Annotated in this window: 51 protein-coding genes (2 of these 51 cut by a window edge); 29 read left to right on the plus strand and 22 right to left on the minus strand. The window is 56.2% G+C overall.

Annotated features, from left to right (window positions below):
• Window positions 1-870 carry the 3' portion of a LysR family transcriptional regulator gene (locus GM154_RS07480; RefSeq protein WP_074826996.1) on the plus strand. Its footprint begins 33 nt before the window's first position, so the window shows 870 of its 903 coding nt (coding positions 34-903); its start codon lies off the left edge, out of view; it ends in the stop codon at window positions 868-870.
• A gap of 216 nt (window positions 871-1086) precedes the next feature.
• Entirely contained in the window at window positions 1087-2427 is a 1341-nt protein-coding gene (locus GM154_RS07485) for a leucine-rich repeat-containing protein kinase family protein (protein ID WP_219651664.1), read from the plus strand.
• Window positions 2428-2483: 56 nt separating this feature from the next.
• Here the strand turns inward: GM154_RS07485 and GM154_RS07490 are convergent, their stop codons facing one another.
• The 5 genes from GM154_RS07490 to GM154_RS07510 form a co-directional block, all read right to left on the minus strand.
• Window positions 2484-4112 (minus strand): methyl-accepting chemotaxis protein, encoded by a 1629-nt coding sequence (locus GM154_RS07490; protein WP_074827002.1) that lies wholly within the window; start codon window positions 4110-4112, stop codon window positions 2484-2486.
• A gap of 91 nt (window positions 4113-4203) precedes the next feature.
• Entirely contained in the window at window positions 4204-5034 is an 831-nt protein-coding gene (locus GM154_RS07495) for an amidohydrolase (RefSeq protein ID WP_074827006.1), read from the minus strand.
• Window positions 5035-5182: 148 nt separating this feature from the next.
• On the minus strand, window positions 5183-5776 hold the full coding sequence (locus tag GM154_RS07500; RefSeq protein ID WP_219651666.1) for an OmpA family protein: 594 nt from the start codon (window positions 5774-5776) through the stop codon (window positions 5183-5185).
• Entirely contained in the window at window positions 5769-6218 is a 450-nt protein-coding gene (locus tag GM154_RS07505; RefSeq protein ID WP_219651668.1) for a FecR domain-containing protein, read from the minus strand. Before GM154_RS07505 ends, GM154_RS07500 begins: the two co-directional genes overlap by 8 nt.
• 201 nt (window positions 6219-6419) lie before the next feature.
• Window positions 6420-8174: an OPT family oligopeptide transporter gene (locus GM154_RS07510; protein WP_374940305.1), complete on the minus strand. Its 1755-nt coding sequence runs from the start codon at window positions 8172-8174 to the stop codon at window positions 6420-6422.
• Window positions 8175-8479: 305 nt separating this feature from the next.
• Between GM154_RS07510 and GM154_RS07515 the strand changes: the two genes are divergently transcribed.
• The 4 genes from GM154_RS07515 (at window position 8480) to GM154_RS07530 (ending at window position 13288) form a co-directional block, all read left to right on the plus strand.
• Complete coding sequence (locus GM154_RS07515; protein WP_074827013.1) at window positions 8480-8998, plus strand: sigma-70 family RNA polymerase sigma factor; 519 nt, start codon at window positions 8480-8482, stop codon at window positions 8996-8998.
• A complete protein-coding gene (locus tag GM154_RS07520; protein ID WP_308460601.1) occupies window positions 8995-9948 on the plus strand; it encodes a FecR family protein in 954 nt (317 codons plus the stop codon). The genes GM154_RS07515 and GM154_RS07520 overlap by 4 nt, the downstream gene beginning before the upstream one ends.
• A 140-nt stretch (window positions 9949-10088) precedes the next feature.
• A complete protein-coding gene (locus GM154_RS07525; RefSeq protein ID WP_374940306.1) occupies window positions 10089-12494 on the plus strand; it encodes a TonB-dependent siderophore receptor in 2406 nt (801 codons plus the stop codon).
• A gap of 170 nt (window positions 12495-12664) precedes the next feature.
• Window positions 12665-13288: a glutathione S-transferase family protein gene (locus GM154_RS07530; protein ID WP_219651853.1), complete on the plus strand. Its 624-nt coding sequence runs from the start codon at window positions 12665-12667 to the stop codon at window positions 13286-13288.
• A 39-nt stretch (window positions 13289-13327) separates the two neighbouring features.
• Here the strand turns inward: GM154_RS07530 and GM154_RS07535 are convergent, their stop codons facing one another.
• Entirely contained in the window at window positions 13328-13840 is a 513-nt protein-coding gene (locus GM154_RS07535) for an ATP-dependent zinc protease (RefSeq protein WP_010796066.1), read from the minus strand.
• Between the two features lie 49 nt (window positions 13841-13889).
• On the minus strand, window positions 13890-15062 hold the full coding sequence (locus tag GM154_RS07540) for an HD-GYP domain-containing protein (RefSeq protein ID WP_019365481.1): 1173 nt from the start codon (window positions 15060-15062) through the stop codon (window positions 13890-13892).
• A 126-nt stretch (window positions 15063-15188) separates the two neighbouring features.
• Here GM154_RS07540 and GM154_RS07545 point away from each other — a divergent pair, with 126 nt between their 5' ends.
• A complete protein-coding gene (locus GM154_RS07545; protein ID WP_219651674.1) occupies window positions 15189-16085 on the plus strand; it encodes an acyltransferase in 897 nt (298 codons plus the stop codon).
• A 60-nt stretch (window positions 16086-16145) separates the two neighbouring features.
• Here GM154_RS07545 and GM154_RS07550 read toward each other — a convergent pair whose 3' ends face one another.
• Entirely contained in the window at window positions 16146-18821 is a 2676-nt protein-coding gene (locus GM154_RS07550) for a glycoside hydrolase family 3 protein (protein WP_219651676.1), read from the minus strand.
• A gap of 472 nt (window positions 18822-19293) precedes the next feature.
• Between GM154_RS07550 and GM154_RS07555 the strand changes: the two genes are divergently transcribed.
• From GM154_RS07555 to mdtD, 13 genes are all read left to right on the plus strand, one after another.
• A complete protein-coding gene (locus tag GM154_RS07555) occupies window positions 19294-19521 on the plus strand; it encodes a hypothetical protein (RefSeq protein ID WP_019367344.1) in 228 nt (75 codons plus the stop codon).
• Window positions 19522-20018: 497 nt separating this feature from the next.
• Window positions 20019-21743, plus strand: a complete 1725-nt coding sequence (gene gspE, locus GM154_RS07560) for a type II secretion system ATPase GspE (protein WP_150348706.1) — start codon at window positions 20019-20021, stop codon at window positions 21741-21743.
• A gap of 2 nt (window positions 21744-21745) precedes the next feature.
• Window positions 21746-22957, plus strand: coding sequence for a type II secretion system inner membrane protein GspF (gspF, locus tag GM154_RS07565; RefSeq protein ID WP_074827027.1), 1212 nt, complete (start codon window positions 21746-21748; stop codon window positions 22955-22957).
• Between the two features lie 18 nt (window positions 22958-22975).
• A complete protein-coding gene (gspG, locus tag GM154_RS07570; protein ID WP_010796073.1) occupies window positions 22976-23401 on the plus strand; it encodes a type II secretion system major pseudopilin GspG in 426 nt (141 codons plus the stop codon).
• 8 nt (window positions 23402-23409) lie between these two features.
• On the plus strand, window positions 23410-23919 hold the full coding sequence (locus GM154_RS07575) for a GspH/FimT family pseudopilin (RefSeq protein WP_219651677.1): 510 nt from the start codon (window positions 23410-23412) through the stop codon (window positions 23917-23919).
• The gene (locus GM154_RS07580; protein ID WP_197871332.1) at window positions 23916-24299 is read left to right on the plus strand and encodes a prepilin-type N-terminal cleavage/methylation domain-containing protein; all 384 of its coding nucleotides are present in this window, start codon (window positions 23916-23918) and stop codon (window positions 24297-24299) included. Before GM154_RS07575 ends, GM154_RS07580 begins: the two co-directional genes overlap by 4 nt.
• A complete protein-coding gene (locus tag GM154_RS07585; RefSeq protein WP_219651679.1) occupies window positions 24296-24928 on the plus strand; it encodes a prepilin-type N-terminal cleavage/methylation domain-containing protein in 633 nt (210 codons plus the stop codon). Before GM154_RS07580 ends, GM154_RS07585 begins: the two co-directional genes overlap by 4 nt.
• Window positions 24925-25653 (plus strand): type II secretion system protein GspK, encoded by a 729-nt coding sequence (locus tag GM154_RS07590; RefSeq protein ID WP_010796077.1) that lies wholly within the window; start codon window positions 24925-24927, stop codon window positions 25651-25653. The genes GM154_RS07585 and GM154_RS07590 overlap by 4 nt, the downstream gene beginning before the upstream one ends.
• The gene (locus GM154_RS07595; RefSeq protein ID WP_219651681.1) at window positions 25650-26753 is read left to right on the plus strand and encodes a PilN domain-containing protein; all 1104 of its coding nucleotides are present in this window, start codon (window positions 25650-25652) and stop codon (window positions 26751-26753) included. Before GM154_RS07590 ends, GM154_RS07595 begins: the two co-directional genes overlap by 4 nt.
• Window positions 26728-27360, plus strand: coding sequence for a type II secretion system protein GspM (gene gspM, locus GM154_RS07600; protein WP_010796079.1), 633 nt, complete (start codon window positions 26728-26730; stop codon window positions 27358-27360). The genes GM154_RS07595 and gspM overlap by 26 nt, the downstream gene beginning before the upstream one ends.
• Window positions 27357-27929, plus strand: coding sequence for a hypothetical protein (locus tag GM154_RS07605; RefSeq protein WP_074827040.1), 573 nt, complete (start codon window positions 27357-27359; stop codon window positions 27927-27929). The genes gspM and GM154_RS07605 overlap by 4 nt, the downstream gene beginning before the upstream one ends.
• 87 nt (window positions 27930-28016) lie before the next feature.
• The gene (gene gspD, locus GM154_RS07610) at window positions 28017-30320 is read left to right on the plus strand and encodes a type II secretion system secretin GspD (protein ID WP_219651855.1); all 2304 of its coding nucleotides are present in this window, start codon (window positions 28017-28019) and stop codon (window positions 30318-30320) included.
• Window positions 30321-30451: 131 nt separating this feature from the next.
• Window positions 30452-31891: a multidrug transporter subunit MdtD gene (gene mdtD / locus GM154_RS07615; RefSeq protein WP_074827043.1), complete on the plus strand. Its 1440-nt coding sequence runs from the start codon at window positions 30452-30454 to the stop codon at window positions 31889-31891.
• Window positions 31892-31953: 62 nt separating this feature from the next.
• On the opposite strand, the gene GM154_RS07620 is transcribed toward mdtD, so the two are convergent.
• Window positions 31954-32163, minus strand: coding sequence for a cold-shock protein (locus tag GM154_RS07620; RefSeq protein WP_010796083.1), 210 nt, complete (start codon window positions 32161-32163; stop codon window positions 31954-31956).
• Between GM154_RS07620 and GM154_RS07625 the strand changes: the two genes are divergently transcribed.
• Together GM154_RS07625 and GM154_RS07630 are read left to right on the plus strand one after the other, a co-directional pair.
• A complete protein-coding gene (locus tag GM154_RS07625) occupies window positions 32162-32491 on the plus strand; it encodes a hypothetical protein (protein WP_074827046.1) in 330 nt (109 codons plus the stop codon). The two genes, GM154_RS07620 and GM154_RS07625, sit on opposite strands and share 2 nt — an antisense overlap.
• Window positions 32492-32559: 68 nt before the next feature.
• Window positions 32560-33795 carry a diguanylate cyclase domain-containing protein gene (locus GM154_RS07630; RefSeq protein ID WP_219651683.1) on the plus strand — a complete coding sequence of 412 codons (1236 nt, stop codon included), beginning with the start codon at window positions 32560-32562 and terminating at the stop codon, window positions 33793-33795.
• Here GM154_RS07630 and GM154_RS07635 read toward each other — a convergent pair.
• Both GM154_RS07635 and GM154_RS07640 read right to left on the minus strand, forming a co-directional pair.
• Window positions 33680-34552: an ABC transporter substrate-binding protein gene (locus tag GM154_RS07635; protein WP_219651685.1), complete on the minus strand. Its 873-nt coding sequence runs from the start codon at window positions 34550-34552 to the stop codon at window positions 33680-33682. The genes GM154_RS07630 and GM154_RS07635 overlap by 116 nt on opposite strands.
• 69 nt (window positions 34553-34621) lie before the next feature.
• Entirely contained in the window at window positions 34622-35854 is a 1233-nt protein-coding gene (locus GM154_RS07640) for a GAF domain-containing sensor histidine kinase (RefSeq protein WP_219651686.1), read from the minus strand.
• 374 nt (window positions 35855-36228) lie between these two features.
• Between GM154_RS07640 and GM154_RS07645 the strand changes: the two genes are divergently transcribed.
• The 3 genes from GM154_RS07645 to GM154_RS07655 all read left to right on the plus strand — a co-directional run bounded on the left by GM154_RS07645 (window position 36229) and on the right by GM154_RS07655 (window position 40021).
• A complete protein-coding gene (locus GM154_RS07645; RefSeq protein ID WP_219651688.1) occupies window positions 36229-36924 on the plus strand; it encodes an HAD family hydrolase in 696 nt (231 codons plus the stop codon).
• A gap of 86 nt (window positions 36925-37010) precedes the next feature.
• Window positions 37011-38390, plus strand: coding sequence for an ATP-dependent RNA helicase DbpA (dbpA, locus tag GM154_RS07650; RefSeq protein WP_219651690.1), 1380 nt, complete (start codon window positions 37011-37013; stop codon window positions 38388-38390).
• Window positions 38391-38860: 470 nt separating this feature from the next.
• Window positions 38861-40021 (plus strand): acyltransferase, encoded by a 1161-nt coding sequence (locus GM154_RS07655; RefSeq protein ID WP_219651691.1) that lies wholly within the window; start codon window positions 38861-38863, stop codon window positions 40019-40021.
• Window positions 40022-40278: 257 nt separating this feature from the next.
• On the opposite strand, the gene GM154_RS07660 is transcribed toward GM154_RS07655, so the two are convergent.
• The 4 genes from GM154_RS07660 to GM154_RS07675 form a co-directional block, all read right to left on the minus strand.
• Window positions 40279-41490: an NAD(P)-dependent oxidoreductase gene (locus tag GM154_RS07660; RefSeq protein WP_230382176.1), complete on the minus strand. Its 1212-nt coding sequence runs from the start codon at window positions 41488-41490 to the stop codon at window positions 40279-40281.
• A 495-nt stretch (window positions 41491-41985) separates the two neighbouring features.
• Entirely contained in the window at window positions 41986-43461 is a 1476-nt protein-coding gene (locus GM154_RS07665; protein WP_219651693.1) for a lipid II flippase MurJ, read from the minus strand.
• Window positions 43462-43755: 294 nt separating this feature from the next.
• A complete protein-coding gene (locus GM154_RS07670; RefSeq protein WP_219651695.1) occupies window positions 43756-44775 on the minus strand; it encodes an SDR family oxidoreductase in 1020 nt (339 codons plus the stop codon).
• Between the two features lie 78 nt (window positions 44776-44853).
• Entirely contained in the window at window positions 44854-45531 is a 678-nt protein-coding gene (locus GM154_RS07675) for a phosphoribosyltransferase (protein WP_219651696.1), read from the minus strand.
• A gap of 185 nt (window positions 45532-45716) precedes the next feature.
• Between GM154_RS07675 and GM154_RS07680 the strand changes: the two genes are divergently transcribed.
• Both GM154_RS07680 and GM154_RS07685 read left to right on the plus strand, forming a co-directional pair.
• Window positions 45717-46199 carry a GreA/GreB family elongation factor gene (locus GM154_RS07680; RefSeq protein ID WP_219651698.1) on the plus strand — a complete coding sequence of 161 codons (483 nt, stop codon included), beginning with the start codon at window positions 45717-45719 and terminating at the stop codon, window positions 46197-46199.
• Window positions 46200-46302: 103 nt separating this feature from the next.
• On the plus strand, window positions 46303-46563 hold the full coding sequence (locus GM154_RS07685) for a YebG family protein (RefSeq protein WP_010796096.1): 261 nt from the start codon (window positions 46303-46305) through the stop codon (window positions 46561-46563).
• On the opposite strand, the gene GM154_RS07690 is transcribed toward GM154_RS07685, so the two are convergent.
• Window positions 46564-47076 (minus strand): YgjP-like metallopeptidase domain-containing protein, encoded by a 513-nt coding sequence (locus tag GM154_RS07690; RefSeq protein WP_219651700.1) that lies wholly within the window; start codon window positions 47074-47076, stop codon window positions 46564-46566.
• Window positions 47077-47334: 258 nt separating this feature from the next.
• Here GM154_RS07690 and GM154_RS07695 point away from each other — a divergent pair, with 258 nt between their 5' ends.
• The gene (locus tag GM154_RS07695; RefSeq protein WP_219651702.1) at window positions 47335-49548 is read left to right on the plus strand and encodes a M48 family metallopeptidase; all 2214 of its coding nucleotides are present in this window, start codon (window positions 47335-47337) and stop codon (window positions 49546-49548) included.
• A 52-nt stretch (window positions 49549-49600) separates the two neighbouring features.
• Here the strand turns inward: GM154_RS07695 and fba are convergent, their stop codons facing one another.
• From fba to GM154_RS07725, 6 genes are all read right to left on the minus strand, one after another.
• Entirely contained in the window at window positions 49601-50665 is a 1065-nt protein-coding gene (fba, locus tag GM154_RS07700) for a class II fructose-bisphosphate aldolase (protein WP_010796099.1), read from the minus strand.
• Window positions 50666-50814: 149 nt separating this feature from the next.
• Window positions 50815-51012: a hypothetical protein gene (locus GM154_RS07705; RefSeq protein WP_010796100.1), complete on the minus strand. Its 198-nt coding sequence runs from the start codon at window positions 51010-51012 to the stop codon at window positions 50815-50817.
• A gap of 5 nt (window positions 51013-51017) precedes the next feature.
• A complete protein-coding gene (locus GM154_RS07710) occupies window positions 51018-52181 on the minus strand; it encodes a phosphoglycerate kinase (protein ID WP_010796101.1) in 1164 nt (387 codons plus the stop codon).
• 26 nt (window positions 52182-52207) lie between these two features.
• Window positions 52208-53251, minus strand: coding sequence for an erythrose-4-phosphate dehydrogenase (gene epd, locus GM154_RS07715; protein ID WP_219651704.1), 1044 nt, complete (start codon window positions 53249-53251; stop codon window positions 52208-52210).
• 420 nt (window positions 53252-53671) lie between these two features.
• Window positions 53672-55669, minus strand: a complete 1998-nt coding sequence (tkt, locus tag GM154_RS07720) for a transketolase (RefSeq protein ID WP_219651706.1) — start codon at window positions 55667-55669, stop codon at window positions 53672-53674.
• A gap of 118 nt (window positions 55670-55787) precedes the next feature.
• Window positions 55788-56690, minus strand: coding sequence for a LysR family transcriptional regulator (locus GM154_RS07725; protein WP_010796104.1), 903 nt, complete (start codon window positions 56688-56690; stop codon window positions 55788-55790).
• 106 nt (window positions 56691-56796) lie between these two features.
• Between GM154_RS07725 and mdlC the strand changes: the two genes are divergently transcribed.
• On the plus strand, window positions 56797-57671 hold the 5' portion of the coding sequence (gene mdlC / locus GM154_RS07730) for a benzoylformate decarboxylase (protein WP_219651708.1). It continues 712 nt past the right edge of the window; 875 of the gene's 1587 nt are visible here — the first part of the coding sequence; its start codon is at window positions 56797-56799; its stop codon lies beyond the right edge, outside the window.

Here is a 57671-nt window from a genome sequence, read left to right on the forward strand (position 1 = left end):
GTGGCAGAGCTGAAAGGCTTCACCTCGGCAGCTTCGCGGCTGTCCATCACACAGTCGGCGGTGTCCCATGCGATCAAGGCGCTGGAGGCCGAGCTGGGTGTCGAGCTGATCAACCGGCACCAGTCGGCCCTGGAGCTGACTGCAGTAGGTGAGCGCCTCGTACTACGTGCCCGTGGCATTCTCGGGCTGGCCGAAACGATGCGGCAGGAGGCCGGCGATGCGCGCGGCATGAAGCGAGGCACGCTGCGCATCGGCTCCTTCGGCCCGACCTCTTCGGTCAAACTGCTGCCTGTCATTCTGGATGCCTATCGCCAGGCCTATCCGGGCATCGAGGTGCATATCGACGAAGGTCGGGACCGGGAGGTGGTCCAGTGGCTGCAGGATCGTCGTATCGACATCGGCTTTGTCGTCCTGCCCGATGAGCGCTTCGATACCTTCCCCATCGCCGAAGATCAGATGGTCGCCCTGGTGCCTACTCACCACGCGCTGGCCAGCAAAGCTGACGTCACGCTCAAGGAGCTTTGTCCCGATCCGTTCATCATGACCGAGGCCGGATCGGCACACCTGGTAGCGCACATGTTCAATGCCGCCAAGCTGGTGCCCAATACCCGCTACCACAGCACCCAGCTGCTCAGCACCTTGTCCATGGTCGAAAGGGGCGATGGTGTGACCATTCTGGCGGAGCTGGCGCTGCCGGCGGAACGCGGCCACGAGGGCTACGTGAAAAAGCCCCTGCGACCACGGGTCAAGCGCAGTGTCGGATTGGCCCTGCTCGATGAGCGTCAGGCGTCGCCCGCCACTCAGGCCTTTATCAAGATTGCCCAGAAACTCAAGCGCCAGGGCCTGCTTCGGTTTAATGCAGACGCCTGAACTGCCCTACAGGCATGCTCAACTGTCTGTAGGCGCCTGATACAACCGCGCAGCGAATCACCATCACATTTTCGCGGCCCACCCTGAACCAAATGACATTTGGCGCCTCTGTTTGAGCCACTTACTTAACCGGCCCAGCCCAAAGGCGCTGGGATGCACAGTGACGCTCCGTGCACTGTGTCAAAATAGCTCATACCTCAGGATTGGAAGACCGTCATGGATACACTTTCGGATTTGCGAGCTGGCAAGCTGGCTGGCGCGACACGACTGGACCTGTCGTGCGGACTCACGGAATTTCCCCGCGAGATCTTCGAACTGGCCGACTCCCTGGAGATTCTCAACCTCTCCGGCAACCAGCTCAGCCACTTGCCGGATGACCTGGGACGGTTCAAGAAACTGCGTATCCTGTTCTGCTCCGACAACCCGTTCACGCATCTGCCCGAAGTGCTGAGTGAATGCCCTCAGCTGAGCATGGTGGGCTTCAAGGCCAATCAGATCCGCCATGTGCCGGCAGCAGCGCTGTCACCTTCGCTACGCTGGCTGATTCTGACGAATAACCAGATCGAAACCCTGCCCGACTCATTGGGTCAGTGCAGCGGCATGCAAAAGCTTATGCTGGCAGGCAATCGCCTGCAGGCGCTTCCAGAAACCATGACCGACTGTCATAAGCTGGAACTGCTGCGCATCTCTTCCAACCGCTTTGCCGCCCTGCCGGACTGGCTGTTGTCGCTGCCGCGGCTGACCTGGCTTGCCTACGCCGACAATCCCCTGAGCGAGGCATGCGAAGCGGCCAACGTTTCTCCCAGCGCCCCCATCAACCGGATCGACTGGAAGGACCTTGCACTCCAGCACAAGCTGGGCGAAGGCGCCTCGGGCCTCATCTACCAGGCGGATTGGAAACAGCCTTCCGGCCCCTCAAAGACCGTGGCGGTCAAGCTGTTCAAGGGCAGCATGACCAGCGACGGTACACCTCAGAGCGAAATGGCCGCCTCGATTGCCGTAGGGGCACACCCGAACGTGATCGATGTGGAAGGTCAGGTCGTACATCACCCCGAGGGCACAGATGGGCTGGTCATGCAGCTGATCGACCCACAATTTCAAAACCTGGCCGGCCCGCCCAGCTTTGCCACCTGCACCCGCGATGTATACCCGGCAGACACGCGTTTTTCGCTGCCCGTCGCGCTGCGCATGGCACTCGGAATCGCCTCGGCCACCGAGCACCTGCATGAGCGCGGTATCGTGCATGGTGACCTGTACGCCCACAATATCCTGTGGACTGAACAGGGCGAGGTGCTACTGGGTGATTTTGGCGGCGCGTCCTTCCTGCCCACCGATAATCCGACGCAACAGAAGGCTTTGGAACGCCTTGAAACCCGCGCGTTTGGTTGCCTGCTGGAGGAGCTGTTGGAACGCTGTGAGCCTGCCGCGGGCGAAGAAGCGACCCATGCGGCGCTGTCTGACCTGCTCGCGAGTTGCCTGAGCACAGAAGTAATGTCCCGTCCAAGCCTAAGCGAGGTTCACGCGCAGCTGGCAGCACTCCAACAGCACCTGAATTAAGCAGAGAAAAGCCCTTCCCCGGTCAGGCAGGAAGGGCTTTGTACACCGGTTGGCCTTTACAGCCGGAACTGCTGCGCCAATCCATTAAGCGATACCGCCAGTTGCGACAAGTCATTCGAAGCAGCTGCCGTTTGATGGGCGCCAGAGCCTGTCTGCATGGACAGATCGCGAATGCTGACCAGGCTGCGGTCCACTTCCCGCGCCACCTGTGCCTGCTCTTCAGAAGCCGTGGCGATCAGGAGGTTGCGCTCGTTGATCTCGGCAATGGAGCTGTTGATCGTGGTCAGCGCCTCGCCTGCCGCTCGGGCAATGTCCAGGGTTCCGTGAGCGCGGCTGCTGCTCTGGGCCATGGACTGCACGGCTTTGTCCGTACCCGCCTGAATCGAGCCGATCATGCTCTCGATTTCACGGGTAGACTCCTGCGTCCGATGGGCCAAACCACGCACCTCATCGGCCACCACCGCAAACCCACGCCCGGCATCACCCGCACGCGCCGCCTCGATGGCAGCATTGAGTGCCAGCAGGTTGGTCTGCTCTGCCACTCCGCGGATCACGTCCAGCACCTTGCTGATATCCTGTGTCATGACGGCCAGACCCTGAACCTCTCCAGCCGTCGCTTCCACGCTGTCGTACAGCTCGTTGATGGCCTCAAGCGTTTGGGACACTTTCAGTTGCCCGGTCGTGGCCGCCTGGCTGGAACTCAACGCCGCCTCGGACGCTGACGCCGCGTTGCGAGCGACCTCATCTACCGCGGCGCTCATCTGGTTGACCGCCGTAGCCGCCTGCTCGATTTCATCATTCTGGCGCATCACGCCACGGGTCGTTTCCTCAGTAACCGCGGACATCTCCTCGGAAGTTGATGCCAGCTGAGCGGACGAATCACTGATATGACCCAGTGTTTCACGCAGGTTCGACTGCATCACGGCCAATGCCTTGAGCAGACGGGCCGGTTCATCGTTACCATGGCTCTCAATCGCGACACTGAAATCCCGGTTGGCAATGCGCTGAGCAACCTGCAGGGACTGATGAATCGGTGCGACCAGGCTGTGCGTGAGTCGCCAGGCGAGCAGTACGGTAGCCAGCAACGCGGCCACTACGATGATGCCCGTCATCATCCGGGTGCTGCCATATACCTCATCGGCATGCAGCCCTGCATTGCTGGCCTTTACATCAGCTTCCTGTTTGAGCGTGGTGATAGCGTTCTTGACCGCCTCAGCGGCGGCAAACATCTCCCCGCTGGAAAGCGCCACAGCCTCCGTCAGCTTGCCGTTGGTCAAAAGATCCAGATAGCGCTGATGGATACTGAGGTAATCGTTCAGGCCTTTGGAGAGCGCATTGAACGTGTCATGGCCTGCCTTGGTCACGATCACCTTACCGAGTTGATCGACGTAACCCAGAAGCTCTGTACGGGCGATCTGGATATCCTTCAGGGCATCAGCCTTCTTGGATGCAGGATCGCTTTCCACACGCAGCCGAGAGTTATCCAGACGAATGCGCATCAGGGTCGTATCGATCTGGCCGAGCACCTTGAGCGTTGGCAGGACATTGAGTTCGACCATTTTTTCCGCTTCATTCATCGAAGCGGATTGCTTGAGTGAATAGACGCCTTGAAAGAGGATAAGCAAGGCAAAGAGCGCAAAACAGATCGCGGAGCGCGGCGCGATATTCAATGAACGAAAGCCCATAAAGCACCTGAAATAGATTGTTACTATTGGGCTTATCGCTGCATTGACGGGCAACTTTAATTACCCGGCTAGCCATTAGTCGGACAATCAACTACCACTTGAAACCAAACAATCTGCGAGGTGTGTCCCAGAGCACTTGCCGCCTTGCACCCGGACTTGGGATCAGATTCTCGATCAGCTTGAGGAGCAGTCCGTAGTCGATTCGCTCCGGTGAATTCAGAAAAGGCCAGTCCGACCCCCACAGGCAGGCCTCGGGGCCGAAGGTTTCGAGAAGCGCCTGGACGTAGGAATGGGTATCAACGTAGGGATAGGCCTCGGCGGAAAACTGCGAAAGCCCTGATAGCTTGACGTACACACGCCCAGTTCCTGCCAGCGACAGCAGGCTCTGGAATCCGGGTTGCGCGATGCCTGCCGTCACATCAGGTCTGCCACAATGATCAATGATGAGCCGGGTGCGGGTGCGCTCGATCAATGGCATCAGTTCGCTTAGCTGCGCCTTTTCGACGTGCAGCTGGGCCAGCATATCCAGCTCAGCCAACTGATTGAATAGCTCTTCCGCTTTCAGGCAGGCCGACACACCATTCGTGACCACATCGAGCAGGACGCCTGCTACACCGGCCTCCTTGAGCCGCTTGAGCTCTCGGGTACTCGTGCGAGGCCCGACTACGGCAATGCCCTTCCAGCGACCAAATCCCAGGGCAAGCCCATCGAGCAGGCAGCGGTTGTTCTCGCCATAAATGGCCGGTGGCGTGACTACAACGGCGTGACGTACGCCATAGGCATTGAAGACATGCTGGAGCTGCGTCGAGGTCCCTACCTCCTGAGCGACGGGGGTATACACAGCATTATCGGCAATGGGAAAACGGGCGGGTTCTAGCAGGTGGGTATGGCAGTCGATCTTATACTCGCCGTAAATGCTCACTGCGGCTCCTTTTCGGTGGCGTGGCGTGCGGTCTGATAAGTCAGGAGTGGAGGCAGGATAGTCTACCGGGAAGCATTACCCGTCAGGCCGGCCGTACTCGTATAGCTAAGACTGGCGAACCCTCAAGCGGTTCAGGATGGGAAGACGGTCATCGGATGATGACTTCTACCCGGCGATTGCGCAGCTCTGCCGTATTGGGCGGCGTTTGGATCAGCAGGTTCTCCTCGCCATGGGAGGCGACTGTCAGATCCAGCAAGTCGAGATGCCGGGCCTGCAACTGGCGGGCAATCAGCTGGGCACGCTGCAAACCCACCTTTTCATTGATCGAGGCACTGCCTAGGGTGTCGGTATGCCCGATAATGGAGACGGCCGCGGGCGTGCGTTTACGCAGCGTATCGACAATGCGCTGCAGCGTGTCCTGTGACTCATCAGTGAGCCGGTTGCTGGCACCCTCAAAATACAGCGTGTAATACACCGGAAGCGTCGGCTGGGCTGCCAGCGCGGGGGTAAAGTCCATCAGGATCTGCTTGGGCGGCAGGGTAAAGGTCCGCCCGGGCGCCTCCTTGTCGAGGCTGACAGCCTGCTGGGTTCTGTCGATCTGGGTCGTGCCTGTGGGCGTCGTGACCGTGACATCTCGCGTCTGGCCATAAGGGCTATCCACCAGCACCACATAGGACTTGGAACTACACCCTGCCAGCCACACGGCCAACAACCACACAGCTTGGCGAAACGCTTTACTCATGGTCAACCTTGGCCATGAACTGGGCGCTGCGCGAGGCAATGGTTCCGTGAGGCGTGAGAATTTTGACCGCCTCGGGCTTGAGCCTGGCAATGGTCCCCGCCACGTAATTCAATGTGCCTTGCTTGAGGCTTGCGGCCAGCTTCAGGGCCCCCTTGGCTGGAGCAAACGCAAAGGCCTCGAGCGTGAACGTCGATTGCGGCCCGAACGACATAACAGACCCATCCTCGAGCGTAATCCCGAAGGAGCCATCGTCTCCGGCCTCGAAGGTACTGCCGACATTCACCGGCGTGCCCACCTTGATCGCGACAGGCTTTCCCTTGAGTGTGGTGGTCACGCTGCCTTGTACGGTCATGACATAACCTACCGGCCTGGGCGCGCCATGGGCAGGCCATGCCGCCAAAAGGCCCGAAAGGCAGAGAACGAGCCACGCATTCTTATTCATGAGCGTTGACCTTGAAGTCCGTATCGCACCACGCCTGGCCCTGGCGTCCTTTCTCTGCTCCGTTTCCCTGAGCGTTCCGTGCAATCGCTGTATACATACCGATAACCGTTACGTTAGTTCAAAACGTGCGGGCCATCGGACTAAAAATGCGATGCAGTCCAAACTGCCAGATACTGACTCTCCTCCAGTGCCCGACAGGTATTACAGGTTGTGCAGCAGCTGCCAGAGCGAGGCGCCAATGCCCGTAATGCTTTCCCCTGCAATCAGGCCTGCTGCCGCTGCAATGGCAAACCGCTCGGTTAGCCCGCGCCAGCGCAGTCCGGCAGCCCAGGTCAGGATTGCGCCCAGGGCCATCATCAGGGAGATCGAAGCCGGCAGAATAAACGCCAACCCCAACGCCGCGGCACTGGGCAGGTAACGCGCCAGCCGATCCTTGGCGCAAGCATCCAATACGCCCAGGGCCACGCCTGCAACGGCAGCTATCAGCATGGCCCACTGGATACTGGCAGAAAGTGAGTCCAGGCCCGAGGTCAGCGTCTGCGCTACGGCTTTCCAGGTCGCCACGGCCGGAGCAGGCCATTCCTGCGTGAGCAACATGGTTTGCGGATCTGGAATAAGCGTCTGGTAGACCAGCACCCCGACCACACTGCCTATCGCAATCCCCAGGCATTGAGCGATCACCTGCTTGGTGGGAGTCGCCCCGATGGCATGGCCCACCTTGAAGTCATTCATCAGGTCCGTGCATTGTCCGGCTGCGCCACCGGCCGTGTTGGCACTCATCAGGTTGATGGGCACCTGCCCCGGCGCCACGATGCCAAAGCTCAGCTGCGACAGCTGCCCGATGGCACCGATTGGAGGAATGCCGGTTGCTCCCACGACACGTGCCGCCACAGCTGCCAGGCACAGCGCCAGTGGAATAGTCAGCAAGGCCATGAACCAATCAATGCCAAACAGGGCCGCCTGTAGCACGATGATCAATCCGATAGCTAACACCAAACCTGCCAGCGGGCCGGGTTTTGGCCGCTGCCAGACAGTGGAGGTCTCTGCCGAACGGGATTTCCCCAACGTTCTTACCTGCAGTACACGCAAGGCCAGAGACGACAAGGTCGAAGTCACCATGATCGTCACCCCAGGCCACACCAGCCATTCCACCAGCGTTGCGAACTGCGGCCCCTCGCTGCCAGGCGCAAGCTCTACCAACCCGTGCGCCAGCAGCCACGGCGCTATGCCACCCCAGGCCAAGGCCGCGCCCAGAAGGAGCGTCAACCCGACGCGCAGCCCGATGATGCCGCCAAACCCGACCAGTAGCAGCGACGGATCGAAGGTAAAGGTCAGTCGCTCCAGATGCGCCGTGGGCGACCAGCGAGGAAAGGTCCAGTAAAACGTATCGACAGCTTTGACCAACCCAGAGAACACGGCCGTTCCAAACAGCACCCACAGGCGCCGCATGGCTTCCTGTCCGTGGGTATAGATATGGGTCATGGTTTCCAGCGTGGCCATGCCTTCAGGAAACTTGAGATTGCCATCGGTAATCAGTGATGGCCTTAAATACCAGGCGATCCATATGCCCAGAAAGCTGACCGAAAAGACCCAGGCCATCATCGGAACGGCATCCAGCTGCTCGCCGGTCAGCAGTGTGTAGGCTGGAATCGGCGCTACCAGTCCACCTGAAATAATGGACGCCGCCGCCGAGGCGACGGTCTGGTTGATATTGCTCTCATGCAGTGTCCAGGCAGGCCAGTGCCGGTTACGGACCAGCAGCCCCTGCCAGAAGCCAAAGCCCACCAGCAGCGCGATGATCGACATGTTGAATGACCAGCCGATCTTGAGCCCGGCATAGACATTGGAGGGAGTTAGCACGATGCCTAACACCAGACCGGTCAAGACAGCGCGCAGGCTCAGCTCGCGCTCTACCTTCATGGGCGTTCCCCGGCAGATGCTCGCTGCACGATGCATAAAAAGGAGCTATCAATAGGAGGAAAATTCGAAGCAATCACACCAGATCCTTATTGTATTGGGTGGGGTGTGCAGCACTTTGTCCCTCGGAATCGCCAAAGCGCTCAAAACAACGACCATGAAAAAACGATCAAGGTCCCTGCCCGCTCCCAAATTGGCCGTCATGGGCACCTTGTATATGGATTGCTCACTTAAATTGTCCTGTTCAAGGCAAGATTCATGCTTTTCGCTGGTCTTTACCGCGGCTCGCCTGATCTTTAGAATACGTGAGAACGGTTCTCATTTTTCCATTTGCGGAAATGTTCATGACGACGGGCGAAATAAAGGCAGCTCCTGGGTTGAACGTGCTGTACCGTGACCACGGCGACTGGCTGACAGGCTGGCTGCGCAGGCAGACAGGGTGTAGCCAGCGCGCTGAAGACCTGCGGCAGGACACCTTCGTACGGCTGCTGACCAAGCCTGAACTGCCTGCCATGCGCGAACCGCGGGCCTTTCTGACCCAGATTGCCAAAGGCCTCCTGATTGATCATTACCGCCGCGCCAGCCTTGAACGCAGCTATCTTGAGGCCCTGGCTACACTGGCAGACGAGCACTACCCCTCCGCTGAAGCCCTGGCTTCGATTATCGAGGCCTTGGCGGAACTTGATCGCCTGCTCGGCAAACTTTCCAGCAAGGCTCGAGCGGCCTTTCTATATAATCGCCTCGACGGCTTGACCCACTCTGAAATTGCCGAGCGCCTGGGCGTATCGGTTCCACGGGTTCGCCAATATATTGCTCAAGGGCTACGGCAATGCTATGTGGCCCTCTACGGGGAACCTGTGTGAATGTAAGACCTGTGAGCCGTCAGGTTCTGGATCAGGCGATAGACTGGCAAGTACGCCTGGAAATGGGAGAAACCAGCCAGGAGCAGCTAAACGCCCTGCAGACCTGGCTTGCCGAGCATGCTGAACACCGCCGTGCCTGGGAGCAGCTGAACGGCATCAATCAGCGTCTGCGCATTGCAGAACAACCCGCGGCGCGAAATGCCCTGTTGCAGCCCTCTGCCAACGGGCGTCGGCGCTTGGGTCGCAGTACGTTAGTCATCGCCCTTGCGGGCCTTCTGAGCCTTATTGCGGTAAACCGTTATGTACCGGTGCGTTACGCCCTGGCTGATAACGTAACCGCCACGGGGGAACAGCGCACGCTGATGCTGTCTGATCACACCCGCATCGTGCTGGCGGGTCGTAGTGCCTTGAATGTTCGCTTCGATGAGCACGAGCGCCGGATAATTCTCCTGGCAGGAGAAGCCTTTATCGAAACCGGGCACGACACCGCCAGTCGTCCGTTTATCGTGGAAACCCAGGCCGGACAAATGCGGGCGCTGGGTACGCGTTTTCTCGTGGAAGAGGAATCACGCGGCTCGCGTTTGACGGTCCTGCAATCGGCTGTGGCGGCACAGCCGCGCTTTGGCCTTGGCGAGGCGGTCATTCCCCAGGGCGAGCAGGTCCTCATGATGGCGGACCGACTGGATGAGCTCAAGGATGCACCAGCCAATGCTGACGCCTGGACTCACGGCATGCTGGTGGTCGATAACCAACCCCTGAGCGATGTCGTGGCGGCATTGAGTCACGAGCGCACCGGACTCATCACCCTTGATCCGGCCATTGCCACGTTACGGGTAACGGGCACCTTTCCTCTGCACGATGCTGACCAGGCTCTGCGTGCCCTCGCCCTCAATACACCGATACGAATCGAGCAACACACGCGCTGGTGGCTGGCCGTTAAACCCCGTTAACCAACGGGGTTTCAGCACGACACGCTTGTTTTCTGCGTTTTTCTATCTTCGTTATTCAAAAATATTCCAAGACGGCTCTATCACTTTGCCATTCTCATTCGGCAATGAAACGAATTCGCATTCGCCTCTTGGAGAGAGCCATGTCGTCGCTGTTCCGTCCTTCCTTGCTTGCCGCTGCACTTGTTTTAGGCCATGTCACGTTAGTCCACGCCCAGACGACCACCGCTGAGCGCACCTACCAACTCCCCGCTGCGCCTCTGGCCAGCACGCTAAACCGTATCGCCAGCGAAGCGGGTCTGACCCTGAGCCTTGACCCTTCGGTGGCTTCCGGGCGTACGTCGAATCCGGTCAATGGCCGCTACGCAGCGACCGAGGCCCTGCGCGAGGCCCTGCAGGGAACCGGGCTTGAGCTGACCGAACGCGAACCCGGCGTCTACACCGTACGCGTATTGCCAGCAACGGGCGACACCTTGAGCATGGCATCAACCACCATTACCGCCGGTGAGCTGGAAAATGCCTGGGGCCCCGCAGAGGGTTATGTGGCAACCCGTTCTGCTTCCGGCACCAAAACCGATACGCCAATCCTGGAAACGGCTCGCTCCATGTCGGTTGCCACCCGCGAGCAGATGCGCGACCGCGCCGTGCATAACATTGATGATGCCGTTCGTTATATGCCTGGCATCGTAGCCAGCAGCTACGGCAGTGATACCCGGGCCGACTGGCTGCGGGTACGGGGCTTTGAGCCGACCCGATTCCTGGACGGGCTGCGCCTACCGGACGGCGTCTATGTCGACCCCAAGCCTGAAACCTGGAACCTTGAACGCCTGACCCTCCTGCGCGGCCCCGCATCCTCCATCTATGGGCAGACGCCGCCCGGTGGCCTGATAGACATGGTCAGTTTGCGTCCCCAGGCTGAAACCAGTCATGAAGTGCGTGCCGAAGTTGGCAGTGACAACCATCGCCAGATCAATTTCGACACCACCGGTGCGTTCGATGAAAACGCCAACGTGCTTTATCGCGTAAGCGGCGTGGTGCGTGACAGCGACACGCAGATCGATCATATCGAAAACAAGCGCTACAACATCGCTCCCAGCCTGACCTGGAATATCGATGACGACACGCACCTGACGTTCCTTTCGCAGTACACGCGCGACGATACGGGCGCGACTAGTCAGTTCCTACCTCTTCAAGGCACCAAGATTGATGGCCCGTGGGGCAAGGTTTCTCATCACAAGAATCTGGGCGATCCGGATTGGGAGTACTATGACCGCACCTATTACTCGCTAGGCTACGCGTTCGATCACCGTATCAACGATGTGTGGCAGTTCCGTCAGAATGCGCGATATACCAAGAGCGACTTAGAGTTTCAGACAATTACAGCTGGCGGCTCCGCTACTGCAGTCAGCCCTGACGGCACCGTACAACGCAGCACAACCTCAACTGATGAAGACATCAGCCAATTCGCTATCGACAATAATTTCCAGGCAGACTTCAATACGGGTGATCTGCAACACACCTTACTGCTAGGCCTGGACTATCAGCGCTCGAATACAAACTACACGTCGATTTTTGGTTCAGCGCCTGCGAGCAACATCCATAAGCCGATCTATGGCTTACCTATAGAGCGCCCCGCGCGATCAAATGCCTGGTATGACTACAATCAGAAAATCCACCAGACGGGCCTTTATGCTCAGGATCAGATCGCTCTTGATCGCTGGCGCCTGACACTAGGCGGACGCAAGGACTGGGTAACAACAGATACTGAGTTCTACAACATTTCAGCAAACGGTGCCCATCCAAAAAATAACGATACAGCGTTTACTGGTAATGCTTCCCTGAGTTACATCTTTGACTCTGGAGTAGCACCCTATATTTCTTATTCAGAGTCTTTTCAGCCCAGCACAGGTGCAGATGTTAACGACAAAGAAGCTTACAAACCAACCGAGGGTAAACAGTACGAAGTTGGTGTGAAGTACCAACCTGTTGGATCGGACACATTACTAACTGCGGCGGTGTACAACCTCACTCAAAAAAATGTTTTAACTTCTGCTGTCGGGAATCAGCTACCTACTCAAACCGGTAAGGTAAAAGTGCATGGAGTCGAGCTGGAGGCCACTTCGAACCTGACAGAGAATATCAAGCTAATCGCGGCTTACTCTTACACCAATACAAACGTGCGTGATCCTTCTTATAAAGGCAAGCGCCTGCAGCTCATCCCTGAACACCAAGCCTCGCTCTGGGCTGACTATACATGGCATACGGGCTTGCTAGACGGCTTCGGCATAGGCGCGGGCGCCCGCTACGTAGGCGATACTTACGGTGACAGAGATAATAATAAGCCAGAAGGCCATGCCAGCTCTTATACCCTTTACGATGCTGCCGCGCACTACGATCTAGGCCGCCTCGACAGCCGTCTGAAGGGCGCTTCCGTAGGCGTGAATGCCACCAACCTGTTCAACAAGGACTATATTTCTACCTGTGATGGTTATTACTGCTACTACGGTGACCAGCGTAGCGTGATCGCCAACGTTACCTACAAGTGGTAATCGCATAATGTTGTGACAAAGCCGGTGCCAGGCCGGCTTTTGTCCATCAGAAAGGGACCTGATGATTCGACACTAGTAGCATTGAGCATGCATAAGGCTTGCATAACAACCCATGCATCGCGGACGATCACAGTTCAGCTTTTGTTAAGCTTTGATGAAGAGAGTGCGTGATGTCGATGATCCTCTATCACACCCCCGCATCCCCGTTCGGCCGCAAGGTCGTCGTGATGCTGCACGAGACCGACCTGATCGAGCAGGTTGAGCTGGAGATCGTCCAGCAGACGCCCCTCAATCCCAATCGTGATGTCATCGATGCCAACCCGTCAGGCAAGATTCCGGCGCTGCGCCTGGAAGATGACACTACCCTGCATGACAGCCGCGTCATTCTGGATTACCTGGATACGCTGCATCAGCACACCCCCATGATTCCTCGGCAGGGTCCCGAGCGCTGGCGGCGAATGACACTAGCCTCCCTGGCCGATGCCATAACCGAATCGGCCGTACAGATCCGCTACGAGACGTTCATGCGGCCACCGGGCATGCAGTGGAAGCTCTGGCTGGATAACCAGCATGAGAAGATTGCCCGTTCGCTGGATTACTTTGAACAGACAGCATTGCCCGAGCTTGAAGGCCACTTCGATATGGCCTGCATTGGACTGGCCTGCCTGCTGGGCTATCTGGACCTGCGTGTATCCAACTGGCACTGGCGCGGTGAGTATCCCAAGCTGGCGGCCTGGTACACCGAGGCGGATCAGCGTCCCTCGATGCAGGCAACCCGCCCCGAGGCACGCTAATCGTTTCCAGGCGCCAGCCCTGGCTGGCGCCTCCCAGCCTTAGCAGCGAGGCGACCCGGACACGTATTTTTCCCTGGGATCAACCGCGGCATCCAGCTTGCGCAAGGCCTTGGCTCCAATCAGCAGCGGATAGCGGAAGTGACTGCGGTCCGTCAGATTGACCTCGATGGTACGGGACACATCGCCTACACAGACTTCCATCTCGATGACCGGGCGTTGTGCACTGGACGGCGTATCATCCTCACCGTCTTCATCGCCCTCATCCGAGCGGCTTTTGATCTTGCTGATTCGCGCCAGACGGTGCTCGAATACCGTGTCGTCCGCCTTCTCCGTCGCCAGACGGAAGCTGACCCACTGGTCTCCGTCACGCTCGAACGTCTTGATGTCCTTGGCCGACAGCGAGGCGGTCCAGGCACCGGTATCCATCTTGGCCGGCAAGGATACACCCAGCTCAGGTAGACGGAATGTCTCGTAGCGGCCGTAGAGCGTCGGCTCGGCCGTCGCTAGCACAGGCAGGCTCAAAAGGCCCAGCAGGGATAAAAAACGTTTCACTCAATCACTCCGGCAGGATCACGGACAGAAGTCTCCCGCGCCAGGGCCGCTATGTCCACAACGTACTGAGATTATCGAATCCCCAAGCCTCGGGCGACTCACGTCCAATGATGCGGTCGTAGCCTTTCAGGCGTGGCAAATCGATCACTTCATGCCCGATCGGCTTCTTGTGCCTTGCGTCATAAAACACCTTTACGGTCGGTGTCAGCAGTGACTTGGGGTTCTGCTCCACCACCACCGCAAGGCGCTCGCTTTCCAGCTTTACCAGCGAGCCGACCGGGTAAATGCCGACCGCTTTGACAAATGCCTGAAAGACATGCGGATCGAAGTGCCCTTTCCATTCAGCCATCCGTTTGACGGACTCGGCCGGGTCCCAGCCTCTTTTGTAAGGGCGATCCGACGTTACCGCGTCATACACATCACATACTGTGGCGATGCGGGACATCAGGCTGATCTGCTCACCGGACAGCTTATCCGGATAACCACTGCCATCGTATTTCTCATGATGATGCAGGCAGACATCGATGGCTGTCTCATCAGCTTGCCACGCTGTGAGAATGCGCTCCCCGGCCTTCGGATGACCCTGCATGATGATGAACTCTTCATCCGTCAGCTTGCCCGGCTTGTTGAGCACTTCCAGCGGCATCGTCATCTTGCCAACATCATGGAGCAAACCAGCCAGACCTGCCTGTCGCGCTGCAGCCTCACTCAGGCCAAGCGTTCGAGTAACGGCAATCATCAGCGCCGACACGGCCACCGAATGCAGATAAGTATATTCGTCCGAGGTCTTGAGTCGCGCCAGGCTGATCAAAGCATTGGGATGGCGCAGCACCGAATTAGAGATTTCCTCGACCAGACTGGCAGCATCGCCCATCTCGACGACCTGCCCCATGCGTGCATCTTCCAGCATGCCTTTGACGGCTGTCTTGGCGCTGTCGCAGAGCACTCTGGCCCGCTCTATCTCTTCAGCCATCTCAACTCGAGCGGCAACTCCAGACACAGGCGCCTCAGCGATGTTACTTACCTGGGCTGAATCGACATCAGTCCCCTTGCTAACATCGATCCACAACCCGTCGATGTCACTGTCCAGAATGCGCTGCAGCTCATTCGGTGAACGAATGACAAAGTGCCCTTTCCAGAAGGGATGATCCACCCATGGTGCGCAAAATTCGCTCACATACATGCCCAGACGGGCCTGCGAAACGGGAATACGCTTAAGCATAATGAACAATTACAGCCGTTGTCAGTGTCCTAGATAATCCATAGACGCCATTGCTGCCTAAGCGGCCCGGTAGAGGCTCAGAATGTTTATGGCGCTAACGAAAAGAATAGTACTCAGGGAGACTTCATGCGTCATCTGATCGTCGGACTGACTAGCGGCATTTTGCTCTTTATCAATACCCTCATTTTGATTGGCCCCTTGATGCTGGTTGCGCTGCTCAAGCTGCTCTGCCCCTACAAGCCGTGGCGCGACGCCTGCTCGCGCGGGGTCATGACCATCGCCGAGACCTGGGCAGAAATCGACAAGGTCATCTTCGCGCTCTGCACCCCTACAGTCTGGGACATACGCGGTGCCGAGAACCTGCGTAAGGACCGCTCTTACCTGATCATCTCCAACCACCAATCCTGGGTCGATATTCCAGCTCTCGTGCAAACCTTCAATCGTCGGTCGCCCTACTTCAAATTCTTCCTGAAGAAGGAGCTCATCTGGGTCCCCTTCCTTGGACTGGCATTCTGGGCACTCGACTACCCGTTCATGAAGCGCTATTCGAAGGCCACGCTGGAAAAGCGCCCGGAACTCAAAGGGATCGACCTGGAAATCACGCGTAGGGCCTGCGAGAAATTTCGCGATCAGCCCGTTACGGTCGTGAATTACCTGGAGGGCACGCGGTTCACGCCAGCCAAACATGCCCAGCAGCAATCACCCTACCATCATCTACTCAAACCCAAGGCAGGTGGAATTGCCTTTGTACTGGCTTCACTGGGTAAGCAGCTCGATGCCATTCTGGATGTCACGATTCTCTATCCCGAAGGAAAACCGCCCGGCTTCTGGGCTTTACTCAGTGGCCAGGTCAAGCGCGTCACTGTAGACATCCGCACTCTTCCGCTGGAGCCTTCACTGTGTGAGGGGGACTACCAGAATAATCCCGTTTTTCGTGAGCAAGTCCAGCAATGGGTCGGCGCATTATGGGCCGAGAAAGATCGGCGGATCGAGGCGCTGCAAAAAGAAATGCGCCAGGAATAATCCTGGCGCATCGGGAGGAACCGTACACAGGCACGGATCGAAATCCGCGCCCGGACAGGTTTACTGCTTGGCGGCCTTGACCGTTACCGCCTTGATGTCGGCCTTCGACAGCGGGTTGCTGGTCGAATTGGACAATTCCTGGCGATACGGGTTGGTCAGGCTGGACGTCAGGCGGATATCGTTGGATGCCGCACCCACCGAGATCTTGAACGTATCAGCATCCACAACCCAGTTGTTGGTGGCTTCATTGAAGTAGGCCAACGAACGGTCGTTGAGCTGCAACGTGACACGCTTGGTCTCACCCGGATTCAGGAACACCTTGCCAAAGCCCTTGAGCTCCTTGACCGGACGCGCCACCTGCGGCTTGTTCTGACCAATATAGAGCTGAGCGACTTCAGCACCCGCACGCTGCCCTGTGTTGGTTACATCGAAGGACACCTTGATAGGCGCGTTACCCACTACCACCTTGGGCGTTACCTTGATGTTGGAATACTTGAAGCTGGTGTAGGACAAGCCATAACCGAACGGATACAGCGGCTTGATACCGCTCATCTCGTAACCACGGTAGCCTACGTACAGACCTTCGCTGTAGGCCATACGGGTAATCTTGCCGGTGTTGTCGAACTCGGGGAAACCTGCATAGACGGGGTTATCCTGCAGCTTCTTCTCAATGCTGAACGGCATTTTTGCGGACGGGTTGACTACCCCGTACAGGATTTCCGCCAATGCCTGGCCACCGTACTGGCCCGGATAGAAGGCATGCAGTGCGCCATCGACCTGGTCTACCCAGTCAGTCATGTTCAGACCGGTGCCGCCATGCATAACAACCACAGTTTTCGGGTTGACCTTGGCAACGTTCTGGATCAACTGGCTCTGGTACTCAGGCAGATCAAAGCCGTGGTCGAAACCTTCGCCTTCATACTCATTGCTGTTACCCACAGCCATGACAACCGCATCGTACTTGGAGAGGTCCTGCGGAGCAGCCAGCGAGGCCCAGCTCATCTGCACGCCCACCATGCCGCCCATGGTTGAGATATAACCCTTGCGGCGGGAGTACTCGAGCTTGATGTCGTAGGACTTGCCCGCTTCCAGATTGACCTTGCCGTATACCGGAATGGTCGGCGGAATGCTGTTGTTGGGCAGCGGATTGCCATCGCCATTGTCGATGATCTTCTGACCATTCACATACAGACGCACAGCGCCATCCGCACGAACCTTGAAGATCTGCTCGCCGGAGATGGTCGGCGTTACCGATCCGCTCCAGCGAACGGACGTATTCTGATCGTCGCCGGTAACGGGATAGTTCGCGCCGTTGGTGGTATTGGAAACATAGTCCACTGTTGTGGTCTTGTTGCCATTGGCCCAGTCCAGGTTCACATGCTGATCGATACGGGTGTCAGAAGGAGTACCGGACCAGTTGGCATTATTGAAGAACTCAGCCTTCAAACCTTTTTCGGTATTGCCGGAGGCATCGGTGGTCGTCCATTCGGCCGCATTTGGGTCCAGGGACAGCGAGTCGATGAAGTCGACCTTGGCGTTACCAGCCACTTGCTTCAGGCCACTCAACTCACTGACGAAATTGCGTGCATCGACATTGGCACTACCGAAACCGGTAGGCGGCGCGTACTTGGCCAAGTTGCCAATGACCGCAATGGACTTGACCTTGTCGCTGGACAGCGGCAACAAGTGATCCTTGTTCTTCAGCAGAACGATACCTTCACGAGCACCTTCCAGGGCTGCCTGCTGGCTGCTGGCACTGTCCATGTCCTTGGACGCGGCAGGAATGGCCTGGTCGAAGCGGTACGCATATATCTGACGCAGGATCCGGCGAACCTTGTCATTGATGGTCTCGGTCGAGAGCTTTCCTGCCTGAATATAGGGCGTCAGGATGGTGCTATTCATCTGATAGCCCATCATGTCCAGATCGGTACCGGCATCAGCTGCCAGATAGCCATGAACGACAGCGTTGTAGTCGCTCTGCATGAGACCTTTCCAGCCCCATTCCTTCTTGAGCACGCCGGTGATCAGATGCTGGTGCTCACAGCTGTAAACGCCATTGATCAACTGGAACGCGCACATCATCATCGCAACGTTGCCGTTCTTGGCAGCCGACTCGAAGGCGGGCAGGTACATTTCGCGCAGGGTACGCTCGCCGATCCGCTCGTCCAGTGTAAAGCGGTTGGTTTCCTGATCGTTCGCTACAAAGTGCTTGGCATTGGCCCAGACGCCCTGGGACTGGATACCGTTGATGACCGCAGGCGCCATCACAGCGCCCAGATAGGGATCTTCGCCAGAAAGGTATTCGAATGCACGGCCGCTATAGGGCGAGCGGTACAGGTTGGCACCCGGACCTGTTACGAACTGATAGCCACCGGCACGTGTGTCGTAGCCCAGTGCTTCACCAAAGGACTTGGCTCGGTCGACGTTCCAGGTAGCCGCAAGGTTGGGACCCGCCGGGTAAACGATACCCTGGTTGTTGTCCTGACTAGTGTAGCGGATACCCACACCACCGTCTGCACCATGAATCTGGGGCAGACCAAATTTATCCAGCCCCTTGACATCCCAGGGGCCCGTTCCGCCAATCAGTGAAAGCTTCTCGGAAAGAGACATCTGTCCCAGCGTGCTCTCGACCTTCTTTTCAACCTGGGCAGGGTTTGCCTGGGTTACCGCATATGCTTGACCAACTGCCAGAGCCAAAGCCGTAAGCACAGCTCCCTGTAGCTTCATATTTCCCATTATTAATTAAGTCCTGCTTTTAAGTTAATAAAAACGAGTCACTTCGATATTGCCGAATATCAAGTTTTACTGACTTAACAGCGTCCCGCGTCCTGCGACAAATAACCTCAATACAATCAATTAAAGTTATTTGTACAAGTTGAGATTTTTTTGTTATGGGAGCAAACGAGAACAAAAGGTAGCAAAATGATGGCAACAGAAAATCGCGTAAACGCGCGAAAAACCCGAAAAGATTAAGGCAAAAAAGACGAAAAATTGTCAAATGAAACGGTTTAGTAAGTAGCAAACCATTTCTCTAATTTAACTTGAACTTTTATCCATAAAAGATGTCCAGCCAAACTCTCGGCTTTAATCTATCGATTAGAACTTAGTCAAGAATCGAAAATTTAGAGTTGATTTTTTCTTTCAGAAGAAATTAGCTAAATATATCTACCTAACTCAGGCAGATATTTATCCGAAGAGTGAGAGCGTAATGAAAAAGTTTATTTCCAGCCTATGCCTGGTAGCAGGTTTTGCCGTAACAGGATGCGCCCTGGCGGCTGAAGACTCAGCCACTGCCACTCAAGCATCCGGCACGTCCAATGGCCTGATGCAACAGGAGCACAACAGCAAGGCCGCCCAGAAAGCCAAACAGGAGCAGGACACTAAGGGTGGTCGTCCTGACGGCGTGTCCAACCCGAATGCCCTGAGCACCAAATAAGCACTGCTCAGCGCTCAAGCGCCTGCCGTTAAATGAGGCAGGCGCTTTCAGGCAGCTCCAGCTTCGAGACTTGCGAATACAACGACATTGGCTGACTAAGCGCTCAGATTCTATTCAGAGCGGCTTGGATGCTCGCTAATATCCCCTTCCGTTGACATGCCCTTCTGAGACAAAACCGACGAAGCGCCTCTTGCCCTTTTGTCAGCTTTTGTTCAGCTAAAAACAGGTAATAGAAGTAACTTTGCAGCTAAAAAGCGATTTGGCTCACAGCCAATTTCGGTGGGTTACAGCAGCAAACACGTATTATTAAGCGTCCATCTGTACACTAAGTGTTCATTTAACGGTGCGATTATCATCCGTTAGGCTTTGTTTTCTCGTTTAGCCAACGCCCACTGCTTTCTACGCTACCGCCTATAACCATGAACCTACTCCAACCCGCCTCGTCGACCACGGCTGAACGCAGCCCTTCCCAGAGCGCTTCGCTGCCCTCGGTGCCTATGAGCGAGCCACCGCTCACGTCTGTGGATTCCCACAAGCCGGGTGACGATGCCGTATGCGAATGGCTGGTCAGCCAGGGAAAGCTCAAGCCTGGCGATCTGGAGCGGGCCCGCCGTCTTCACGAAACCTCCTCTGGAGAAAGCTTCAGCCACCTGCTGCTGCGCCTGGGCATGGTATCCGAGCGAGACATGGCGCATGCGTGGGCATCACTCCTGGACGTTCCGCTGGTTCTGGAAAGCGATGCGCCAGAAATCCTGGAAGACCCACTTGACGTTTCCACACGCTTTCTAAAGCAGCATCAGATTGTGCCGTTGGGGCAGGACAGCACAGGCCAGATTCACCTATTGGTGGCCAATCCCGCCGAGCGTTATGCCATCGAGGCGCTTGAGTACGCCTGTGGCCGCGCGGCTCGGCTGTCCATAGGACTTCGCAGCGACATCGAAAACCTGATCGAGCGTTATTACGGTCAGGGCCGCTCGGCCATGGGCACCATCGTGGAGAACCTCGACGCCCAGGCTAACTCGGAAGACGACATCGAGCACTTGAAGGATCTGGCCTCAGAAGCGCCTGTGATTCGCCTGGTGAACCTGATTATCCAGCGCGCTGTAGAAAACCGCGCTTCGGATATCCACATTGAGCCCTTCGAGAATCGGCTCAAGGTACGTTATCGCATCGATGGCGTACTGCATGAGTCTGAAGCACCGCCCTCCAGCTCCACGGCAGCGGTGATCTCGCGCGTCAAGATCATGGCCAAGCTCGACATTGCCGAGCGTCGTCTCCCCCAAGACGGCCGCATCATGTTGCGTATCCAGGGCAAAGAACTGGACCTGCGGGTATCCACTGTTCCGACCAGCTTTGGCGAGTCGGTGGTAATGCGTCTGCTCGATCGCGAATCGGTGAGTTTCGATTTTGACACCCTGGGCTTTGCCGGCAAGTCACTGGACAACTTCCTGAGCGTGCTGGAGCGACCCCACGGTATTCTGCTGGTCACCGGCCCTACTGGTTCGGGTAAGACAACCACGCTGTATACCGCGCTGTCGCGCCTGAACACCGCCGAGCGCAAGATCATTACCGTAGAAGATCCGGTCGAATACCAGATCGAGGGCATCAATCAGATCCAGGTCAAGCCGTCCATTGGCTTGGATTTCGCCGGCGCCCTGCGCTCCATCGTGCGCCAGGACCCGGATGTCATCATGATCGGTGAAATGCGCGACCTGGAAACCTGCCGTATCGCCATTCAGTCTTCCCTGACCGGTCACCTGGTGCTTTCGACACTGCATACCAACAGTGCGGCGGGCAGCATCACGCGTCTTTTGGACATGGGAGTGGAAGACTATCTGCTAGCTTCTACAATCAATGGCATTCTGGCTCAGCGCCTGGTACGCCGCCTGGATCCAGCATTGTCAGAAGCCTATGAGCCGCTTCCGGAAGTTATCAGGGAATATGAACTCGAAAAATACACGGATGAACGCCCGATCCGCCTGTACAGGCCACGTCGCGACTTGCCGCCCAATGAGGGCTACCGTGGTCGTAGTGCCATCAGCGAACTGCTGGTCATGAGCGATACGCTCCGCAGCCTGCTCATGCAGCGCGCCGATGCCGCGACACTGGAACAGGCCGCTCGCGCAGAAGGCATGTATACCCTGTACGAAGACGGGCTGCGCCAGGCGCTGGCAGGTACGACTACCTTGGAAGAGGTCCTGCGTGTGACGAGCGGAGACTGAGCATGGCCCAGTTTCGCTATCGCGCACTGGATGCGGCCGGTGAGTCCGTTACCGGCCATCTGGAAGCCGCCGGCCAGGATGAAGCTGTCAGCCAGTTGCAGGATCGTGGACTTCTGGTCCTGCAGGTCACGCCCGCGCAAGGCAATGCCTCGCAGGGTTGGCGTGCCTGGTTCAATCGAGACCCGTTAAGCGGGGCCGGACTTGCCCAGTTTACCCAGCAGCTGGCCACGCTCCTGGGTGCAGGGCAGCCGCTCGATCGCGCCTTGAATATTTTGCTCAGCCAGCCAACGGAAGATAAATCCCGCCGACTGATCGAGCGTATCCGTGAGCGAGTCAAGGGCGGCAAGCCGCTTTCCGCCGCGCTCTCCGAAGAAGGCGGACAATTTTCGCAGCTCTACATCAGCATGGTCCGTGCAGGCGAAGCCGGCGGCTCACTGGAGGAAACTCTGGCGCAGCTCGCTCAATACCTCGAGCGCTCGCAGGCCTTGCGTGGCGAAGTGATCAACGCCCTGATCTACCCCGCCTTCCTGGTCGTTGGTGTGCTCGGCTCACTGGCCTTGCTGATGGCGTATGTCGTACCACAATTTGTGCCTATCTTCGCTGATTTAGGCGTTCCTGTACCGTTCATGACACAGTCCGTACTCTGGATGGGCCAGTTTCTTTCGCAATATGGCCTATTGCTGCTGGCGGTTCTGGTTGCGCTCATCTGGTTCACCGGCGCCCGCCTTCGTGATCCGGAACGCCGTATCCGCTGGGATCGCCGGATGCTGAGCATTCGGATGATGGGACCCCTTGTACAGCGGCTGGAGACCGCGCGGCTGGCCAGAACACTCGGCACCCTGCTGACTAATGGCGTTCCACTGCTGACCGCACTGTCGATTGGCCGCCAGGTCTGCTCAAACCATGCCTTGCAGGGCGCCGTTTCACAGGCAGCCGACCAGGTTAAGGACGGCGGCTCACTGGCCGCTGCGCTCAGCACCAGCAAGCTGCTGCCACAGCTATCACTGCAAATGATTCAGGTCGGCGAAGAATCCGGTCAGCTCGATACCATGCTGATCAAGGTCGCCGACGTCTTTGATGCCGAAGCCAAACGTGGTATCGATCGACTTCTTGCGGCATTGGTACCCAGCCTGACCATCGTCATGGCCGTACTTGTGGCCTTCATCATGTTGGCCATCATGCTCCCGCTGATGAGCCTCACCAGTAACATCTAACCGTAACGAGCCTTGTTTATGACTAGAAAAATGCGCTCCCTCCCCCACCGCAGCGGCGGTTTTACCCTGCTTGAAATGCTGGCTGTCATCGTACTGCTTGGTATCGTGGCTACCATTGTGGTCCGCCAGGTCGGTGGTAACGTCGATAAAGGCAAGTACGGCGCTGGCAAGGCTCAGCTGGCCAGCCTGAGCATGAAGATCGAAAACTATGCTCTGGATGTCGGCGCACCGCCCAAGAATCTGCAACAACTCACTACCAAGCCAGCCAACGCTCGTAACTGGAATGGCCCTTATGCCAAGCCCTCGGATCTGCAGGACCCGTTCGGCCATGAATTCGGCTATCGCTCGCCCGGTCAGCACGGTTCGTTTGACCTGATCTTTTATGGTCAGGACGGACAGCCAGGCGGCGAAGGCTACAACGCCGACGTTGGCAACTGGGAATAAAGAGTGTCATGCCGCGCCAGCCCTCCTGTACCCGTGCCCTACGCACCGTCTCGAACGGTATGCGCTTACAGGGCCGGACATCGCAGCGCGGCTTTACACTTCTTGAGCTGATCGTTGTCATCATCCTGGTCGCCATTGGTCTGACCCTGGTCTCCTTTGGCGTTACCCGCGGACTCGACAGTGTTCGATCCCGCGAGGCCGGTCGTGACCTGACCCTGGCACTGCGTGCCGTACGCACCCAGGCCATCACAACCGGCCAGACCACCACACTGAATTTCGATCTTGCCAACCAGCGATACCAACAACCCGGCCGGCGTCCTCAGTCGCTGCCCAAGGGCATGCTCATGCGGGTAACCACAGCGGCTGACCTGAGTACAGGTCGCAGGACCGCCATCGCCTTCTTTCCAGATGGCAGCTCAACCGGTGGAAATGTCAGGCTGGAAAAGGATGGACGCGCCTGGCGCGTCGATATCGCCTGGCTGACCGGCACCGTCAAATGGCAAGAGGTAAACCCGTGACGGGACAGCGCAGGCCCCGTTCAGAGGGTGGCTTTACCTTGCTGGAATTGCTGGCAGCCGTGGCATTGCTCGCCGTCACCTTTTTCGTATTGATGGGAGGCATTGGCCAAGCCACCCATGCCTTGCTGAAGGACAGCCGAGCGACCCAGATGGCCTTGACGGCCCGCTCGCTACTGGACGACACGGTCCATCGTCCTCTGAAGCCAGGCTCCAGTCAGGGTTCATTGCCTGACGGTACACGTTGGAAGCTGGATATCAGTAAAGCGGGCACAGCGACGACCAGTCAGCTGTATCGTCTGGATCTGTCGTTGACGGCGGGTCGGCATCAGGAGCGCTTCAGCACATTAAGGTTGCAGGGTGTATCCGAGGTCTCGCAATGAAAGCCTCAATGCGCGGCTTCACCTTGCTGGAAGTCCTGCTGGCTATCAGCCTGCTGGGTATCCTGCTGGTCCTGATCGGTTCTGCCCTCATCAGCGCCAATCGGACATTGGCTCGCAGCGAGCAGTACAGCGCCCGACTAGATGAACTGCGCTCTACACAGAATTTTTTACGTCGCGAACTGCAGCAAGCCCTCCCGCTGTCGATCCAGCGCACCCCCACCGGGCAGGGAATGGTGTTTATCGGCGAGCCACAGGAGATGCGCTTTATCGCAACGCTGCCTTCACATCTCGGCGGCGGCATTCATATCCAGACGCTCCGCTTGGCCGGTGACAGCCGAGACCAATGGCTACAGGTCGATTTCGCCAAGATTGTTGGAAACAACCGCACCGAATCCTGGGGAGATCCCCAGCGTTTGTTGCGGCAGGTCAGAAACCTGCGCTTTTCCTATAGCGGCCTTGACCAGAACGGACGACCTACGGACTGGCTGCCGCGATGGCCCTGGCCGCAGCACCTGCCCCAGCGGGTCAGGGTTGACCTGACGGCCGATGGCCCCATTGCCTGGCCGCCTCTACAGGTCGCCGTACGCCTCGACCTGGGCAACTCAAACAGCATGGGGTCTCTGCAGTGAAGCGGCAGCACGGGGTAGCGCTGCTCATTACGCTATGGGCACTGGCACTGCTCAGTCTGGTCATGGCCGGCGTCGTAACCGCAGTACGCCTGGAAAACAAACAGAGCGTCCATCAGCTTCAGGATGCCAGGGCGCATCTTGCGGCGGAAGCAGGTCTGGCCCTGGCTGTCCAGCATCTGACAGGCCTTCAACGAGAGCAGCGCTGGGTTGCGGATGGCCGCCCCTATCAACTCGAATTCGACCGCATGCGCCTGACCATTCAAGTGCGCAGCGAACTGGGAAAGCTGGATCTTAACAGCACCTCATCCGCCTTGTTCATCAAAGTGGCGACTGCATTGGGCGTTCCGGCTGGACAAGCGAAGCAAGTCGCGGCAGCCTTGCAAGCCCGTCAGAACGGGACGGATCCGACGCCCATGCGAACCCTGGAGGAATTGATTCAACTCCCCGGTATGGACAATGCGATGTTTACTCGCCTGGAGCCCTACATCACCGTCTGGAGCGGGTACGATCAGCCGGTTGTGAGCTTTGCAGCGCCACCCATACGGCAAGCCATGGGCCAGAAGAACATCATTTCCCTGGAGGGAGAAGATCCAGGGCAGGTATTGAGTGTGTATAGCCAGGCTGAGCTGGACAATGGTTTCCGCTCTGCCTTGAACGTGACCCTTTTACTCAACCCAACGGATAGCAACATGCAACCTTACCGCGTGCTGCGCTGGCAAGAATGAAAACAATTCGACTGGAATGGCCCAATAGCCTGCGCCCTGCCGTGAATGCCTTTCAGGCGCAATGGCACGCCTCCGTGTTTCCCCGCTTCTTCAACTGGTGGTTTACCGAACTTCGGGCCTGCCTGCCCCCTCGCCTACGCAGCCTGTTCGAGCGAAGCGAACATGAACAGATCATCCGCTGGGACAATGAAGAAGCCTGGCTTCACACAGCGGAGGGTGAGCATCCATTAACCAGTGCCGACTCGCTGGGTACAGAACGCTGCGTTCTGCTGTTATCGCCTCGGCAGGCGCTGGTCAGAACTATCAATCTACCTGCTGGCGCAGCCCAGGACGTCATGGCGGCTGTCGCCTTCGAGATGGATCGCCATACCCCTTTTAAGGCCAGTCAGGTCTATTATGCGGTCCGCCGTTGGCCAAGCCAGCCAAAGCAGCCGCTCCGTGTGACGGTTGCCACCGTACTGAAGGATCGCCTCGACCTATTACTGGAGCGCCTGCAGGCGCAGGGCATTCGTCCCGACGAGATCGATGTGCAACAGCCTGAAGGGGGGCGCCTGGGTATTAACCTGTTGCCATCCGAACGCCGTCAGCTTCGCAAGAATCCGAGGCGTCAGCTGAACATTGGTCTTGCAGTCCTGGCTATCGCTTTGACATTCGCAGCCATGCAGGTCTGGTTGTATAACCGCGCCGTTGCGCTCGAAGCCATGCGTCATGAGGTCAGCCAGCTTCGTGCCGGCGCCCAGGAGATCGAAAGCCTGCGCCAGCAGATACAGAATGGCCTGGGCGCCACTCGCTACCTGACGGAGCGTAAGGCGGGTACTCCACCGCTGAGCGTGATGCTTAGCGAGCTGACTCAGTGCCTGCCCAAAGACACCTGGCTGACGGAGCTGTCCGTTGAAGGAGACGGACAGGTCAATCTGGCCGGCCAAAGCCAGAAGGCTGGCGCCTTGATTGGCGAGATGAAGAATTGTCACTCGCTTACCGGTGCGCAGTTCCAAGGCGTCATCCAGCCAGACGAAAACACCAAGAAAGAGCGCTTCTACCTGCTCGCCCACCTGCGTCGGGAGGAAGCCAGCAATGCGCCGGTCACTGACACCCCGTGAAAGTCGCATCGCCGCGCTGGCCGTTCTGGCGTTCGCGTTGTATGTGCTGTACTGGATTTGTCTGGAATGGTGGTTCGTCGCGCCCCAGCAGGCCATGAACGACGAAATGGAGCAGCTCCGTCAGACCCAGCGTCGGTATGCCGCGCTGCAGGCCCAGCGTGAACCCTTGCAGCGCCAGCTCGAAACCGCACAGGAGCGAAACGCTGGGAGTGACAGCCTGCTGCCCGGTGACGACCCTAGTGCCGTAGCAGCCAACCTGATGCAACATACGGCTGAGCTGATCGAGTCGCACAAGCTGGACGGCGCCGGCTGTGAGTTGCTCAACCGCACGCCCATCGCCGGCAACCCTGGCGATGAGCCCTATGCCCAGGTCAAGGTCAGCTTCAACCTCAGCTGCGCCATCGAGCCGCTGGAAGCCATCCTGTACGACATTGAAAACGATCGCCCTTTCCTTTTCGTAGAGGAGCTTCGCGTCGAGCGTCATGAGGATGCTCCGCCCAAGGGTGGTGCCGGCAGGCTTGAAGTCCAGATGCTTGTCACTGGCTACATGCAGCGTAAAGCCGGTATGGACGATAACGAAAACACGGACTCGGATGACCCGACATGAACGCCGCTGATCAGCGTCGCCTCACCCCCTGGCTCGTCCTGATTACGGGACTATCGGCCGCGCTTCTGGTCATGTTCGCGCTGGGCATTGGCCGTAACGTACAATGGCTGCCTCCCCTTGAAGCACAGCACTCACCTGCAACCGTCAGGTCGCCGGAGCTGCCGAACGCACCGCCTCTGGATGCCTATGCCAATACCTGGCAGCAGCCCTTGTTCAGCCCGGACCGCCAGTCTGATCAGAAAATGGCCGCGCCGGGTCAGCCGACTTACCTTACTGGCTATGTGCTGACCGGCATTATCCTGACCGACTCGCTGCAGCTGGCCCTGCTCAAGGACAACTCAGGCAAGGCGCTCAGCGTTACCCGAGGCAAGGCACTACCCAACGGCTGGAAGCTAGAGTCCGTGGCTGCCAACAAGGCGGTATTTGTCTCCGGTGATCGTCAGCAAAGCTTGCCGCTCGTGATCGAAAAGGCACCTCTTGACGGCGTGTCGGCCCCAGCCGCCGAGGCGCCCAGCTCTACCACGGAAACGTCCCCGGAAGAGGATGACGACTCCGATAGCGAAGATTGATACGGAACCCGGATTCAGTGGCCGACGCGGCCGCCCCCTATTATCAGGAGCACTACAATCGTGACCTTGCGTTACCCCTTGGCCTGCATGGCCACCGCCACCTTGCTGGCAGGTTGTATCTCACCGGCCACCGATACGCAGCAAGACGATGCCCTGCTGCGTGAAGGTCTGGCCGGAACAGGCAGCCAACGCCCCTTGGTAAGAGAGCCCTCGCCCAATGTTCCCAGCTCGTCCGAAACGGGCGATAACCCCCGTACACCGGCCCGCAGTCAGATCATTCGTGGTGATAACCGCTTCATCAACAGTCGAGTGACACCTGCCGCCAAGCCGTCAGCCGCGCCGGACGGCGGTGTAGTATTCAACTTCAACAACCAGCCGATTCGAGCAGTGATCAACAGTATCCTGGGCGATCTGCTTCAGGTGAACTACACCATCGCGCAGGACGTAAAGGGTGAGGTCACTTTCTCCACGTCCAAGCCCGTTGCAAAGACCGAAGCCCTGTCGATCCTGGAGACGTTGCTATCCTGGACCAATAACGCCCTGGTGCGTGAAGGCGATCGCTACATGGTTGTACCAGCCAACCAGGCCGTGGCAGGCCGCATGGTGCCGGCGCTACAGATGCCGGAGCCAGGCAGTGGCCTGTCTGCCCGCCTGTTCCAGCTGGACTACATCTCCGCCACGGAAATGCAGAAGCTGCTCAAGCCCTTTGCCCGTGAAAATGCTTTCCTGCTGGTGGACCCCTCGCGCAATGTCATCGCGCTGGCCGGTACGCCCGACGAGCTTGCCAATTATCAGCGAACCATCAGTACCTTTGATGTGAACTGGTTGAAGGGCATGTCTATCGGCGTCTTCGGCCTGCAACGTGCCAGTGTGGCAGAGCTGATGCCGGAGCTGGATCGCCTGTTCGGCCCGCAGAGCGGCACCCCGCTGGCCGGTATGCTCCGCTTCCTGCCGATCGAACGCACCAATGCGGTGGTGGCCATCTCTTCACAGCCTGAATATCTGAACGAAGTTCGTCAGTGGATCGAGACCATCGATAAGGGCGGCGGCAACGAGCCGCAGATGTATGTGTACGACGTACGCAACATGAAAGCGACCGACCTCTCGCGGTATCTGCGTCAGATCTATAGCAACGAGGCCGTTAATGAAGAGCCGGAAGCCAAGGTCGCGCCGGGTTTGCGTACCACCACCCTGTCGACCAGCAATGGCTTTGGCAACGGTATCGGCGGCAATAGTACGGGCGGCAACACCATTGGTAGCAGCCAGGGCCTGAGCAACGGCATTGGTGGCGGCCTGAACAGCAACAGCGGTATCGGAGGCAACAACGGCACGGGCGGCGGTTTGGGTAGCACCCGTGGAAACGGCACGGGTACTGGCTCGGACAACGACAGTGAAGACAGCAGCTCAAGCAGTACCAACAATCAGAACGGCAATAACGATACAGGCGTCCGGATCACTGCGCAGAAGAGCAGCAACCAGCTCCTGATTCGTGCGCGGCCCTCGCAATGGAACGAGATCCAATCAGCCATTCGCCGCCTGGACAATCCTCCGATGCAGGTCCAGATTGAAACCCGCATCCTTGAGGTCAGCCTGACCGGCAGCCTGAGCCTGGGTGTGCAATGGTACCTGGGGCGGCTGGCCGGTAATTCACCGGTCACCGACTCGAACGGCAACGTGACCAACAGTGTAGTGAACGCATCCGGCAGCCAAGGAGCGCTGGGACGAGGCGGCGCAGGACTCGGCAGTACCGATGCCCTCTTCTACTCGTTTGTCAGCAACAACCTGCAGGTTGCACTGCATGCGCTCGAGACCAACGGCAATACGCGTGTGCTTTCTGCACCCTCGCTGGTGGTCATGAACAACCAGGAAGCCCAGATCCAGGTGGGTGACAATATCCCGATCAGCCAGACCTCGGTCAACACAACGAGCGATCTGACCTTCAACAGCGTTCAGTACATCCAGACGGGTGTCATTCTTGATGTTGTGCCCCGTATCAATCCGGGCGGCCTTGTCTATATGGATATCCAGCAGCAGGTCAGCAGTGATACCGGAACCCGTACGGACAGCAACGGCAACCCGTCGATTTCGACACGCGCCGTCACGACGCAGGTCGCTGTACAAAGTGGCCAGACTGTCCTGTTGGGTGGCTTGATCCAGCAGAACGACGCGGAAAGCGACAACAGCGTGCCATACCTGGGGCGTATTCCAGGCCTGCATTGGCTCTTTGGCAACACCACGCGCAGCAAGAACCGTACGGAGCTGATCGTTCTGATCACGCCACGTGTGATCACCAGCAACAGTCAGGCGAGCCAGATTACGGATGAGTACCGTCAGCAACTACAGTTGATCAGTCCCATCAAGCCTGTCAGCCAGATCGACACCTCCCGTTGACAACCCTGGTGGGTCGTCTGCATCGTCAGGCGGCCCACCAGGTGTTCAGGCATTTCCCTTCGCGACATGGGCAGAACGCTTGAGGCGTCCTGCGTTCCAACCCTTTGGCCACAAAGGAAGTACGATCACTCATGTCCGCTTCGCTACTCGATGCCCGTACCGCTCGCTATTTGCCCTGGCTGGTTGCCATTGCATTCTTCATGCAATCGCTCGACGCCACGATCCTCAATACTGCACTTCCCAGCATGGCACATGATCTCAATGAAGATCCGTTGCGCATGCAGGGCGTCGTGATCGCCTACATGCTGACGGTCGCGCTGCTGATTCCGGCCTCAGGCTGGATCGCCGATCGCTTCGGAACACGGCGGGTCTTTTTCAGTGCCATCGCCTTGTTCACTTTTGGCTCGCTGTTATGTGCGCTGTCTCCCTCGCTCCCCTTGTTGATCGCAGCCCGCGTCATTCAAGGTCTGGGGGGCTCGCTGATGCTGCCAGTCGGGCGACTCGTCATCCTGCGGGCTTATCCTCGTACCGAGTTGGTGCGAATACTCAGCTTCGTGACCGTGCCAGGTCTGATCGGCCCGCTGACAGGCCCTACCCTAGGCGGCTGGCTAGTGGAAGCAACCTCCTGGCACTGGATCTTTCTGATCAACCTGCCGGTAGGCTTGTTGGGCTGTTATGTCACCTCAAAACTGATGCCTGACCTGCGCAGCCCCATTCCCATGCGCTTCGACGGGTTTGGATTTCTGCTGTTTGGCGCGGCAATGATCCTGATATCGGTTGCCCTGGAGGGCTTGGGCGAGCTTCATATGCCCCATGCCCGGGTGGTTCTGCTGCTGGTGGGCGGCCTCGCCTGCATGATCGCCTACTGGCTGCGAGCCTTACGTATCGAGCGTCCGCTCTTCTCGCCGCAACTGTTCCGCACCCGCAGTTTTGCCGTTGGCATATTTGGTAATCTGTTTGCCCGCCTGGGCAGTGGCGCGCTGCCCTTTCTGACGCCTCTGCTGCTTCAAGTGGGCATGAATTTTCCACCGGCCAAGGCAGGTATGACCATGATTCCGCTTGCGCTGTCGGCAATGCTGGTCAAGCCCATCGCCAAGCCGATCATCGACCGCCTGGGCTATCGCCGATTACTGATCGGCAACACCATTTTACTGGGCTGCATGATCGCCAGCCTGAGCCTGATCACCACGGAGACGCCTTATCCACTGCTGCTGATTCACCTGGGTCTTCTGGGCGCCGTCAACTCGATGCAGTTCACCGCCATGAACACCGTGACGCTGATCGATCTACGCGATGAGCAGGCCAGTAGCGGCAACAGTCTTCTGTCCGTGGTCATGCAGCTGTCGATGAGCTTTGGCGTCGCCTGCGCCGCTGCCTTGCTGGGTGGGTTCAAGGATGATTACGCCGATACCGATGTGCTGTCCGCCTTCCATGCCACCTACCTCAGCGTTGGGCTGCTCTCTATTCTGGCTGCCGCAATTTTCGGGCAGCTTCCGGGCAATCCTGACCGCAAGGCGCCTTCGCATCGCGTCGAGGAGCCGGAAAAGAGCCCGCAGAGCGCAGAGGCCTGATGATTCAGCAGGCATAAAAAACCCGAGAGCATTCTCGGTTTTTTTGCTTCTGCGCTCAGCGGTCAGACCACCTGAACGTGCTCAGCCTGCATGCCTTTCTGGCCCTGCACAACTTCGAAGCTGACGCGCTGGCCTTCTGCCAGGGTCTTAAAACCATTGCCTTCGATGGCACGGAAGTGAACGAAAACGTCGGGACCGCTTTCAGGAGTAATGAAGCCATAGCCTTTGGTTTCGTTGAACCACTTGACGGTGCCGTTCTGACGATTCGACATGAAGATGTTGCTCCTTGGTAAATCGGGTTTTGTTATTAAAGCTTTTAATGCCCTGAACGATGCGCCATCAGACCATTCGCCAGGGACTGCGTTGCAAGGAGAAACACCAATCGAGCAGGACGGGGCCACGTGGAAACCTACCGCCTCAGGTCACGATCAACAGCGACCCAAGCAAACACAGTGGTTTGAACTCTACGATAAATTTATTACGAAAGCGATTACACGAAAGCCGCCTGTCGCAAACGGGATAACCGGTACTTCAGATGCGATCAACGGCATAATCAATGCCGTCATTAGGTTTACTTCTCCTAGCATGACATGTCTATAGAAACACTAAATAAGCGTGTTTTTGGACATATGCCATGCTTGATGAGCACCACTTCGGGAATCCATTTCGTGCGTAATATTCTGGTCGTAGAAGATAGCCAACTGGTCCTCAAGCTTTTGTCGCACCTCTTTCGACAGGAGCCCTTGTTCGAACCGGTATTCTGCGCATCGCTGGCCGAGGCTGAACTTCTTCTGGAGACCAGCCCCGGTCAGTTCTTTGCTGCCATAGCCGACCTGAACCTGCCCGACTCGCCCAACGGCGAGGTCGTGGATGTCATCCTTGCCCACAAGGTGCCCTGCATTGTCCTGACCGGTCGCTACGATGAGCGTCATCGCGATGAGCTCATCAACAAGGGCGTCGTCGACTACATTATCAAGGAGAGCCAGTACTCCTATGACTATGTGCTGCGACTCCTGCATCGGCTGGTCCAAAACCAGAACGTCAAGATACTGGTTGCAGAGGACTCCTCCGTCTCGCGGCACTACATGTGTCGGGTGCTCTCATCACAGCTATTTCAGCTGCAGCAAAGTATGGATGGGAACGAGACGCTCAGGGTGCTTCAGGCGCAAAACGATATCGACCTGCTGATCCTGGACCATGACATGCCCGGCCTGTTGGGCTTCGAGCTAGTCAAGCGCCTGCGTCAGCAGCTCAAACGGCACGACCTGCTGATCCTGGGGGTTTCGGCTGATCCACAGGGCATCCTTAGCGCACGCTTCATCAAGCACGGCGCCGACGACTTCCTACGCAAACCCTTCTGCCCGGAAGAACTCAACTGCCGTGTCATGGCCATGCTCGAGCGACGCGACTTGCTAAGGGCGTTACAACAGGCAGCCCGCTATGACTCACTAACCAACCTCCTGAACCGGCGAGCCTTTCAGGAAAAAGCCGAGCTGCACATCAGCTTGGCGCAAGCCCAGTCGCAACCCATTAGTATTGCCCTGCTGGATATTGATTTTTTCAAGAACATCAACGATCAGATGGGACATGCCGGTGGCGACACCGCCTTGATAGCGTTTGCCCATGCCCTGCGAACACATTTTCCGCAAGACATCATTGGCCGCCTGGGCGGAGAGGAATTTGCACTGGTGAGCCAGTCAAGCGAACAGGAGCTGGCCAGACGCCTGGATATCTTCCGCAAACTCTGCACCCGGCTCAATTACCTGCCTAACGCACCCCTGCTGTCCTTTAGTGCCGGGGTTGCCAACTTGCAGACCCAGGCGCTGGAGCCGGCACTTCACGTGGCCGACCAGCGTCTTTATCAGGCAAAGCGCAGCGGGCGTGGCATGACGCTATGTCGCTGACCTGCTGAGTTGGCGGCCACGCCAGGTCGTAGCGGGCAAAAATGTCGGCATAGGTACCATCTGCCTTCATCCGCTCGATCGTATCGTCAAACTGCGCAATGATTTTTTCCTGCTCAGGATGATCTTCCGATACCAACATATGCAGGCCTTTTTCCGCCAGCGGCTTGTCCAGAAACTGAAGCCGGGACGATTGAGCACTGGCCACGCGCTCAATCACACGCCTGGCCACATGCTCCTCTTCGATTGCCAGATCGACACGTCCCGCCAACAGCATTCTCAAAGCCTGCTCGAAATCGGCAACCGCGACCTTGTCCAGGGTTCGATCCTGATCGAACTCTTTCGAATAGGCATATCCTCGTACGACGGCCAACCGGTACGGCCTTAAATCTTCCAGCGTGGAAAAGGTAATCGCGCGCGTTTTCAATGCGATAAAGCGTAGGCGGTTTGCCAGGAAGGGTTTGGAAAACTGCCCCAGGCGCTCTCGCTCGGGCGCGTACCAGATGTCGACAATCACATCATGGGAGCCATTTTGTATGCCATACAGCACCCGCTCCCAGGGCTCCTCACGAAACGTTGTCTCGTATCCGGAGCGGCCAAGGGCCGTCCTGACGATATCTACGGCCAAGCCCTGACCAGCCGGCGAAGTCATGACATACGGCTCCCAGTGGTTTCCAACCAGTCGAAGTGGAGGGTTGGCCCAGGCCAGGAGCGAGCACGACCAGGTCAAAGCCAGGCAACAAAAGGTGAGGACACGCATAGAGCCTCCCTACCGGCATGACAATGCAATGAACAGGATCTTCTTAAGTATGTAGTCTTTAAGACGGCTTTACGCCAGCGGCAGATGAAAACAGAAATCGCTGCCCTCACCTAAAGTACTGCTGGCTTGGATCGTACCGCCATGCGCCTCGACAATGGTTTTCACGATTGCCAGCCCCAGGCCAACCCCCTGGTGTTCACGCTTTTTAACCTGCCAGTAGCGATCAAAAATAAATGGCAGATCGCTTTTGGCAATACCGGGCCCGTTGTCACTGACCGTAAAGCGCACCCCCTGCGCCTCACGAACGACCGATACCCAGACCGTCGAGCCGGGCTGACTGAACTTCACGGAATTGCTTACCAGATTGGAAAAGACACGCAGCAGGCGTTCGTAATCTCCTTTTATGGTTGGCAGCTCCTGCTCACAGGACGTCAGCAAGCGTATGCCGCTCCGCTCGGCCAACGGCTGCAGCATCGCAACGGCGTCTTCCAGGAGCTTGTGCGGATCGAGCAAGGCGAGCCGAAGCTCCAGCTGGCTTTGCTCCATCTGAGAGATTTCAAGCAGCTCATCGATCAGCTTGCCCATATGACCACTGGCTTTTTGTGCATGGCTGACCACTTCGCGCTGCCGCTCATTCAAGGTGATCCCGTCGAACAGGCTGAACGCCATGGTCAACACCGATAAAGGCGTTCGCAGATCGTGCGCCACGACCGCCAGCAGCTCTTCACGCGCCCGAACGGCAATACGGGCGCACCGGGCATGCTGACGCACCTCCTGAACCGCCAGACGCAGTTTGATTTCACGTGTCGCTGAGTAGGCCAGCTCGCTCAAAAGCTCCAAATCGCGGGGACACCAGAGTCGGGAACACTGATCGGCAACAGCAAAATAGCCAAGCAGCTCTCCATCACTGTCCTTGAGCGGCACGGCTAAAAAGGCACCTGTTCCAGTGGGAAGCATCGTCAAAGATGCAGCCACAGGATGCGGTGCAGCGGCATCGATAATCAGCGGCCCCCCTTCAGACAAGACACATTCACCCAGCGCATAGGCCGATCGTTCCCAGTGACTGGCCAGAAAATCCGGAAGGCCATACTGACTTTTCAAAAAGGCACGTCGGTCATCCACCAGTGATATAAATGCGATGGGCACGCCTAACAGGCGAGCTGCCATGGCGGTCAGCCGGTCAAAACCCTCTTCCGGTGGCGTATCCAAAAGCTGCGTCCTGTGCAGCGCCGCCAACCGTGTTGCATCTCCAATCAATTCTGCCGGCTTGCAAGCCGATACGCACGGCGCATCATGGCTCATCCCAAGGCTCCACACCAAAAGGCCCTAACGCTCGCGGCTGCAAAACTTTTTCTGTGCAAGCCCTTCTAATGAGGCGGTTCCAGAGCCATTAAGGCCTGTTTTTCACAGCCGAGAGTCCTGTCTCCGCGTGGAGACACAATCCATGAACAAGGCAGAAGCGATTACACTACGTCGAGGCAGTGCCTTTTGCCCATACCCTAGCCTCACTTTAAATAATTTGTCTCCTGTCTCATGTACAACGTGGCAGGCAACCCAGCAGTGCAAGCCAATGATCAGCGGAGCGCTGTTTGCAAACGACCTGTCATCCAGACAGGCTCAGTGTCCCCTCCTCTTGTCTGCGGCCATACTGGTCAGCCGCACTAAGGACGTCTTTGATGAAACCACACGTGATCGAACTACTCATCAGCGACTGTGATGGCGTACTTGTCGACAGCGAAATCCTGTCGGAGCGCATAGTCATGGACGAGTTGAGCCGTCATGCCCCCAGGACGGAGCTCGAAAAACTGCTTGAGGGTACGTTCGGACTGACAACGCGCGATATTATCCAGCGGGTTGAAGAGCGCTTTGGCATTACCCTCCCTGAAGGCATTCACAAGGATATTCGCACTCGCGCCGAGCAGCTGATTGCAACGCAAGTCGAGCCCATACCCGGTGTCAAAGAGGCTCTCGAGCGCATTGACCTGCCACTGGCCGTTGCCTCAAACAGTCAACGCCACAGTGTAGTATCCTCCGTGGCGCGTGCAGGACTGACCGAGCGCGTTGCCGGTCATATCTTCAGCGCGGACATGGTGGAGCATCCCAAGCCGGCACCCGATGTCTATCTGCTGGCTGCCCGTACCATGGGTGTATCACCGGAAAACTGCCTGGTGATCGAGGACAGCGCCACGGGCGTTCGCGCAGCGCTGGCTGCCGGCATGCGTGTGATCGGTTTTACAGGTGCAAGCCACATTCCTCCCGAGCACGGTGAAACACTTAGACGCCAGGGCGTGACAGCGCTGATCAGCCATATGGATCAACTGCCGCAGCAGGTTGCCGCCCTGCGGGAAACGGCCACCAGCGGACACGCCTGACGGCTATCTCTTGCGACCAACCGCGATAGCCCCCATCGAGCGGCCTGTTACACTGCACGTTTTATTTTGCATGCTGCAGGCCCTCCGTGACCGCTACCTCCTTTACCACCCTTTCACTTTCCGATGCACTGCTCGGCAACCTGGAGTCGCTGGGTTATCAGCAGATGACCCCCATCCAGGCCCTGAGCTTGCCGGTTATCCTGAAAGGGGAAGACCTTATCGCCCAGGCCAAGACCGGCTCGGGTAAAACGGCCGCCTTTGGTCTAGGTCTGCTGAATGGCCTTAATACCCGATATTTCGGCTGTCAGGCACTGGTACTCTGCCCCACACGTGAGCTGGCAGATCAGGTCGCTCAGGAAATACGCAGGCTGGCGCGGTCAGCCGATAACATCAAGGTGCTGACGTTATGTGGCGGGGTCCCTTTCGGACCACAAATCGCTTCGCTCGAACACGGCGCTCATGTGATCGTTGGAACACCGGGCCGTATTCAGGAGCATCTGCGCAAAGGGACGCTTTCTCTTGAAGGCCTGAATGTCGCTGTACTCGATGAAGCGGACCGGATGCTGGATATGGGCTTTCATGACGCTATCGCCGACATCCTGGGCCAGACCCCGACACGACGCCAAACCCTGCTGTTTTCTGCGACCTACCCCTCAGGCATCGAACAGCTAGCGAGTAACTTTCTACGCAACCCCAAGACCATCAAGGTCGAAGCGTTACATGATGATACCCGTATCGAGCAACGTTTCTATGAAATAGACCCGCGCCAGCGAGTTCAGGCGGTTCTTCAGCTGCTTCAGCATTTTCGGCCTCAGTCTTGCGTTGCGTTCTGTCATACGCGCCAGCAATGCCAGGAGGTTGTCGACTACCTGAGGGCGAACAAGGTCTCCGCGCTGGCCTTGCACGGGGATATGGAGCAGCGCGACCGCGATCAGGTTCTTGTACAGTTTGCCAATCGCAGTTGCACGGTTCTGGTAGCAACTGACGTGGCTGCTCGTGGAATCGATATCGCCGGCCTTGAAGCTGTCATCAATGTGGAGCTGTCCCGTGATGCCGATATCCACATTCATCGAATCGGCCGAAGCGGCCGGGCTGGCGAAACCGGCATGGCCTTCTCCCTGGTAGCACCTGCAGAGGCCGGTCGCGCGCAAGCCATTGAGGACAAACAAAAGGCCCCGCTGAATTGGCAGTCCATCGATACGCTGACGCTGGAGAGCCCTGCTCCTTTGGTACCTCCCACGGTCACGCTCTGCATTGCTGGCGGCCGTAAGGAAAAAGTCAGACCTGGCGACGTCCTGGGCGCTTTGACAGGTGAAGCAGGTATTCCCGGAGACAAGGTCGGAAAGATCACCGTTCATGACTATCAGGCCTATGTTGCCATCGAGCGTGACACAGCACGTCAGGCCCTGAAGCGGTTAAGCGAGGGCAAAATAAAGGGACGCTCTTTCAAAGTGCGCATGCTGTAACTCAACAGCAGCCGGCGGGTCACTGTCGGCTGCCTTACTCAACGGAAAGCATCATTTCCAGGCAAATCGAAAAACTCATAAAAAACAACCTTTCAATTGCGAAAAAATATTTCGCCTTTTTACCCTTCCGGCTGAACTTGCTAGGCCAAAGTGTTCAAAGAATCAGGCTAACGCTTAGGTGGCTAACCTAATAATTCTAGCGGTGTCGCATATCTGATTGATTGACGTTGTACCGCCTCGTGAAACGCAAGCAATGAGTTCTATTCATCACTTCGTAACGTTCGTTTTTGTTACCTTGAAATAACCTCTTCTAGATAGCTGTGACCACGCCGTCAAACAGGCTGCTTTCCGGTACGCCTGCGGGGTCGCCACTTCGCTCTAGGGCGCAGCTTACTTCAAGGAAAGTAAAGGCCATCCGGCTTTACCGAAGTATGAATATCGACTATGACTGGTAAGGACGAGACAGTCTGATGAGAAGATTTACCGTACTCGATAGCTTTCGTGGCCTTTGTGCTTTGGCTGTTGTTCTTTTTCATACGTACGTTGTAAACAGCTTTGCGGAAATGAGCTTGTTTACCAACGCTTACCTTTTTGTCGAATTCTTTTTTGTGCTTAGCGGCTTTGTCCTCTATCACACCTATGGTCATAGACTTTCCAGTCTCACCGACTACAAGAACTTTTTCATCAATAGAACCCTGCGCCTCTATCCCCTGCATCTCACCATGCTTGGCGTCTATGTAGCGCTGGAATGCGGAAAGTACTTGGCTGAGCGTAAAGGCCTGCACTTCAATGACGGTGCCTTTTCCGGCGCAACGGCGCCTCACGAGTTTCTCCCTAATCTCCTGCTGGTTCAGGCCTGGCTCAATAACACCATTACAGGCTCATTCAATTACCCCTCCTGGAGCATTAGTATTGAGTACTACATGTACCTCCTCTTTGGGGCTATTCTGATTCTGGCTCGCAGAGGCCATCTCAAGATCTTTGCGCTAATTTCCCTGCTCTCGTTCGTTGTCCTGTGCCTGCCGGAGTCGCCTCTTAAAACGGGCATCTTCAGAGGCTGCTCCTGCTTTTTTGCCGGCGCCTGCACGTATGTCATCTTTACCAAGATCAAGGATTTTCAACTCAGCGCATTAAGCTTTACGGTGCTTGAAGTACTCAGCGTTGGCATTACCTATGCTGTTATCATCTCTCACCTTGAGTACAAGGGTATTATTGCAAGCGTATTGTTCTGCTGCCTGATTCTGGTCTTCTCGTTCGAAAAAGGTTCTGTCTCACGCATTCTGCAAGGTGAATACTTTGTAAAGTTGGGTAACCTGTCTTTTTCAATCTACATGACTCACGCAGCCATTCTTTATATATTCAAAAGTGCTGCTATCGTATTGTCCAAAGTAACAGGCAAAGAACTTACAACGATGCTGCCGTCGCATGACACTCCGGCAGATCTGATCAAGTACATCACGACTGGTGGCGCTGTAACGGATGATCTGGTTGTCTTGGCACAGCTTATTACCGTAGTACTGGTTTCCCGGTATACCTACCAGTACATAGAACTCAAAGGCGTAGCGATAGGCAAACGCTTGACCCGCAAGAAAGAAGCTACCGCGGAAGCTCTGCCTAACGGCTCAATCTGATCTCTTTCCATCCTTATAAAAACCGGCTCTATTACAGCCGGTTTTTTATTGCCTTTAAGGCAGCATATATCTTTAACCCGATAAACAGGATTTGAGAGCATCTTATAATTTACCAAGCCGCTGCTTCGGGCTTTAACAAACCAAAACCAGTAGTAATTTATTAAGCAGACATGTGTCCGCCTCTAACTACTGTAAAAGCGCAGACAATAAAAAACCCTGTAATGCTTGCCGCATTACAGGGTTTCCTCAGCGCTTAATTAAACGACTGGGATAGTTCCAAAACCTTCATCAAGCCCCTTGCCGAAAGGAAATGCTTTACGAGGTTCGTTGGTATTCAACAGGCCCGGCATTTGTGCCTGAATAACGGCTCGATGTTGTTCAATAACAATGTCCAATGCACGGCTAGGCACAAGTTCGATGTCATCAAACGTAATCACCTGGCCCGGAGCAACAGCACGTTTGAGGACGGAATGCTTCAGCAAGCCGATCGGTAGATGATCAGGGTTTTCCGCAATCTTGACGGCCTCACCGCGCACCTGGAAGCCACCAATACCACGTTCGATGATGTCACCTGCCTTCATCGGGTTCTTAACGACAGCAGCGACACTCAATGTGGGAGTCGTCGAGTTGTTCAGCAAAACGCCACCACCCGCGACCACACGACGAATCGTCTTGCCGACCTCCAACGAGCAGAGATGGTAAGGACGAACAAGCACATAGTAAGGACCAGCGCCCAACTTGAAGTATTCGATCGCAGGTGCCTGATCTTCATCATGGCGGCACACCACAAACACGCCGCCAGCCGGATAACCGCTCGGTACGACATAGTCGACGATAGGCTGACCTAGCTGCTCAGCCATCTGAGCCAGCACGTTGGCCGTCTCGTTCAGGTTGGTGGACTTGAGGCCTTCCAGACCCTGACGCGTAATAGTAGCGCCAAAGCCGTTGCCTACGACTACCTGTTCAATCTGCACCTTGGTGCCATCGGTAAACGAGGTTGTCTGATCGATACTGATACCCTGCCGCTTGGCCCAGTACGCCATGTCTTCCGGCTTAGGGTCCAGGTTCAGATAGCCCTTCATGTTGCCGTATACGAGGGGTTTGAAGCCCATCTGTATGGCGTCTTCATGCAAGGCAGCCAACGAACCCGGCTGATCTCCTTCAGCCTCTGTCAGGAAGCCTTTTCCGGCCAGATAGGAGCCTGTGGTGACCTGCAGTTCAGCATTGATGGTCACCACCTGCAAACCTGCCTGAAAGGCGCGCTCGATGACCTCTGTACCGTGGTAGACATCACCACTGCATTCAACGATAAGGTCGGAATTGTCCAACACCTCATCCAGCGAATTGGTCAGGCACTCAGGAAGTGGAAAATCCGAAATGGTGTTCAGGCTACGGCGAGTAAAGACCTTGGAAATAACCAGGTCTTTATAATGCTTTGCAATCAACCTTACAAAGCAGCGGGAAATCATGCCTGTTCCGACAACGCCGACACGTTTTACTTGGAGGTTGGACATACGAACGAATCCTTTCAGAAGTGGTAGGTATGCAGCGAACAGAAGAGAAAGCGCTGCATATGTCGTAACTAGGAGTTTGAATTGGTTGGCAGCAAGGCCTTGGCGATTGCCTACAGACATAACGCGTTCACAATCGTGCTGTAGGACACAAAGCTAGTTTAAAAAGTTCCTAGTTACTTGTTTTATTTCAAAAAATTACTGTCAAAAAGAAAGCGCCAATTTATCTAATGGAATTAATCCTTATAATTCCAGTGGATTAATTAATGCTCTAGATCAAACTACTGCCCGCACAAGCTCGCAAAGCACTTTAAATTAAGTCTAAAGCGCTATAACCAGCCTAAATCAAATTCTTAATTTAAATAGCGAATAAATTTAAAATTGTGACGATTGCAAGACAATGACCGATAAGGAATTCGCAGGTTAGCTGGTCCTTCAGCTAACCTGTCAGATTTAGGCTGTTTTTACAGCGGTCCAGTACGAGCGCTTGAATAGGTCACGCTCACCCAGAACGACCAGAAAGACCAGCAGGCACAGCAGCAAGGCCACTATGTAGACCACCAACTCTACAAACCCGTCAGGCTGAGGGCCTACATACAGCGTGGCAAACGTAACGGCCAGGGCAGCAGCCGTCCAGCGGGCAAGCACTGCAACGCTTAATCCTTTGGGTGATGCTTGATAAAGGAAATAGGCCATGCATAGCGCTTGCACGAAAAAGCCAATCGACAGTGAATACGCAAGGCCATTGGCACCGTAGATCTTGTACAACACAGCATCCAGCAGCACCGTCAGAGCGGAACTGACCAAGGTTATGATGAGGAATGCACGCCCCCTTTGCTGAGCCAGCAAGGCACGTCCCCAGATCAGAGCGAGTCCCATCCAAGGCAGGCCAATAGCGTAAGCCACCACCAGGGAAGCCGTAGCCTGTGTCTGGGCCGCGCCAAATGCACCGCGCTCAAGCAAGACCTTGACTACAGGCTCAGGGAAAGCGATTAGTACCACCGAGGCAGGCACTAGGAACAGCAACGTTGCCAGTGAGGCTTTGCGGGATACAGCATTGAAACGATCGTGCTCGGAATCTGCCCAGCTTTTCGCCATGTCTGGAAACATGACAGCCAGAACCGACAGCGCATAAAGTGTAAGCGGGATGGTAACGATGCGATAAGAGAACGACAGCATACTGATCGTCCCTTCAGCCAGGAAGGAAGCGAAGAAGCGCTCAGCCAGCATACATCCCTGCTGTGCACCTGCGGCCACCAGCACGGGCGCAAACGTCAGCACAAATTCGAAGCCTCGACTTTCCAGCTTTCCTTTTACTGCTCGGCCAGTCAGATAACCAATCCGCTGATGCTGGATAAAAATCAGTATCACCTGCGGAATCAGCATGCCTGCAAACAGGTAGATTCCGCTGGGATAGAACGCATAAATGCCAATGATGGCACCTAGATTCATCGATACCGTACGCGCCATCGGCAGGATGAAGATCCGGTCAAGACTCAGCAGTGCTCCCTGACAATACAGGATGGCCTGTACGAAAATCAGGAAGGCGCCTACGGAAAATACCAGCAGTCCCGCATTGACCTGATCAGCCGTCCAGCCAGGCGCCAGTGCCTTAAGTACCCAAGGGCTGCCCAGGGCTGCACACAGTGAAACCAGAAGACCAAACAGCATGACTCGCCAGTAGAGCCACCGACTGGACAGGATGAACTGATCCTCACTTTCTGATCGTATGCGTTGCAGGTATGGAATCATGGCATCGCGTAACGCGAGGCCGAAAAAATTCTCGAAGAATAGCGGCAGGATCATCGCAACGAAGATGAGATCCGTTTCCCAGCTAAGCCCGAACTCCTTGGCGATCAACAGATCACGCAGAAAGCCGAGAAGAAAACTCGCAACGGTGATGAGAAGGATAATTACGGTCTTCTTCATGTTTCTTTCCTAGAAAAATTACATCCATACCAAGCCCGATCGCTTGCAAGAAACACAAGGCATTTAGTCAAGACACAGCAGGCTTCGGACTCGATACCACAGCACGGGCTTACCGGCTCCCGTATAAATCTCCCGGAGCAGATATCAAACGTCCGGGATTTTGCTGCTGCACTGACAACGTAATCCTAAAAATATTTCGTAACATTCCTAAACTTTAGGCTTTTCCTGCTCATACCTGGCTGGCGCACACAAAATCTGTGCGCCAGTCTCCAATTAACGAGCAGTCGTTGGCGATCACTCAGCCTTGCAGGCCCTGATAAGCCGCCAACCACTATAAAGAGCCAATCCCACCGCGCCAGCCAAAGCCGCTGTCTTGGCAGGCTGCTGGCTGGCCTGGGCATACAGACTATGGCGAAACATGGGACCGGGATTACGTCCCCTTGTAGAGCCACTAGTGACAGGTTCGTACAACGCATCTGACGGGAAAGCATCGGCTGTTTTACTCTGCTGAGCTGCGAACAGCGTCTTTATAGCTATCCAGTCAAATAACCGTGGCGTCAGTTGAGCCGCCCGAGTTATGAGCTTGCTGTTCCCGATGTACACATCCCGCTTGGGCCGTTCAGCGGCGCGCAGGATTGCCCGAGCGACGGTTTCCGGGACATAGGTCGGGGCTGGCAAGTGAGGCGTATGGGCAAGGTAATTCTTGGCCCTGTCGTTAATGGGCGTGTTTGTTGAGGAAGGCCTAATCAAGGTCACGGCTACAGGCACAGTGTCATGGCGAAGTTCTATGCGCAAAGCATCCGTGAAGGCTTTAACGGCATGTTTGCTGGCGGTGTAGATACCTTGCAAGGGAGCAACGGCTTCCGATAAGGCACTCCCCAGATTGATCAGGGTTCCACCTTCCCGCTGCCTAAAGTGCTCGACAGCCACCAGTGATCCATTGACCACGCCCCAGAAATTCGTTTCAAACACTTTTTTGAGGTCGGCCTCACTTACCTCCCACAGCCGCCCCCATACCAGCGTGCCTGCATTGTTTACCCAGGTATCAAACCCATCAAACCGCTCGACTGCTCTTTTTGCCACTTGCTCCAGATCCGCTCGATTGCCTACATCGGCGGCAACATGAATAGCCTGTGCGCCCCACTGCTGACTGAGCTCATGCTGCAGGGACTGCAGAGCAGCTTCATCACGTGAGACCAGTACCAGCTTCGCGCCCTTTTGAGCAGCCATTCGGGCAGTTGCCAGACCAATACCGCTGGTGGCGCCGGTAATAACGATCGTTTGCTGATGTAACGGCTTGGGTACAGGCTTCATCAAAGGCTCCAATAGTCATCTATTCCTATCGGAGCCTTTCAAGCCCTTCAGGATTCCTTCAACCGGATATATGGATGATCAGACGCGGCTATCTGAACGACACCTTGCCAGCAGGGATAGGACGTCCTGGTCAGAAACCGGACAAAAATCCTGATAGTAGGTCTCGATGTGCTTGACGACATCGGGCGTCGCCAAGCAGACCACGTCATCGGCCAGTGTTCTCAACCCCTCGGCGACGCCTGCAGGCCCAACGGGGGCCGCCCATACCAGACGTGCAGGCGCAGCCTCGGCCAATGCGACTAGCGCAACCCTGGCAGTGCTACCCGTTGCCACGCCGTCATCCACCACAATGACTGTACGACCGGTAATCACCATTGGATCGGTATAGCCACGGTACAGCCGCCTGCGCCGCTCGATACTGTCTATCTGTCGGTCCCGCTCCGCCTCGAACCATCCGGCTGGCGGGTTGAGATACTCCAACATTGCCTGGTTTGCTACCCACCGCCTGGCAGCCCCATCAGTAACGGCCCCCAACGCCATATCCTTGTTACCTGGCGCGCCGATCTTGCTCACCATCAGCACATCCAGAGGCGCCTCCAATTCTCTGGCGACCTGATACCCCACCGGGACACCTCCGCGAGGTACTGCCAGTATGATGGGGTTATGGTGGATATACGGACGCAGCCGCGCAGCCAGCACCTGCCCTGCCTGGCTGCGATTCTTGTAAAGTACTGCCGGGCTCCATGCTGGTTTCATTGCCTGCCCTATGCCGTTCGGTCAGCCACCGACTGGTTGTTTACGGATCTCTACCTACCTATTTATAGACCCAAAACTGAAAAATGACTCACCGGTCATAAATAAAACTCAGTAAGTCATCCAGAGATTTAAAAGGCGATTATCAACGTCTCACACTCTGGTTTCTGTCACGTACCGGCACCTTTATGACGAAACAGCAGCTCTACCAGCACATTGTGAGTACATTGCAAAGTGACCTTCAGGCCGCCATAGCCGCCGCGCAAGCTGCACATGAAACGGCGACACATGAAGAGAACGTAGCGGAAAACAAATACGACACTCGCGGACTCGAAGCGGCATATCTAGCGGCTGGCTATTCAAAGCGCATACAAGAGATTCAGCAGTCCTTGCAGGCTTACCGTAATCTCGTCATACGTACCCACGAGGCGGAACACGGTGTTCAGCTGTCTTCCCTGGTCGTTGTCTGCGATACCGTAGGCAAGCAACAAACCTTTTTCCTAGGCCCGGCAGGAGCGGGTCTTAAAATCAGGACAGATACCGGAGACATCATGGTGATCACACCCAATGCACCGCTCGGGCGGGCGCTACTGGGAAAAACCGAAGGGGAAGAGATCAGTCTTTCAATCGGCAGCACAAAGCAAATATTTGAAGTTGTATCGGTCGAATAAACAGGCCTTTCCGGGTTTTTCTTTGCTCAGGTGCTGGTCAAAGCCAGTCTGGAAAGATATACTGTATATATAAACAGTAATGACGAAGGCGATGAGGTGATGAATGGCCGTCGAAGTCTTGTACCGCAGCAGCCGAGATCCGGAGCGCTTATTCATGGATAAAGCTGAAGCTGATCGCTATGACAAAATGCTGGAGCTTGCTGAGTCTCTGGCAGAAGTATTACAGAAAGCCGTACCCGATTTGACTGACAAACAGGCAGAAGATGTCGGTATCTACATGGCTCGTCATCGCGATCTATTCGCCAAGGCGTTCAAGAGTCAGCCCGATGTGCTAGCCGAGCTGAACGGAAAAGAATCTGCCTGATTACAATGTTGCCGAGGCAGCCTTTTCCTGGTCTCGCCAGAGCAGGAAAACACGTAGATCAAACTCGATCTGGTGATAACCCGGCAACATATGCTCGCATAGCTGATAAAAGGCCCTGTTGTGCTCGTGCTCTTTCAGATGCGCAAGCTCATGGACCACAATCATTTGCAGAAACTCGGGCGCTGCCTCTTTGAACAAAGAGGCAATCCTTATTTCCTTTTTCGCTTTGAGCTTGCCGCCATGTACGCGTGAAATGGCCGTATGTAACCCTAGCGCTTTCTGCATCACATCAAGCTTTGCATCGTAAAGCACCTTGTCTATACCAGGCGCATTCTTGAGGTGCGTCTGCTTGATCTCCAGGGCGTAGGTATAAAGTGCCTTGTCGCTTTGTATGGGGTGAGACCCAGGATAGCGACTGGACAGGTATGTCTGTAGGCGGCCTTGTTCACAGAGCAGACGAACCTGCTCCTGCAGTGAAGCCGGGTAGCCTTGCAGGTATTTAAGAGAAGCCATGATTGGTCGTGTCACTCGCTACCGTGGTGGGACCACTGACGCCTGAATAGTGAACCAGCCCACTATTGTAAAACACAGTCGACCTCCGCTCCTAAAAATGCGAGTCAGGCACAGCAAAGTGCCATCGAAACCGTGTAAAAGCGTGGGCAATCCTGTGGTTTATATCTGGCTGTTTCGCTGCAAATGCCGTGACGCTTGTCGTCTCTTTCATTCAGCGATCAGCATCGACCATACCCTCAGCGTTGCAATGGAATGCATATGTCTCATACCGACTTGGCTATAAGCGGAGAAGAGCTGACCCCGCGTGCTCCAAAGGATTTGGCTGCTGATCTCCTGCAGCAGATCGGCCTGGACGTTCAACCCGCTGAACCCGCCTCCTCTTCCCCTGCGGAAGCAACACACGCATCGAGTTCTGCCTCGCCTGCATTATCCGAGGTGCTACCGCGCTCACCCTTCAGCCTTTTGCACATGCTTCACCTCGTACTGGTTGTGGCTGGGTGTGCAGCGATCGTGCTTTTCTACGTGGCGGTGGTTACCGTTATTGCCGCCCTCCTGTTCATAGCACTGCCTGCACTCGATGTACAAAGCCTGACCTCAGTTGAATTACCTGAATGGGGGCCTCTCGCAGTAAAGTCTTTTCTGGCCTGCCTGGGCGGATTCATCCTGTTCTTTACCGCAAAGCCTGTATTCACGGCTCGTCGTCGCGAGAAGCCAGCCGTCATTCTCGCACCAGGGCAGGAGCCAGCACTCTGGGAATTCGTGGTTCCTTTGTGCACAGCCATGCAAGTGCGTACCCCTATAGAAATTCACCTGAGCAATGAAGTAGATGCCAAGGTCCACCTGGCTTCCGGCTGGAAAGGTCTGGTTAAAGGCGATGTCACCTTGACGCTGGGACTACCGTTAGCGGCAGGCTTTTCCAGGCAACAGCTTGCCGGCGTCCTGGCGCATGAGTTTGGCCACTGCGCCCGGCGCTTCAATATGCGGTGCTACTACTTTATCAATTTCTGCAATGCCTGGCTGGACCAGCGGGCCCACTTCAAGGACGCACTGGGTGAGCGCCTCAAGCACCTTAGCGAAGCTGAGACCTCGCGAGTGACCAACCTGGGTGTTCTGGTCGCTCGCATCGGCATGCGTCTGCCACGCCAGCTTCTGCACTATTGCTTTCTTCTTAGTTACCGCCTCTCCAAGCCTGCCTGTAAACGGCTGGAGTTAGAGGCAGACCGTTATGCGGCACAGATTGCAGGCAGTGATACGTTTCGCGCCGCCACTCTGCATCATCATGCGTTGCGCTGGGCATTCAGACAGGCAGATCGCCAGAACGTGAGTACCTGGAGCGAAGGCGCGCTGCTGGCAGACATGCCACAGGCTGCTGCCCTGGGCGCCACCCGACTCGATATCGAGACGCAACGCCGCCTGGAGGCCAAGCTGCGCGACAGGCAACGCTATTGGCGTGTTCATCCTGCCGATGTCGAACGTATCGAGGCAGCAGAAGCCTTGGGTAGCACAGCGCTGATAACAGATGCGTCTCCTGCTACCGGGCTATTCGAATACTTCTCTCAGTACTGCCGACAAGTCACGACTGCGTACTATCAAAAACTTGGACTCGATGTGAGCCTGACTCAGTTTCGTGAAGCCAACGCGGCTACCTTCGATATGGACCAGAACAACGAAACTGCCTTTCTAAACAGGTGGACACTGGGTCAATGGGCTGACCTGCCCTGGCTTCCTCTGCATGCGCCTGCCGGTAAAGAAAAGGCCACCATGGACTGGGCAGCCGTCATCTCGGTCTTGAAAAACCGCACAGAGGAAACAGGCCTCAACTGGCAGCATGCACAGAAAGAAGTGCAGCGGCGCTTTACGTTGGCTTATTGTGATGAGCTGAACGCTCATCACATCACAAACCATATCCATGGCGTAAACACGTTTGATCCAGAGCGCTATCTGAACGAGTACAGGAATATCGATACCTGGCAAAGCCCGGCTCGTACCGTCATGAGTGACGTGGCAGCGCTGCTCCGCCAGCGTATCGACCTGTCGCTCAAAAGCCATCATCCGGGGCATGCACAAGCCCGCGACCTGGCCCAGTTGCTGTTTTCCCTCACCGAGCTCTATCCCGATTATGAGCGACTGCGCGAGTCGCAGTTATTGGTCAAGGAATACAACAGTCTTCATCGTCTACAAGGCAGCATGCAGACCCACCAGCTTAGCCACTATGCGCTTCTGGACTTCCGGACCCGGACACAACGTCTGGTAAAACAAGCCGAAGCCATCAAGCAATATATCTTGCCCGGCGAGAGTATTGGCGGTTACCTCAAGCAGCAACATCCCTACCTTGAAGCCGAAGCAGGTCCCCTCCTCGACTTCTACCAGAAAAGTGATGCCTTGCTTGAAGCGTTTACCTATTGCTATCGATACACCTTCAACCTGCTTGCCAAGTGGTGTCTTGAGGCTGAAGCCGCCAAGGGACTCTAAATTGCAGCCAATAAAAAGCCCGCATCGAGGCGGGCTTTTTATTAAAGCGTGATCAGTTGACCTTGGGGTCCAACTCACCCTTTGCATAACGCTCGAACATTCTGTCCAGCGAGATCGGCTTGATCTTGGAGGCCTGGCCTGCAGTACCGAACGCTTCGTAGCGAGCGATACAAACATCACGCATGGCCGATACCGTCTTGGCCAGATATTTACGCGGATCGAACTCGCTGCGATTCTTCGCCATGAATTCGCGAATCGCACCGGTAGAGGCCAGACGCAGGTCGGTATCGATATTCACCTTACGGACACCGTACTTGATGCCCTCAACGATCTCTTCGACCGGTACACCGTAGGTTTCCTTGATGTCACCGCCATACTCGTTGATGATGGCCAGCCACTCTTGAGGGACGGAGCTGGAGCCGTGCATGACCAGATGAGTATCTGGAATGCGTGCATGGATCTCCTTGATACGCTGGATGGAGAGCGTATCCCCAGTTGGCGGCTTGGTGAACTTGTATGCACCGTGGCTGGTACCGATGGCAATTGCCAGGGCATCAACCTTGGTAGCCTGTACGAACTGGGCAGCCTCTTCTGGATCAGTCAGAAGCTGGCTGTGGTCCAGTGTACCTTCAGCGCCTACACCGTCTTCCTCACCTGCCATGCCGGTTTCCAGGGAGCCCAGGCAGCCCAGCTCACCTTCTACCGAAACACCACAGGCGTGGGCAAAGGCAACGGTCTGCTGAGTAACGCGCACGTTGTATTCGTAGTCAGAAGGTGTCTTGCCGTCTTCTCTTAGAGAGCCGTCCATCATGACCGAGCTGAAACCCAGCTGAATGGAACGCTGGCAAACGTCCGGGCTGGTGCCGTGGTCCTGGTGCATGACTACGGGAATGTGTGGAAACTCTTCAACGGCAGCCAGAATCAGGTGACGCAGAAATGGCGCACCTGCGTACTTACGAGCACCTGCAGAAGCCTGCACAATGACCGGAGAATCGGTCTTGTCGGCTGCTTCCATGATGGCCCGCATCTGCTCGAGGTTGTTAACGTTGAAAGCTGGTACGCCGTAGCCAAACTCGGCTGCGTGGTCCAGCAGCTGACGCATGCTGATGAGTGCCATGGTGATCCTATCTCCCGGTATGGACCTATTATGTTTTCAGCCTGCACCACTGGCAGACTGTTTTTCAAGCAAGAGCAGCGCACTGCTCTTGCTGTATCGTTTAACTCGTCAATTTCGAGTGATCACTCGGTCCGCATACTACGTCCCGCTTAACGGCAACCATCCGCACTTGTTGTCTGATCGGATGCACCAGTTGTCGTGGCTACCCGCTCATCGTTCTGGCCGGTGGGTGTTGCAACGGAGACCGGTGGCGGCGAGAAAGCACGACAGGCCTTGTCGGATGTTGCGCCGGCACAGCCAGCCAGCATGAGGCAACTAAGTACAGAAAAAGCAGCGAGACGTATCATGGCGGTTATCCTTTAGCGCGTTGTTCCAGGACTTCGACCGCCGGAAGAACCTTTCCTTCCACGAACTCAAGGAATGCACCACCGCCAGTAGAGATATAGGAGATCTTTTCGCCTATACCGTACTTGTCGATAGCCGCCAGGGTATCGCCACCGCCAGCAATCGAAAATGCCTCGCTGTCAGCAATGGCTTGAGCCAGTACTTTGGTGCCATTACCGAACTGATCGAACTCAAAAACGCCGACCGGGCCATTCCACAGAATAGTCTTGGCCGATGTGAGCAGCTGGGCAAATTGCTTGGCCGTTTCTGGGCCGATGTCCAGAATCATGTCGTCATCCGCAACATCGCTGATGGATTTAACCGTTGCTTCGGCAGACTCGGCAAATTCCTTGGCGACAACCACATCGACCGGCAGAGGCACGCTGACCTTAGCAGCAATGGCCTTAGCCGTATCGACCAGCTCGGCTTCGTACAGAGATTTGCCTACCTTGTGACCAGCAGCAGCTAGGAAGGTATTGGCAATACCGCCGCCTACAATCAATTGATCACAAACACTGGACAGAGAATTCAGAACGTCCAGCTTGGTAGAAACTTTAGAGCCCGCCACGATGGCAGCCATTGGACGCGCGGGCGCCTTGAGGGCTTTGCCCAGCGCATCCAGTTCGGCGGCTAGCAGCGGACCAGCTGCGGCCACTTTCGCAAACTTGGCGACACCGTGGGTAGAGCCCTCAGCACGGTGAGCGGTACCAAAGGCATCCATGACGAACACATCGCATAGCGCGGCATACTGCTGAGCCAGCTCATCAGCGTTCTTTTTCTCACCCTTGTTGAAGCGCACATTTTCCAGCAGAACGATATTACCCGGCTGTACATCAACACCGCCCAGGTAATCCGTCACCAGCGGAACCTCACGATTCAAAGCCTTGGACAGGTATTCCGCTACAGGCTTCAAGCTGTTCTCGGCGCTCGCCTCACCTTCGGTCGGTCGCCCCAGGTGCGAGCAGACAATAACAGCAGCGCCCTTCTCCAATGCCAGCTTCAGCGTCGGAAGCGCGGCGACCAGACGAGCATCGCTCTTGATCTGTCCATCCTTTACCGGAACGTTCAGGTCCTCGCGAATCAGGACACGTTTACCGTTCAGATCGAGGTCGCTCATTTTCAACACGGACATGTATGCAATCCCTTCGTTGTGCTTGTTCAGATCGGCTTGGCGACGCGCAAGAAATGACTTGCCACGTCGATCATGCGGTTGGCAAAGCCCCATTCATTGTCGAACCAGGCCAGCAGATTGACGAGCCTTGGCCCCGATACACGGGTTTGACTGCCATCAACGATGGCGGAATGGGGATCATGATTGAAGTCGCAGGACGCGTGCGGCAACTCGGTGTAGTTCACCAGATGCTGCAAAGGGCCACCCATCGCAGCCTCGCGGAGCAGACCATTAACTTCCGAGACAGTGGTATCACGCGAAACATGACAAGTGATATCCAGCGCCGACACATTTACGGTCGGTACACGAATGGCCTTGGCCTGAACGCGCCCCGCCAGCTCCGGCAACAGGCGCTCGATTCCACGATCCAGCCCTGTAGAGACCGGAATGATCGATTGAAAGGCCGAGCGGGTACGGCGCAGATCATCGGCGTGATAGGCGTCGATCACGGGTTGGTCATTCATGGCTGAATGAATCGTGGTTATCGAGACGTATTCAAGACCCACGACTTCGTTCAAAAGTTTCAACAGCGGCACGCTGCAATTGGTGGTACAGGAGGCATTCGAGACAAGCCTCTCAGTACCGCGCAAGCTGCCCTGATTGACGCCATACACAATGGTGGCGTCTACGTCGCTTTCGCTGGCCATCGGCTGGGAAAACAAGACGCGGGGCGCACCGGCTGCAAGAAAACGCTCACCGTCTGCACGGGTGCTGAAGGCGCCAGAGCATTCGAGAACCAGATCGACGCCCAGACGCCTCCAGTCAATGTCATCAGGATTGGCGCAGCGCTGCACATGCATGCTGCAGCTATTGATGCGCAAGCGATCCCCTTCTATGGCAACTTCGCCGGGAAAGCGTCCGTGAGTCGAGTCGAAGCGTGTTAGGTACTCCAGACTTGGCAGGTCAGCCAAGTCATTCAACGCCACGAGTTCGAAATCAACCGAGGCGCTGCGCTCATGTAGCGCACGGACCAGGCACCGACCGACACGGCCGTAGCCATTGAGCGCAACACGATAAAGAGAATCAGCCATGAAAGTGGGTTTCGGTGTCCAGAATTGAATAAGCAATGGCTAGTGATGTTACAAGTGTAGCCTGAGCAATGACACACTACACAAGCCCTAAGTGTAGGCTTTCAGACAATCTAGGCGAGCGAATCCAGAAAAGATTAGCGTAGCTAGAAGCGAATTTGCTGAAGATGCCGCTTCATTTGCAAAATAAAACACGCTTTTTCGTAGTCGATAGACGGATTGGCTACAAAATACTGGAACACCACGGTGTCGTTGATTCTAAAACACACTCTGAGATCATGAGTATGGCAAAAGAATCTTCCTCAATGCTCTTAATGGATGATTGGGCTGGTATTACACAAATAACGGCGTTTATCTGGTAAACACCAAATAATAAAAACGCCACGGTTCTCACCGTGGCGTTTTCATTACCTCACTGGAGGATCAGTCCTCAAGCAGCTCGTTTGCAACTGCCAGCACGTTATCCAGCGTGAAGCCGAAGTGCTCCATCAGTGCCGGCGCCGGAGCCGACTCACCATACGTTGTCATGCCGATCACACGACCATCCAGGCCAACGTACTTGTACCAGTAGTCCGCAATACCCGCTTCAATGGCAATACGGGCACCGACCTCAACCGGCAATACCGATTGACGATACTCGGCGCTCTGACGCTCGAATGCGCTGGTGCAAGGCATGGATACCACGCGGACCTTGCGCCCTTCTGCGGTGAGCTTGTCGTACGCTTGAACAGCCAGCGACACTTCCGAGCCGGTAGCGATAAAGATCAGCTCTGGCTCACCTTCACAGCTCTTCAGCACGTAGCCACCGTGGGCAATGGCTGCTTCGGTTTCGTTGTCACGCAGGTGATGAGGCAGATTCTGTCGAGAGAAGATCAGCGCTGACGGGCCATCCTTACGCTCCAGGGCCGTCTTCCAGGATACCGCAGCCTCGACCGCATCGGCAGGGCGCCAGGTGTCCAGGTTGGGCGTATAACGCAGAGATGCAACCTGCTCGACCGGCTGGTGCGTCGGGCCATCCTCGCCCAGACCGATGGAGTCATGGGTGAAGACATAGATGATGCGCTGCTTCATCAGTGCCGACATACGCACGGCATTACGAGCGTATTCCATGAACATCAGGAAGGTGCCGCCGTAAGGAATCAGGCCACCATGCAAGGCCACGCCGTTCATGATGGCGCTCATGCCGAACTCGCGTACGCCGTAATACATGTAGTTGCCGGAGGCGTCTTCCTCGACAACCGGCTTGCAGCCCTTCCACATCGTCAGGTTGGAGCCGGCCAGGTCGGCCGAGCCGCCCAACAACTCAGGCAGTAGCGGGCCAAAGAAGTGCAGGCAGTTCTGGCTGGCTTTGCGGCTGGCGATGGTTTCGCCCTTGGCAGCTACCTCACGGATGAACGCCGACGCCTTTTCATCAAAGTCAGCTGGCAGCTCACCGGCCATACGGCGGGTAAACTCGGCGGCCAGTTCAGGATAAGCCTCAGCGTAAGCGTTGAATCGCTTGTTCCACTCGCTTTCCGCTTTAGAGCCTGCGTCCTTGGCGTCCCATTCGGCGTAGATATCCTGCGGGATTTCGAAGGCAGCGTGTTTCCAGCCCAGCGCTTCACGGGTGGCCGCTACTTCGGCGTCACCCAAGGCTGCGCCATGGGATTCTTCCTTGCCCTGCTTGTTGGGCGAACCAAAACCAATGATGGTCTTGCAGCAGATCAGGGTCGGCTGGTCGCTTTTGCGAGCCGTCTCCAGTGCCGTCTTGATTTCTTCCGGGTCGTGACCGTCGACGTTACGGATCACTTGCCAGCCATAGGCTTCGAAGCGCTTGGGCGTATCGTCGGTAAACCAGCCGTGGACTTCGCCATCAATGGATATGCCGTTGTCATCATAGAAGGCGATCAGCTTGGACAGGCGCAGCGTGCCAGCCAGTGAACAGACTTCGTGAGAAATGCCTTCCATCATGCAGCCATCACCCATGAAAACATAGGTGTAATGATCAACGATGTTATGGCCTTCGCGGTTGAACTGCGCCGCCATGATCTTTTCAGCCAAGGCGAAACCCACAGCGTTGGCGACGCCCTGCCCCAGCGGGCCGGTCGTGGTCTCGACACCGGCGGTATAGCCATACTCGGGATGGCCTGGCGTGCGGCTGTGAAGCTGACGGAAATTTTTCAGATCGTCGATGGAGAGGTCGTAACCGGTCAGGTGCAGCAGGGAATAGATCAGCATGGAGCCGTGACCATTGGACAGCACGAAGCGGTCGCGGTCGGCCCACTTTGGGTTCACCGGGTTGTGCTTGAGGTAATCGCGCCAGAGCACTTCGGCAATATCGGCCATCCCCATAGGGGCGCCGGGGTGGCCGCTGTTGGCTTTTTGTACGGCATCCATGCTGAGCGCGCGGATGGCGTTGGCACGGTCACGACGACTGGGCATCGCTGATCTCCTGAAAGGGGGTCAAACGTTTAAAGGAAGTTTTATTGTGCCTAGCCGGGCACGCAGGAGCAATCCGAACGGTCATATCCAGCTTGGCTTCAGCCACGTTAATGGTTCGTCATGGCCTCGATTGCGTGATGGCCTCCGCCACCAGCTCCAGAAACCAGCGCAATGCAACAGAGGTGTCACTGCGCTCATGCCAGTGCAGCGTGACCTTAAAACTAGGCACGTCGAAAGGCAGGTTACATATGCGCAACGGGTGCTCTGCTGCAAACAACGTGGCGATCTGTGAGGGAAGGATGACGAGCAGGTCCGTTTGAGGAATGATTTTTGGAAGTACGGAAAAATGAGGAATGCGCAATGCAATACGCCGCGAGATACCCAATCTCTCTATTACATCCTCTGCCATACCATGACCAGAGGCTCGAGTTACCAACACATGACTTTCTCTCTGGAATTGCTCAAGAGTCAATTCGCGCTTTATCCGTGAGTGTTTACGACTGAGCAAACAGACATAACGCTCATCGATCAGAGCCTGCCGAACGATACCTGTACTCGAAAGAGGCCGGCTGCAAATGGCTGCATCAACCTTGCCTATGCTCAACCACTCATTTACCTGATCAATTTCCAAGGGCACGACTTCAAGCTCCGCCTGAGGTGCCAGTCTGTTGAGTCGATGCAGGATCAAAGGCAGCAAGGCCATTTCACCCAAATCTGACAAAGCGATACGGAAACACCGCGCCGTCTTATGCGGATCGAACTCTCGAATCCCTTCAACCGTTCCCTCGATACGGCTCAAGGCGTCTTTGAACGTGGCATAAAGCGTTCGGGCGACAGAGGTTGGCTGCATCCCATCACGGTTACGAACAAATAACGGATCGTCAAACAATTCCCGCAGCCGCGCAAGGGCATAACTGACAGAGGGCTGTGTTACGAACAGCCGCTCAGCAGCGACCGTTACACTGCCGGAATCGTAAAGCGTTACAAACGTCCTGATCAGATTAAGATCAATCTGGCCCATATCTTTATAAACCAGCTTTATTTTTAGAAGAAAAACTATCGATTTGATCAATTTACTGTGAAGCGACAGAGTGCCAGCGACAAGAACACTTATAACAGGCTCGCTGATGAAAACCGTTCACTCCGCTTCATACGATATTTTGCGCCGCTATGGCTTGACTACCATTTTTGGCAATCCCGGCTCCAATGAACTGCCTTTTCTCAAAGATTTTCCCAAAGACTTTCGCTACATCCTGGGATTACATGAGGGAGCGGTAGTTGGTATGGCGGATGGCTTTGCACTAGCCAGCGGTAAGCCAGCGTTCGTCAACTTGCATGCTGCTGCCGGCACCGGCAATGGCATGGGTGCTCTCACCAACGCCTGGTATTCGCATAGTCCGCTTGTCTTAACGGCAGGACAGCAGGTTCGCTCGATGATTGGTGTTGAAGCAATGCTCGCCAATGTTGATGCGCCTCAGCTACCCAAGCCCTTGGTAAAGTGGAGCTATGAGCCAGCAACGGCTGAAGATGTACCTCGTGCGCTGAGTCAGGCCATTCATACCGCCAGCTTGCCGCCCAGAGCGCCGGTATATCTGTCTATTCCTTACGATGACTGGGCGAAAGAAGCGCCACCAGGTGTAGAACATTTGACTGCACGGGAGGTTGCCCACGCAGGTCTCCCCTCTTCTGCTCAACTGCGCGAGCTGACCGAACGCCTTTGCGCTGCGCATAATCCCGTATTGGTACTGGGCCCTGATGTAGACGGTTATCAGGCCAATGAATCTGCCGTTGCCCTCGCTGAAAAGCTACGCATGACGACTTGGATAGCGCCCTCTGCATCGCGCTGTCCTTTTCCAACACGTCACCCTTGCTTTCGAGGCGTATTGCCTGCAGCCATTGCCGAGATCAGTCGATTGCTGGCTACACATGATCTGATCTTGGTCGTTGGTGCCCCCGTGTTTCGCTATCATCAGTATGCACCGGGCGATTACCTTCCTGCCGG

This window comes from Pseudomonas sp. MAG002Y, from assembly GCF_019400845.1.
In the GTDB taxonomy this organism is placed as follows: Bacteria; Pseudomonadota; Gammaproteobacteria; order Pseudomonadales; family Pseudomonadaceae; genus Chryseomonas; species Chryseomonas luteola.

What these genes read in the sequence shown, in the direction of transcription:
- GM154_RS07500 (WP_219651666.1), bottom strand. Translation starts at nt 5,776, where the DNA reads ATGAGTAAAGCGTTTCGCCAAGCTGTGTGGTTGTTGGCCGTGTGGCTG.
- GM154_RS07620 (WP_010796083.1), bottom strand. Translation starts at nt 32,163, where the DNA reads ATGTCGAATCGTCAGAACGGCACCGTCAAGTGGTTCAACGAAACCAAA.
- GM154_RS07555 (WP_019367344.1), top strand. Translation starts at nt 19,294, where the DNA reads ATGAAAAAGTTTATTTCCAGCCTATGCCTGGTAGCAGGTTTTGCCGTA.
- epd (WP_219651704.1), bottom strand. Translation starts at nt 53,251, where the DNA reads ATGGCTGATTCTCTTTATCGTGTTGCGCTCAATGGCTACGGCCGTGTC.
- GM154_RS07510 (WP_374940305.1), bottom strand. Translation starts at nt 8,174, where the DNA reads ATGCATCGTGCAGCGAGCATCTGCCGGGGAACGCCCATGAAGGTAGAG.
- GM154_RS07680 (WP_219651698.1), top strand. Translation starts at nt 45,717, where the DNA reads ATGACGAAACAGCAGCTCTACCAGCACATTGTGAGTACATTGCAAAGT.
- GM154_RS07595 (WP_219651681.1), top strand. Translation starts at nt 25,650, where the DNA reads ATGAAAACAATTCGACTGGAATGGCCCAATAGCCTGCGCCCTGCCGTG.
- GM154_RS07645 (WP_219651688.1), top strand. Translation starts at nt 36,229, where the DNA reads ATGAAACCACACGTGATCGAACTACTCATCAGCGACTGTGATGGCGTA.
- GM154_RS07530 (WP_219651853.1), top strand. Translation starts at nt 12,665, where the DNA reads ATGTCGATGATCCTCTATCACACCCCCGCATCCCCGTTCGGCCGCAAG.
- GM154_RS07710 (WP_010796101.1), bottom strand. Translation starts at nt 52,181, where the DNA reads ATGTCCGTGTTGAAAATGAGCGACCTCGATCTGAACGGTAAACGTGTC.
- fba (WP_010796099.1), bottom strand. Translation starts at nt 50,665, where the DNA reads ATGGCACTCATCAGCATGCGTCAGCTGCTGGACCACGCAGCCGAGTTT.
- GM154_RS07505 (WP_219651668.1), bottom strand. Translation starts at nt 6,218, where the DNA reads ATGAATAAGAATGCGTGGCTCGTTCTCTGCCTTTCGGGCCTTTTGGCG.
- GM154_RS07640 (WP_219651686.1), bottom strand. Translation starts at nt 35,854, where the DNA reads ATGAGCCATGATGCGCCGTGCGTATCGGCTTGCAAGCCGGCAGAATTG.
- GM154_RS07675 (WP_219651696.1), bottom strand. Translation starts at nt 45,531, where the DNA reads ATGAAACCAGCATGGAGCCCGGCAGTACTTTACAAGAATCGCAGCCAG.
- tkt (WP_219651706.1), bottom strand. Translation starts at nt 55,669, where the DNA reads ATGCCCAGTCGTCGTGACCGTGCCAACGCCATCCGCGCGCTCAGCATG.
- gspD (WP_219651855.1), top strand. Translation starts at nt 28,017, where the DNA reads ATGGCCACCGCCACCTTGCTGGCAGGTTGTATCTCACCGGCCACCGAT.
- GM154_RS07695 (WP_219651702.1), top strand. Translation starts at nt 47,335, where the DNA reads ATGTCTCATACCGACTTGGCTATAAGCGGAGAAGAGCTGACCCCGCGT.
- GM154_RS07725 (WP_010796104.1), bottom strand. Translation starts at nt 56,690, where the DNA reads ATGGGCCAGATTGATCTTAATCTGATCAGGACGTTTGTAACGCTTTAC.
- GM154_RS07605 (WP_074827040.1), top strand. Translation starts at nt 27,357, where the DNA reads ATGAACGCCGCTGATCAGCGTCGCCTCACCCCCTGGCTCGTCCTGATT.
- GM154_RS07515 (WP_074827013.1), top strand. Translation starts at nt 8,480, where the DNA reads ATGACGACGGGCGAAATAAAGGCAGCTCCTGGGTTGAACGTGCTGTAC.
- GM154_RS07635 (WP_219651685.1), bottom strand. Translation starts at nt 34,552, where the DNA reads ATGCGTGTCCTCACCTTTTGTTGCCTGGCTTTGACCTGGTCGTGCTCG.
- GM154_RS07705 (WP_010796100.1), bottom strand. Translation starts at nt 51,012, where the DNA reads ATGATACGTCTCGCTGCTTTTTCTGTACTTAGTTGCCTCATGCTGGCT.
- GM154_RS07550 (WP_219651676.1), bottom strand. Translation starts at nt 18,821, where the DNA reads ATGGGAAATATGAAGCTACAGGGAGCTGTGCTTACGGCTTTGGCTCTG.
- gspE (WP_150348706.1), top strand. Translation starts at nt 20,019, where the DNA reads ATGAGCGAGCCACCGCTCACGTCTGTGGATTCCCACAAGCCGGGTGAC.
- GM154_RS07575 (WP_219651677.1), top strand. Translation starts at nt 23,410, where the DNA reads ATGCCGCGCCAGCCCTCCTGTACCCGTGCCCTACGCACCGTCTCGAAC.
- GM154_RS07685 (WP_010796096.1), top strand. Translation starts at nt 46,303, where the DNA reads ATGGCCGTCGAAGTCTTGTACCGCAGCAGCCGAGATCCGGAGCGCTTA.
- GM154_RS07665 (WP_219651693.1), bottom strand. Translation starts at nt 43,461, where the DNA reads ATGAAGAAGACCGTAATTATCCTTCTCATCACCGTTGCGAGTTTTCTT.
- GM154_RS07660 (WP_230382176.1), bottom strand. Translation starts at nt 41,490, where the DNA reads ATGATTTCCCGCTGCTTTGTAAGGTTGATTGCAAAGCATTATAAAGAC.
- GM154_RS07485 (WP_219651664.1), top strand. Translation starts at nt 1,087, where the DNA reads ATGGATACACTTTCGGATTTGCGAGCTGGCAAGCTGGCTGGCGCGACA.
- GM154_RS07670 (WP_219651695.1), bottom strand. Translation starts at nt 44,775, where the DNA reads ATGAAGCCTGTACCCAAGCCGTTACATCAGCAAACGATCGTTATTACC.
- GM154_RS07545 (WP_219651674.1), top strand. Translation starts at nt 15,189, where the DNA reads ATGCGTCATCTGATCGTCGGACTGACTAGCGGCATTTTGCTCTTTATC.
- GM154_RS07655 (WP_219651691.1), top strand. Translation starts at nt 38,861, where the DNA reads ATGAGAAGATTTACCGTACTCGATAGCTTTCGTGGCCTTTGTGCTTTG.
- GM154_RS07690 (WP_219651700.1), bottom strand. Translation starts at nt 47,076, where the DNA reads ATGGCTTCTCTTAAATACCTGCAAGGCTACCCGGCTTCACTGCAGGAG.
- GM154_RS07525 (WP_374940306.1), top strand. Translation starts at nt 10,089, where the DNA reads ATGTCGTCGCTGTTCCGTCCTTCCTTGCTTGCCGCTGCACTTGTTTTA.
- GM154_RS07490 (WP_074827002.1), bottom strand. Translation starts at nt 4,112, where the DNA reads ATGGGCTTTCGTTCATTGAATATCGCGCCGCGCTCCGCGATCTGTTTT.
- mdtD (WP_074827043.1), top strand. Translation starts at nt 30,452, where the DNA reads ATGTCCGCTTCGCTACTCGATGCCCGTACCGCTCGCTATTTGCCCTGG.
- GM154_RS07540 (WP_019365481.1), bottom strand. Translation starts at nt 15,062, where the DNA reads ATGCTTAAGCGTATTCCCGTTTCGCAGGCCCGTCTGGGCATGTATGTG.
- gspG (WP_010796073.1), top strand. Translation starts at nt 22,976, where the DNA reads ATGACTAGAAAAATGCGCTCCCTCCCCCACCGCAGCGGCGGTTTTACC.
- gspM (WP_010796079.1), top strand. Translation starts at nt 26,728, where the DNA reads ATGCGCCGGTCACTGACACCCCGTGAAAGTCGCATCGCCGCGCTGGCC.
- gspF (WP_074827027.1), top strand. Translation starts at nt 21,746, where the DNA reads ATGGCCCAGTTTCGCTATCGCGCACTGGATGCGGCCGGTGAGTCCGTT.
- GM154_RS07625 (WP_074827046.1), top strand. Translation starts at nt 32,162, where the DNA reads ATGAAGATGTTGCTCCTTGGTAAATCGGGTTTTGTTATTAAAGCTTTT.
- GM154_RS07585 (WP_219651679.1), top strand. Translation starts at nt 24,296, where the DNA reads ATGAAAGCCTCAATGCGCGGCTTCACCTTGCTGGAAGTCCTGCTGGCT.